Raw genomic sequence first — 56,889 nt, 5'->3', positions numbered from 1 at the left:
CCGCGGCGGTATCGGCGTTGATGTTGTGCACGATGCCGTCGGCGTCGGGGGCGATGGTGGACACGACCGGGATGCGGCCCGCGCCGATGAGGTCGAGCACGGCGGCGGGGTTCACCTCGGTGACGTCGCCGACCAGGCCGATATCGGTGGCCTCGCCGTCGACGTCGACGGTGCGGCGGGTGGCGGTGAACAGGTGCGCGTCCTCACCGGAGATGCCGACCGCATACGGGCCGTGCGCGTTGATCAGCCCGACCAGCTCGCGCCCGACCTGCCCGAACAGCACCATCCGCACCACATCCATGATCTCCGGCGTGGTGACCCGGAAACCGCCGCGGAATTCACCGGTGAGCCCGAGCCGCTTCAGCATGGCGTTGATCTGCGGGCCGCCGCCGTGCACCACCACCGGGTGCACGCCGACGGTGCGCAGGAACGCCATATCGGCGGCGAAATCGCGCTTGAGCCGATCGTCGATCATGGCGTTGCCGCCGTACTTCACCACCACGATCTTGTCGTGGAACTTCTGCAACCACGGCAGCGCGTCGGCGAGGACGTGGGCCTTGTCCAGCGCCGACAGACTGTGCAGGATGTCGCCGGTCATGAGCTGTAGGCCGAGTTCTCTTCGACGTAGCCGTGCGAGAGGTCGGTGGTGCGGATGCTCGCGGTGCCCTCGCCGAGCCGCAGATCGATGAGCACGTCGATATCGGCGCCGGACAGGTCGACCTCGCGCGCGCCCGGTGCGCCCATGCCGTCGACGCACACCGGCTGCCCGTTGAACGACACCGAGATCACGTTCGGGTCCAGGGTGATCGGTGCGATGCCGACTGCGGCGAGCACGCGACCCCAGTTCGGGTCGGAGCCGAACAGCGCGGTCTTGACCAGGCTGTCGCGGGCCACGGCGCGCGCCGCGGTCAGCGCCTCGTCCTCGTTGACGGCGCCGGTGACGGTGACGACGACCCGCTTGGTGACGCCCTCGGCGTCGGCCATCAGCTGGGCGGCCAGGTCATCACAGACGGCGAGCACGGCGGCGTCGAGTTCGTCCTGAGTCGGCGTGACCCCGCTGGCGCCGTTGGCCAGCAGCAGCACGGTGTCGTTGGTGGAGCAGGAGCCGTCCACGTCGAGCCGGTCGAAGGTGAGCCGGGTGGCCTTGCGCAGCGCCTGGTCCAGCTGTTCGGCGCTGGCGTGAGCGTCGGTGGTGAGCACCACCAGCATCGTGGCCAGCGACGGCGCGAGCATGCCCGCGCCCTTGGCCATGCCGCCGACGTTCCACTTGTTCTTGTGATGGAACGACACCTCTTTCGGCACGGTGTCGGTGGTCATGATGGCGTAGGCGGCGTCGGTGCCGCCGGACATGCCGCCGCCCATTTCGTGCACGATCTCGGTGACGGCCGGAATCAGCTTGTCCATCGGCAGCCGGTCACCGATCAGGCCGGTCGAGCAGACCGCGATCTCGCCCGCGCCGGTCTCGGTGCCCCAATTGCTGAGCGCGGTGGCCAATTCCTCGGCGGTGCGGTGCGCGTCCTGGAAGCCGCCGGGGCCGGTGCAGGCGTTGGCGCCACCGGAATTGAGGATGACCGCGCGCAGCGCACCGGACTTCAGCACCTGCTGCGACCACAGCACCGGCGCGGCCTTCACCTTGTTGCGGGTGAACACGCCGGCCGCGGCGTATTCGGGTCCTTCGTTGAACACCAGCGCCAGATCGGGATTGCCGTTGGCCTTGATCCCGGCGGCGATGCCCGCGGCGCGGAAACCGAGCGGCGCCGTCACACCCTGGGTGCGGATCAGCTTGCCGTCGGCGGTGTCGGTTGTCGTCACGGTGCCACTCCTACGGTGGAAAGTCCTGCGGTCTCCTCGATTCCGAGGGCCAGATTCATCGATTGCACCGCGGCGCCCGCGGTGCCTTTGGTCAGGTTGTCGACCGCGCCGATCACCACGAGCAGGCCTGCGGCCTCATCGATGGCGACCTGGAGGGCGACAGCGTTGGAGCCGAGCACCGCACCGGTCTGCGGCAGTACGCCTTCGGGCAGCAGATGCACGAAAGGTTCGTCGGCGTACGCCTTCTCGTACACGGCGCGGGCCTCGGCGGCGTCCACCTTCACCGGCGCGGTGCAGGTGGCGAGGATGCCGCGCGGCATCGGCGCGAGCACCGGGGTGAAGGAGACGCTGACGTCGGTGCCGCCCGCGGCGCTGAGATTCTGCGCGATCTCCGGGGTGTGCCGGTGGGCGCCGGCGATGTTGTAGGCGCGAACCGAACCCATGACCTCCGAGCCGAGCAGCCCGACGTCGAGTTTGCGGCCTGCGCCCGAGGTGCCGCTCACCGCGACCACGGTGACCTTCGGTTCGATGATCCCGGCCGCGATCGCGGGGGCCAGCGCCAAGCTGGCCACGGTCGGATAGCAACCGGGGACGGCGATTCTGGTGGCGCCGCGCAGCTTGTCCCGGCCGCCGGGCAGTTCCGGCAGACCGTAGGGCCAGCTGCCAGCGTGCGGGCTGCCGTAGTACTTCTCCCACGCGGCGGCGTCGGTGAGCCGGAAGTCGGCACCGCAGTCGATGATGACCGTCGAGTCCGGTAGCTGTTCGGCGAGCGCGGCGGACTGCCCGTGCGGCAGACCGAGGAAGACCACGTCATGGCCGGCCAGTTCGTCGACCGTGGTGGGCGCGAGCACCCGGTCGGCGAGTGGCAGCAGATGCGGCTGGAGCGCACCGAGCCGGGTGCCGGCGTTGGATCCCGCGGTCAGCGCCCCGATGACGAGGCGCCCGGTTCGGTACTCCGGATGACCGAGCAGCAGGCGCAAGACCTCGCCGCCCGCGTACCCGCTGGCACCAGCAACCGCGACCCGCACGACGGGTCCGTCCGAGGAATCAACCATGTGATGATTATGCACGACCATGCAAGCTCATTCACCGGCGGTGCGGGAATTTCCCGCCTCCACACTACCGCCTGATGCGCTAGGATTAGAACATGCGTTCGAATCGAGTGTTCGACGATCGGTTGAAAGCCCTGGACAAGGCCACCGATGGTCTGCTCGCGCTCGACCTCACGCAGGCCTCCGACGCGGATTTGACCGAACTCCAGCAGCGGGTGGAATCGCGGACGCGGAATCTAGCGGGGTTCGTCGCCCGGGTGGTGGCGCATCGTCGTCGGCTGGGTGACCGCACGGAGTAGGGCGCGGAATAGGGCAGTGCACCAGGCCCGCGTCCCGGCCCGACCCCGGAAAGCCGGTCCGGCCGGTTCACTCGCGCCCCGATCACGCCGCAAGGCACGGGTTGGGCCCTACGGTCGCATAGCCGTGTAGTGGCTGGCGCCGTGGCCCGATGTCCCCGTCAGGCGCGGTCACCAGTTGGGGCCGGTCACTCCGTCACGCCCGCTCACCCGTCGCGACCCGGTCACCCGTCACGCCCGCTCACCCCGTCACGCCCGGCCCTCTCGTCGGCCCGTTCTTCTCGTCGCGCCCGATCTCGTCGTTGCGCCCGTTCATCTCGTCGCGCCCCGCCACGTCATCGGGTGACCGGTGGTCGCCGCGAGCACCCACCCACCGCGCGAGCAACGGGAACAGCAGCACAGTCGTCGCACCGGCCGCCACCATCGTGGACGCGAGCCCCTGCTCCATCAGACCGGTGCTGGTCGCCACCTGGGTGACGGCGACGATGATCGGCAGCCCCGTCGCGGCGTACAACGCCAGCTGCAACCGTTCGTGCGGCTCGCCGAGGTTGGCGCCGTGCTGGATGAACCGCTCACTGAACCACACCGGCACCCCGCGGGCCACCGCGATCGACATCACGAACAACGCCCACGTGAGCGGCTCGTCGGCGACCGCGGCCACGTCGATTCCCATTCCCGAGACGACGAAGAAGATCGGAATGAGCACGCCGTAGCCGATGGTCTCGAGCGAGGAACCGATCTCCGGGCGTTCACCGCCGACCAGTTTGCGCAGGATGATGCCTGCGGCGAACGCGCCGAGCACCACGTCGAGCCCGAACTCCTCCGCCAGCGTCATCAGCACCAGCAGCAGCAGGAACACCACCCGCACCGGCAGTTGAGCGGTCCCGGCCGACAGCTCGGTCAGCAGTCGCCCGACGGCGGGCACGCGGTCGAGGATGTGCTGGTGCATCAGGCCGATCAGCGCGGCCGCGATCGCGAACAACACCAGCACCACGATCGCGGCGCCGATATTGCGGCTGGTCAGCAGGATCGACATGGCCACAACGGGGCCGAGTTCGCCGACGGCGCCGTGCGCGAGGACCGCCCGGCCCAGCCCGGTGTCGAGGATGCCGCGCGCCTTGATGATCGGCAGCAGGGTGCCGAGCGCGGTCGAGGTCATCGCGATGGCTACCGCGGCGACGGCGGTGAACGTCGCGTCGTGGGCGACCAGCGCCACGAACACCATCGCCATGAGCAGGCACCCGACCCAGGTGAACCATGCCGTGCGTCCGGACTTGCCGCCGAGCAGGCGCGGATCGAGTTCGTAACCGGCCAGCAGGAACAGCATGCCGAGCCCGAGTTCGCTCAGCAGATCGACGCCGCCGCCGGTGCCGGCCAGGCCGAGCGCGTGCGGACCGAGCACCACTCCGAACAGCAGCAGGATCACCACATCCGGCACGAACCCGCGCAGCAGGCGCGCGATGAGCGGCGCCACGGCGGCAGCCATGGCGATCCAGAACAGCGACACGATCGGTGACAGGCTCGCGCTCTCGGCTGCCTCGGCCAGGTGCACCATCCGGTCATCGTGGCACGGCCGGACAGCCACCCACGGGTACGACACCGTGCGATATCGGCAGGTCGGACCGGTCGTCGTCTCGGTAACGGCATTTTTTCTTCGCACTGTCGATCCGGGGGTGGGCCGTTCGTGTAGGTGGTGAGACCGTGCATCGGCCGGTCCGGAAAGGAGCCGGAAATGAGCAAGATCATCGCTGTCGTGAGCGTGACGCTGGACGGAGTCATGCAGTCACCAGGACGCGCAGAGGAGGATCCACGCGACGGATTCACCCATGGCGGCTGGGCGTACCGATTCACCGACGAGGTGCAGGCCCGCGTCATGGCCGAGCACATGTCCGCGCATCGGGGCGCCTTGCTGCTGGGACGGCGTACCTACCTGGACTTCGCCGGGTATTGGCCGCACCAGTCCGGCAATCCGTTCACCGATGTGCTGAACAAGACCGACAAATATGTGGCGTCGACGACGTTGACCGAGCCGTTGCCGTGGCAGAACTCGATCCTGCTCGACGGCGACGCGATCCGTGCGGTGCCCCGGCTACAGCAGCAGCGGCCCGATCGGGATCTGGTGGTGCTCGGCAGCGGGAATCTGCTGCAATCGCTGATGGCGCACGGCCTGGTCGACGAGTATCTGCTGCAGATCCATCCACTGGTGCTCGGGAGCGGGCGGCGGCTGTTCGACGGACGGACCACGCTCGGCGATCTGCGCCTGGTCGACTGTGTTCCCACTACGACCGGAGTGCTGATCGCGACCTACCGCACCGCCGAGAGGAGCTGACGATGCCGCACTACCTGCTGGGGATCTATCAACCCGACACCGAGGAGGTGCCCGAGAATCTCGACGAGATCATGCGCGATCTCGAGGCCCTCAACGACGAGATCCGGGCCGCGGGGGCGTGGGTGTTCGCGGCCGGGCTGCACGCGCCGAGTGCTTCGACGGTGGTGCGTGCGAAAGGATCCGAGACGCTGATCACCGACGGGCCCTACATCGAGGCGAAGGAGCACATCGGCGGGTTCACCATCATCGAGGTGGCCGATCTGGACGAGGCACTGCGCTGGGCGAGCAGACTGGCCGCCGTGGTCACCTTGCCGATCGAGGTGCGACCGCTGGCCGAAGGGTAGCGGTGCGCTCCGGCGAGCGTGATCGCGACGACCGTGCGGCGCCACCGGTGACCGATGCGCAGATCCGGGAGGTGTTCCGCGACAACTACGGCCGTGCGGTGGCCTCGCTGATCCGCGTCTTCGGCGATATCGGCCTCGCCGAAGACGCGGTCCAGGACGCGTTCACCGCGGCAGTGGCACGCTGGCCCGAGGACGGGCTGCCGCCGAGCCCGCCCGGCTGGATCATCACCACCGCCCGCAACCGGGCGATCGATCGGCTGCGCCGCGAGGCTTCGCGCGCGGACCGGCATGCCGAGGCCGCACTTGTGCATGTCCGGGACGAGGAACCGGCACCGCCGCAGCCGGTGCCCGATGACCGGCTGCGGCTGATCTTCACCTGCTGTCATCCGGCGCTCGCGATGAACGCGCGGGTGGCCTTGACCTTGCGGCTGCTGGGCGGGTTGAGCACCGCCCAGATCGCGCGTGCGTTCCTGGTGCCGGAGCCGACCATGGCGCAGCGAATCGTGCGGGCCAAGAACAAGATTCGCGATGCCCACATCCCGTATCGGGTGCCCGGCGCCGACGAGTTACCGGAGCGGATGAACTCGGTGCTCGCGGTGATCTATCTGATCTTCACCGAGGGCCACACCGCCACCGGCAGTGCGGAATTGGTGCGCGCCGAGTTGTGCGCGGAAGCGATACGGCTGGGCCGTGTGCTGCGCGAATTACTGCCGGACGACCCGGAAGTGCTCGGCCTGCTTGCGCTCATGCTGCTCACAGAGGCCCGCCGCCCTGCCCGCACCGACGCCGACGGCACACCGATCGCTCTGGCCGAGCAGGATCGCCGCCGGTGGGATCGGGCGCTCATCGCCGAGGGGCACGCACTGGTCCGGGAATGCCTGCGCCGCAATACTCCCGGTCCGTATCAGATCCAGGCCGCCATCCATGCCGTGCACACCGACGCCGCCACCGCCGACGCCACCGATTGGGCGCAGATCGTGCAGCTCTACGACCAGCTGATGACGATTGCGCCGAGCCCGGTCGTCGCGCTCAATCGGGCGGTGGCCGTCGCCGAAACCGAGGGCCCGGCCACCGCGCTGGCGCTCATCGAGGATCTGCCGCTCGCGGACTACCACCTGTTCCACGCCGTCCGCGCGGATCTACTGCGCCGTCTCGGCCGAACCGCCGAGGCGCACACCGCCTACGACGACGCCATCCGCCACACGACCAACGAGGCCGAACGTCGCTACCTGATCCGCCGCCGCGAGGAGCTATCTCCGCGGCCGGATCCCGGGCGGTGACACCTACTCGGGCGCCGCGCCGACGTGTTTGCGGAGAAACGCCTCGAGCGGGGTGAGCACGGCCTGCGGGTCGTCGACGAACGGCCAGTGCCCGAGACCTTCCAGGATGTGGATCTCGGCGTCGGGGAAGAAGGCCCGCTGCTGGGCGGCGAAGCGCACCGGAATGTAGGGGTCGCCGTCGCCCCAGATCACGCAGACCGGCAGACCCTCGGCCGCGAGGCCCGAGTCCTTCTCCGGGAAGGCGCCGCTGGGATCGCGCGAATTGCGGTAGAGCCGCAACACGGCCCGCTTGTGCGCCCAATCCGAGTAGCGGGCCACCCGCTCGACGTAGCTGCGCGGGATCGGGCGGGGATTGTCGCGGCTGAGCGCGATCCGCATGGCGCGGGGGCTGCTCATCAGCTGGAACAGCTCACCGAGGACCGGGGTCTGCCAGATCTTGGCGTACCGGTGCCAGCGGTAGCCGTCGAGGACGCCGCAGTTGATCACCGACAGGCTCGCCAGTTTCTCGGGATGGTCCAGCATCCACCGCATACCCCAGGGCCCGCCGAAATCGTGCAGCACCAGATGCACCCGGTCGACGCCGAGCCGGTCGAGCAGCAGGCCGAGGAACCGGGCGTGCCCGACCACGCTGTGATCGAACGACGCCGGACGCTCCGACTGCCCGAATCCCGGCATATCCATGGCGATCACCCGTGCGAACCGGGCGATCGCGGGAGCCAGTTCGGCCCAGTCATCCATGGGTCCGGGGTTGCCGTGCACGAACACGACCGCTTCCCCGCTCCCGCCGGGATCGCTGTCGTAGACGGCGCAGCGCACACCGTCGACCGTGTGATGGGTGACCTCGAGTACCGATGTGGTGTCAGTCAATTGCGCAGCATCCTTGATCGTTGCCCCCGCCAGCTGCGATGCCACTGGCTACGCGGCGAAGCCTACGCCGACGCGTGCCGGCGGGCCGGGCTTCGACCGAACAGGGTGTGGCACTCAGTCCTTGTGCACGACGCGCTCCCCTTCGCCCGGCTTCCAGATGGTGATCTCGAGGCGATCGTCGACGACCTCGACCGACGACGCGGTCGTCAGATCGGCGACGAAGAAGTGATCGAACTCCTGATCGCGGAGGTCGAAACCGCTGTCGTCGAACAGCTTCTGCGCGAATCGGGCGTGCACCGCGCGGTCGGTGATATCGGTGACGCGGCCGAAGAGTTTGGCATCGCCGTCGGAGACATTGGTGTCGACGGTGGCGGTGTGCAGGCAGAACCGCGGATCGCGGGCCAGGTCCTTGAACTTCGTGGTGTCCGGCATGCCAACGATCACCAACTGATCCTCGAAGATCATCGGCTCGACCGGACTGATCCGCGGGAAGCCGTCGGAGCGGAGCGTGCCGAGCATGCAGAGGTTGCCGGTGGCCTTGTGCCGGCGCAGGAAGATCGCGGAGATCCGTGGCGCTTCTTCGGTGAACTGGCTCCAAGTGGTCATATCCCGACGGTACGAGCTATTGCTGACATCTTCTGTCAAGGTTTTCCACTAGGCTTCGGAGTGTGCGGGCGAGTCGATTGGTGCAGTTGCTGTTGCTGCTGCAAACGCGGGGCCGGTCCACGGCGGCGCAGCTGGCCGGTGAACTGGAGGTCTCGGTGCGCACGGTGTACCGCGATATCGAGGCGCTGTCGGCCGCGGGTGTGCCGGTATACACCGAGCCAGGACGGGCGGGCGGGGTCGAGCTGGTCGACGGCTACCGAACCCGGCTCACCGGCCTGACCAGCGACGAAGCCGACGCGGTACTGCTGGCGGGGCTGCCGGGCGCCGCAGCCGATCTCGGATTGGGCACGGTGCTGGCGACCGCGCAGCTCAAGGTGCTCGCCGCGCTGCCGCCGGAACTGCGCGGGCGCGCCACCCGCATCGCCGATCGCGTGCACATCGACGCCCCCGGCTGGTTCCACCGGCCCGAGGACACGCCCACCCTCGCCACCGTCGCCGACGCGCTCTGGCACGACCGCAGGCTGGCGGTGCGCTATGCCCGCAAGGACCGCACCGTCGACCGCACGCTGGATCCGCTCGGGCTCGTGTTGAAGGCGGGCACCTGGTATCTGGTGGCCCGCGACGGTGATGCGGTGCGGTCCTATCGCGTCGGACGCATTGCCTCGGCCACACCGAACGGCGAAACCTTCGACCGCCCGGCCGATTTCGATCTAGCCGCGCATTGGGCCGATTCTGCGGGCGAATTCGCCCGGTCGATATTGCGGGTCCGAGCCCGCTGCCGGATCAAGCGCACCCACCTGAGCCTGCTGCGCTTGATGAACGATCCTGCCGTCGTCGCCGAGGCGATGGCGTCGGCCGGTCCACCCGACGCGGACGGCTGGCTGGAGCTGACGGTGCCGTCCGAATCCTGGGACGTGCTGGTCACCGGGCTGCTCCCGCTCGGGGAGTTCGCCGAGGTGCTCGATCCACCCGAGTTACGCGCCCGCTTCGCCGCGACGGCTTCAGCGATGCACGCGCTGTACGGGCAGCCGACGAACTCACGCCGGCGGTTGCCAGGTGAGCGCGGGCGCGAATGAACCGAGCATCGCGCGTCCGGGGGTCAGCCGCAGGACCGTGTCGCGGAGGAACACCGCCGGTGCCGAGGACAATTGCGCGAGGACACCGATGCGGTGCGAGCGGCGGGCGATGTCCTGGGTGCGTGGGCGACGGACCCGGTCGTATTCCGCCAGGGCCGCAGGCACGGAATCGATCCGGTCGAGAAGAGCCGCGAGGGTGACGGCGTCTTCGAGGCCTTGGTTGGCGCCCTGACCCATATTCGGAGTCATCGCGTGCGCCGCGTCGCCGAGCAGCGCGATGCGGCCGAGGACATAGCTCGACAGCGGGGGCAGTTCGTAGATGTCGTGGCGCAGCACCGCAGCCGGGTCGACGGCATCCAGCAGGGCGGGGATCGGATCGTGCCAGGTGGCGAAACGCCTTCTCACTTCGGCGTATTCGCCGTCCGGACCGCGCAATCCCGGCGCCGAATCGGCGACGCCGAACATGTACACCCGGTCGTCGGGCAGGGCGATGACGCCGAATCGTTCACCGCGCCCCCAGGCCTGGCCGCCGTCATGCAGCGCGGGCACCGGATGCGCGGTGATCATCCGCCAGGCGGTGTATCCGGCGTAGCGCGGTGCGGGCGCGCCGCAGAACACCGATTGCCGAACCGCGCTGTGAATCCCGTCGGCCCCGACGACGAGATCGCCCGTGGCAACGCCACCGCTGTGGGCCACCTCGACGCCGTCATCGACATGTTCGACCCCGGTTACGGCGCAGCCGAGCCGCACCGAACCCGGCGGCAGCGCGCCGCGCAGGATCTCGAACAGGTCGGTGCGCGGGATCATCACGACCTCACCGAAGCGGCGGGCCAATGCGTCGGTGTCGGTGCGGGTCAGCCAGCGCCCGCCCGGGTCGCGGATCCCGGCGTCGGTGTCGGCCATGGCCCGCTCGCGGACCTGGGCACCGACGCCGAGCACATCGAGAGCGCGCAGGCCGTTGGCCCACACCGTCAGACCCGATCCGGCCTCACCGATCTCGGCGGAGCGTTCGAGGATCTGCACCTGCCAGCCGCGCCGGGCCAGCGCGATGGCGGTCGCCAGACCACCGATTCCGGCGCCGACGATGATCGCGCGCTGTCCGTCGTGTGTTGTCCCCGCCATCGAACCCTCCACTACATCCGTAGTAACGTCACTACAAATGTAGTATGGATCGGGTGGAAGAGAAACCTCTGGTGGCCGGGAACACACCGAGCGGGGCGAAGGCATCCGCGGGCCGCTCGGCATCGAGCAAGCGCGAGCTGGTCCTCGACGCCGCGATCGAGGTGCTCGGCACCCGCGGCCCGCGCGCGCTCACCCACCGCGCCGTGGACGAGGCGGCGGCGGTGCCGACCGGAACCACCTCGAACTACTTCCGCACCCGCGAAGCGCTACTCATCGGCGTCACCGAACGGCTCGAACAGCGCGACTACGCCGACTGGGCCGCCCTGAGCGATGCGCCCACGCCCGACACGGTCGACGCCCTGGCCGCGGACCTGACGCGCTTCGTGGTGCACGCGGTCACCACCGACCGCACCCGCACCCTGGCCCGCTACGCGCTGTTCCTGGAGGCGCAGACCGCACCGGCACTGCTGGAGTCCCTGCGCCGCGGGCACCTGCGGCTCACCGAGTGGGCGGGCACCATGCTGGGCGGCCTCGGTGCGGACGCCGCGGTCACGACTCCGGTGGTGGACTACCTCGAAGGCGTGATCATGCATCGCCTCGGCGCACCGCGGGCCGACGAGGATCCGGGGCCGCAGATGCGCCGCATGATCGCCGCGTTGATCGGCCCATCCGGTGCCGCCGGCTGATCACCCGAACGTGAACCGTTGCCCCGCAACAGTTCACGCCGCGGTCGCTACCCGGAGTTGCGCAATGCGGTGGCCAGGCCGTTCATGGTGAGCAGGATTCCGCGCTTCACCAGTTCCGAATCGTCGCCTGCCCGCAAACGTCGCAGCAGCTCCACCTGCATCTGGTTGAGCGGTTCCAGATAGGGGAAGCGGTTGTGGATGGATTCGGCCAATGACGGGTTGTCCGAGAGCAGGTGATCGTTGCCGGTGATGGCGGCGTGCATGCGGATGGTGCGGGCGTGCTCGTCGCTGATCATGCCGAAGATCTGCTCGCGCAGCGCCTGATCCTCGACCAGTTCGGCGTAGCGAGCCGCGATGGCGAGATCGCTCTTGGCCATCACCTGCGCCAGGTTCGACAGCACGGTACGGAAGAACGGCCAGCGCCGGTACAGATCGGCGAGGGTCGCCATCCGCTGCGGTTCGTCGCCGACCCAGTCCTCGAGCGCGGTGCCGGTGCCGTACCAGCCGGGCAGCATCACCCGCGCCTGACTCCACGACATCACCCACGGGATGGCGCGCAGATCGGCGACCGAGTTTGTGGGCTTGCGCGAGGCCGGTCTGCTGCCGATGTTCAGGTCACCGACCTCGGCGACCGGGGTCGATTGGCGGAAGTATTCGACGAATCCCGGTGTGTCGTGGACCAACCGGGCATACGCGGCGCGCGCCCGTGCGGCCAGCTCGTCCATCAGCTGGTAGGACGGTTCGGCGTCGGCGCCGAGGCCCTCCACGTCCAGCAGCGTCGACTCCAGGGTGCCTGCGATCAGCGACTCCAGATTCCGGTGCGCCGAACCGGATTCGGCGTATTTGGCCGCGATCACCTCGCCCTGTTCGGTGAGCCGCAACGACCCGTGCACCGCGCCGGCGGGCTGAGCCAGGATGGCGTCGTAGCTGCGGCCGCCGCCGCGGCCGACCGTACCGCCGCGGCCGTGGAACAGCCGCAACCGGATGCCGGTCTTGCGCGCCACCTCCACCAGATCCAGTTCGGCCCGGTACAGCGCCCAGTTCGCGGCCAGATAGCCGCCGTCCTTGTTGGAATCGGAGTAGCCGAGCATCACTTCCTGGCGCATCCCCTTGGCCGCCACCAGGTCTCGGTACACCGGCACCTCCAGCGCCGCCGCCAAGGTCGCCGCGCCCGCCCTGAGATCCTCGATCGTCTCGAACAACGGCACGATCCCGGCCGCGCAACTCGGCGATCCGCCGGGCGCGCCCGGATCGAGCAGCCCACCCTCCTTCAACAGCAGCGCCGCCTCGAGCATGTCGCTCACCGAGGTGCACATGCTGATGATGTAGTTCGGGATGGCGGGTTCACCGAAGGTCGCGACCACGTCGGCCGCGGCGCGCACGATATCGAGTTCCTTGGTCGCGAGCTCGCTCAGCCGCGCGTGCGGGCCGAGCAGCGGACGGCGGGTGCTCAGTTCCGCCGCCAGGATCCGCACCCGTTCGGGCTCCGGCAGACTCGCGTAGTCCGGGTGCACGCCCGCCCAGGCCAGCAGTTCGGCCACGACTTGTTCGTGCACCTCGGAGTTCTGCCGCATGTCCAGGCCCTGGAGGTGGAAGCCGAAGGTTTCCACCGCGTGGCGCAGCGCGGCCAGGCGGTCGTCGGCGAGCAGGCCGTCGCCGGAGGCGCGCAGGGAGGCGTCGATGGCGTCGAGATCGTCGAGCAGCGATTGCGGGTCGGGATAGGCGGGCGCGGTCTGGGTTCCGGTCGCGGTCGCGTCGGGCGCGCCGCCGGGCAGCGCACCGGGGACGAGGCCTACGCCGATACCAGCTCCCACTCCGAGCGCGGCGACACCGGTCGAGCGCAAAGGAACGCCGAGCGACTCCTCCGCCGTGGTGGTCAAGCGCTCCCGGATACGGTGCAGCGCACGGCGATACGGTTCGTCGGCGTGGATCGAGGGGTCGGCGTAGCCGGCGGCAGCCAGCTCCGATACCGTCTCGCCGACCTGCACCAGCCGGCCGGACTGCGACAGCGTCTTCTCCAGCTCCACCAGTTCCCGCAGGTACCGGCCGAACGCCACGCCCGCCGCCTGCCCGGCCGCGGTGCGCACCACGTCGGCGGTGACGTACGGGTTGCCGTCGCGGTCACCGCCGATCCAGGAGCCGGGGCGCAGGATCGGCTTCGGCAGCAGGTCGGCCTCGGGCCAGCGCGAGCGCAGCGCCGCGCGCACCTCGGCGTTGATCGCCGGAATCACATCGAAGAGGGTGAGCTCGTAGTAGCGCAGCCCCACCGCGATCTCGTCCTGAATCCGCAAGCGCGCCAACCGGATCAGGGCTGTGCGCCACAGCGTGAGGACCTGACGGCGGATCTCGAGTTCGAGGCCCGCGCGGTCACGTTCCGGGTAGTGCTGACGCCTGCGCATCAGTTCGGTGATCCGGCTCTGCACATCGAACACCGTGCGGCGCCTGGTCTCGGTGGGATGCGCGGTGATCACCGGCGAAACCAGCGCGTCGGTGAGCAGATCGGCGACCTTCGATGCGGGCAGCGCCGCCGCGTCGAGTTTGCGGTAGGTAGCCGCCAGCGACGAATCCTGCGGCGGCTCCCCCGCCGCCTCGTGCGCGGCGCGGCGCCGGTCGCGTTGCAGATCCTCGGCGAGATTGGCCAGCAGGACGAAATAGCTGAAGGCCCGGATCAGCGGCAGCGCCACATCGATGTCGACCCCGTCGAGCATGTCGGCGACGGCGCTGCGCCCGACCTCCTCCCGGCGCACACGGAACGCCTCGACGCGGACCCGTTCGATGAGGTCGAACACCTCGGGGCCTTCGTGATCCCGGATGGTGTCGCCGAGAACACCGCCGAGGAATCGGATGTCCTCGCGCAGCGGCCGGGTCGCGTCCTGCTCGGTCTCGATCCGCGGTTCGGTCATGGTCCGACAGTACTGCCGGAGATTGCCGAACATCTGCTCGGTCGGGCGGTGCGTCGGGCGGGGCGAGACGCTGCGGCGCGGGCTCGCGCGCCCGTTACCGGCGGGTTCTCAGAGTTGCCGGATGACCCGCGCCGGGTTGCCCGCCGCGAAGACCCGGGACGGCAGATCGCGAGTGACCACGCTGCCCGCGCCGACCACCGTGTCGTCGCCGACAGTGACGCCAGGGCAGACGATCACCCCGCCGCCGAACCAGACGTTGTTCCCGATGACGATGGGCGCGGCCGACTCCCATCGCTGCCTGCGCCGCTCGTGGTCCTCCATCGGATGCAGGGCCGTCAGCAACTGACAGCGCGGCCCGATGGAGACGTCGTCGCCGATGGTGATGGGCGCGCAGTCCAGCAGGATCGCGTCGTAGTTGAGGAAACTGTTGGCGCCGATCTCGATGAGGTAGCCGTAATCGCATTGGAATCGCGGCATGATCCAGGAACCCTCGCCGAGCTTTCCGAGCAGCTGCCGGAGCACCGCGTCGCGGCGGTCGGTCTCCGCGGGTCCGGTGCGGTTGAACTCGTCGCAGAGGGTCTGCGCCCGCCGCCGTTCGGCCACCAGTTCGGGATCGTTGTCCCGGTAGAGCTCACCGGCCAGCATGCGTTGCTTGTGCTCACCCATTCGCCCCACGGTAGCGGGTATGCGGCCGAACCCGCCCCGGTCTCCTGTCGCGTCCACTACGGCGTCGGCGGCACTGCACCGAGCATGAGCGGGCGGCGCACTTCCGCTGACCCGCCCGCGGACTTCCGATATCCTGCGGCGGGCCGGTCACCTGCACGGTGACCGGCAAGCTTCGGGAGGGCGAGATGGTGGACGGGGCGGCGTTCGGCCGGTACCGGTTGGGCCGGGTCATCGGCGAGGGCGGGATGGGGCGGGTGTACGAAGCCTTCGACACCGTGACCGACCGGACGGTGGCGCTGAAGGTGCTGCCGGAAGCGCTGGCCGCCAACGGCGAATTCCGCGAACGATTCCGCCGCGAGGCGCACGCCGCGGCCAGATTGCGCGAGCCGCATATCGTGCCGATCCACGACTACGGCGAGATCGACGGGCGGCTGTTCCTCGACATGCGCCTGATCGATGGCGTCGATCTCGGCACCGTCGTGGCCGAGCACGGGCCGCTGCCACCCGCGCGGGCGGTGCACGTCATCGAGCAGGTCGCCGCCGCATTGGATGCCGCGCACGCCGCCGGACTGGTGCACCGCGACGTCAAACCGTCCAATATCGTGCTCGGCGACCGCGATTTCGCCTACCTGATCGATTTCGGCATCGCCCGCGACGATTCGGCGACCGCGATGACGAGCATCGGCACCACCCTCGGCACCTTCGCGTATATGGCGCCGGAACGTTTCACGCCCGGGCAGCCGACCGACGCACGCGCCGACATCTACTCGCTGGCCTGCGTGCTCTACGAATGCCTCACCGGCGCCCGGCCTTTCCCCGGGTCCGTCGTGGCCGAGCAGATCGCCGCGCATCTCACCGCCGAACCGCCGCGGCCGAGCCGCGCCCGTGCGGGGATCCCCGAGGCGCTGGACGAGGTGGTTGTGCGTGGGATGGCCAAGCTGCCGGAGCAACGGTTTCCCAGTGCCGGTGCGTTCGCGGCCGCCGCGCGCCGCGCGCTCGATTCGGCGCCGGACGGTGGGGTGGAGACCGATCCGCGTCGAGCGCCGACGTCGATCGGGTCGGGAGCAGGCAGCCAAGCACGGGATGGGTCGGCACCCGGCCGGGCGGCGGTCGGCGCAGCCGCGCCGGGCGCAGCATCGGCAATGGGATCAGCACCGGGCGAACCCGCGCCAGGCGGGTGGACCCCCGGCGCGCTGATGGTCGGTGAGTCGGCACCGGGCGCGGCGCCCACTGTCGTCGCTTCGCAGGCAACGCCCGCACCCGTACCGGCCGACAAGGCGGGTATCGGCGGTCTCGCCCTCGCCTGCCTCGTGGTGGTGTGTGGGCTGACGATCGCCCGGCTGATCGCGGCCGCGGCGAGCTACGGCGAGCAGCATTCGGTCAGCTTTCCCGACTTCTGGCTTCCGGTACTGGCATTGGTGACCGTTCTGGCGCTCGCGGTCCGCGCGCTGGTCGTGCGGCGGCCCTCCGCGGTCATCGCGTGTGCGGGTGTGCTGTTCGTCGCGTCGTTTCCGATGGCGCTCGGCGATTGGCGCGCCGATGTCACAGCGAACGCGGTGGCCGCGCTCGGTGTCAGTCGTGCCCTGGTGCTGCTGGTGGTTTTCGCCGCGCTGGCCGTGCTGATGGGCATCGGTGTCGCGGCCGCCGCTCCTGGCCGCGCGGCCACGGCAGCACCGGACGGCATCCACGTCGGCGGCAGCTCCGCGCCGTACGCCACCTGGGCGCAGCGGGTGGGTGCGGCGCTGCTGGACGGACTACCCGCCGGCCTGCTCGCGGGTCTGGGGGTCGGGCTCGCGCGGGCTTCGAGCGGCGCTCACTCCTCCGGCGGCGGCCTGGTGGTGATGATGCTCTGTTACGCCGGGCTGATCGCCTACCTCATCTGGAATGCCGGTTTCCGGCAGGGACTTTCCGGTCAGACCTGGGGCAAACGGGTTGTCGGGATCTCGGTCGTGGATGCGCAGACCGGACGTCCGCTCGGCGCCGGCAGGTCGGTCGGCCGCCAGCTCGCGCACATCGTCGACGCGCTGCCGTGCTATCTCGGCTTCCTGTTTCCGCTCTGGGATGCCAAGGCGCAGACCATCGCCGACAAGATGATCGGCTCGGTCGTAGTGCTCGGCACGCCCACCGCCCCTGGAGCCCACCACCCCTCCCCCGACTCGCGCTCGGCCGCCACCGAAGTGGCACCGCACGCGCTGGCATCAACCGATCCCGGCTACGCGAGTGCCGGAGGCAACAGCCGGCCTGTCGGCCACCCCGATGGCCCGCCCACCATCCCTTCGGCCGACCATCCCGCCGCCGACCCGCGCTCAGCCGCCACCGAAGTGGCACCGCACGCGCTTGCGTCGGCCGACCCCGGTTATGCGAGCGCCGTCGGCAGCCGCCCGCTTGCCGGCCGTCCCGGTGGCCCGTCCAGCGCGCCCACTACGTCCGACCCACGGTTGGCCGTCACCGAGGTCGCCGCCGCGCAATCGAACGCAGCGATCTCCGGGATCACGCAGCCGGGCCAAGGCCGCGTCGAGTTCATCTGGGGCGCGGCGGTACTCGCACTGGTGGTGGTCGTGGGTGTGGCTGTGGCCGTCACCCAGGCTGAGTCGCGAACAGATAAGACTCGTATGCCCAAGATCGTCGACACCATCGAGGTGTCTGCCGGGGCACAAGAGATCGCGGTCGATCCGGTCAACCGCAGGGCCTATGTGACCGGCGGGATGGGTGAGCCGGTCTCGGTGATCGATACCGGCACCCACGAGGTCGTCGGCACGATCGCCGCCGGTCCCGACCCCGGTGGCCTGGCGGTCGACCCGGGCCGGGGCATGCTCTACGTGACCGATGGCGAGCAGCGGACCGTTGCGCTGATCGACACCGGTACGCGCACAGCCGTCGCGACCATTCCGGTCGGCTACGACCCGCAGTCGGTGATCATCGACCCCGACTCTTCCACGATTTATGTCATCGGTAGCTCCGATGTGTCGATCGTCGATACCGCCACCCGCACGGTGACCGCCACGATTCCGGTCGACAGCGGAACGCGCAAAGCAGCCCTCGATCCGGGCACCGACACCCTCTACGTCGTCGCGGACCAGGACCTGATGATGATCGACACCAAGACCAGCACTGTCACCGGCAGCCTGGCCATCCCTACCTACGACCGCTACCCGAATCCGCTCGATGTGGCGGTCGATCCGGCCACGCACCTCGTCTACGTGACGGCGTACGGCGGAAACGACTCCGATGATCGGACGCTATCGATCATCGACCCGGGTACTCGCGCGGTGCTCGCCGCCCCCACCGCCGACGGCAATGCTCTCGATATCGCCATCGACCCGAGCGGACACACCGTCTACATCGCCAACTACACCGACGTTCAGGTGATCGACACGCAAGAACGAACTCAGATCAGCTCGGTCGACCTCATGGCCGGCCACAGCGCCGAAGACATCGCCGTTGACACCACAACGCATTCCGTCTATGTGACCGACGGTTCGTCGGTACTCGTGCTCAGCCGCTGACGCCCCGCGCCTATCCGAGCGCTTCGGCCAGCCGATCGGTGACGTCGATCAACCACGCCTCGTCCCCGTGCCTCCGGCCCCACAGCGTCGACTTGACCGCCCGCACCTGCGCCCACCGCCGGGCCCGTTCGCGGTCGAGTTCGGCGGCGTCACAAAAGATCTCGAGCCCACGCAGCAGCTGCGGCACCGCGTCGGGCGCGAACAGCAGGTGGGCGAAACGGAGGCTGCGGATGACGGTGAACGTGTCGTAGGCGGGGTCGCCGACGTAGCCCTTCGGGTCGATCGCCAAGAACGGTTCACGTTCGCCGAGCAGCACATTCCCGTCGTGCAGGTCACCGTGGACGAGCGTGCCGGGCTGATCCGGGCCGAGGTCGCGCAGGGTGTCGAGGGCGGCGTCGACTATCCGCGGCGGCAGCGGGTTGCCGAATTCGGCGGCGATCTCGGTCATTTCGCCGGCCCATTCCGCGGTGAGGTCGGCCAGCAGCGGCAGTCCGGCGGGCGCGTCGACCGCGAGCCGCCGCGACACCTGCCCGAGTGCCGACACCGCGGTGTCGAAATCCTCGATCTCGGCGAGGGTTCCGCGGGCGCGCTCCAGCAGCATCGCGAACCGCTCGTCGTCGCGTTCGAACAGCCGCACCGCCCCGCGCCCCGACCAGGCGGCGAACGCATGGGGCTCGAACACATTGCCCGGATGCGGAAACGACACCTTCAGCACCGCGGGCGGCAGATCCGTGCGCCGCACCGGCACCACGAGCCCCACCCGCCCGTGCATCACCGGCCCGTCCGGCATACACGACCAGCGGTCCAGCAGTTCGTCGACCAGCGCCGGTAGCGAGGCGATCCACCGCTGCCCCGGTTCTCCTTCCCTGCCGACGGTCTCACGCACGAAGTCCTCCGGGATCGCGATCACGTCCCGACTCTAGAGATGCCGCGGCACTACCCGCACCCGATGAACCGCCGCCGATGACAAGACCGACTGGGGCAGGCGCTGGGCATCGCCGAGTGTCCCCCGCGGTCTAGGACCGGGTGCGCTGAGCGCCGGTCGCGAACTTCGCTCGATAGCGGCTCGGGGAGATGCCGACGTCCTGGGTGAAGACCGAGCGGAAGGTGACCGGTGAGCCGAAGCCGGCCTGCGAGGCGATCCGGTCGACCGTGAAATCGGTGGTCTCGAGCAGTTCCCTGGCCACCGCGAGGCGCTCGGCCGCGACCCAGCGCATGGGGGTGGTGCCGATATCGCGGTCGAAGCGCCGCGCGAGCGTGCGCGGTGACATGTTCGCGGCGCGGCTGAGGTCGGCGAGGGTGATCGAGCGCCGCAGCTGCCCGCGCAGCCAGGTGCGCAGCTCGTCGAGCCAGGCGGCGGCCTCGTCGAGCGGTTCGGCGTGCACGTACTGGGCCTGGTCGCCGTCGCGGTGCGCGGCGATGACGAGGTTGCGGGCGATGGTGTTGGCCGCGCGCTCGCCGTGATCCCGGCGGATCAGGTGCAGGCACAGATCCAGTCCGGCGGCCGACCCCGCGCTGGTGAATATGCCGTCGTCTTCGAGGTAGATGGCGCGTGCGTCGACCTCGACGGCCGGGTACATCCGTTGTAGCAGCGCTGCGTGCCGCCAGTGCGTGGTGGCCCGGCGGCCATCGAGCAACCCGGCCGCGGCGAGGGCGAAGGTCCCGGTGCACAGTGCGGCGATGCGGGCACCGCGCTCGGCGGCGGCGCGCAGGTGCCGCACCAGCGGCGCACCGACGGAGCGGCCCGGTGGCACGGCGGGAACCAGTACGGTGTCCGCGGTCGACAGCGCGCTCAGCGGACGTTGCGGGTGCAGGCGCGCGCCGGTGTGGGTGCGGACGCCGCGCATATCGCCGCAGAGCGTCACCTCATACAGCGGCGGTGCGCCCGGATCCCAGTCGTATCCAAGGGCTTCCAGCGGCATGCCGATCTCGAACAACGTCATTCCGTCGACGAGCGGGACCGCGATGGAGGGCCTGCGCGGGGTGTCGGCCTGATCGTTCATAGTGGCAAAATCCCATCACTTTGTGTCGATTCTGCCACTCGCGGCGCCGGGCGGGCAGTGCGATCGTCGAGTCATGTCCACTCTCACGCCATCCACGCAGTCCTCCAGGCCGCTGCGCCGCGCACGAGACCGGAGCCGCCGAGCCGGCCGGGCGCTGCGCAGTACCGTCCGCCAGATCGCCGGCGGCGTGGACGCGTTCTCACGGGTGCGTCACGGCCTGCCCGTGCCGCCCGGCCACCCCGCCCGCGCCGACCGAGCCGCCACCGAGCGAGCTACACCTGGTTGAGCGCGCCCGATCCGGTTATCCCGGCGGTATGAGACGCGGAGCAACCCTTGCGGCCCTCGCGGCCCTGCTACTGACAGCGGGATGCGGCACAGACGCACCGGGAGAATCGAGTTCGCATGCGGCCGGCAGCGAAGCGCGCACCGGCGACATCACCCTGCGCAACGTCCACATCGTGCCCGCGGTGGTGCCCGGCCAGTGCGTCATCCAGGCCGACGCACCGGCGATGCTGGCGTTCGCGGCGGTCAACAACAGCCCGGCCGACGCCGATCGCCTGGTCTCCATCGACACCCCGGCCGCCGAATCGGTCCGTATCCAGGCCACCCCCGAGCAGCTGACCCTGCGTCCGGAAACCATGCTGACCGCGGGTCAGCCGGTCGAGCAGGTGCGTCCGCCGTCGGCGCCCGACGAACCGATCCGGGTGATGCTGATGGATCCGGCCGATGCCGTGCGGCCCGGTAAGCATGTCGAGATGACGTTCACCTTCGACCGGTCGGGTGCGGTCACTTTCGCCGTCCCGATCGACTCCTGCCCGACGCAGCTCTCGGAGTAGACGTAGCGATCAGCTCTCGGCGCCGCCCAGGATGCCGAGGACCTGATCGGATAGGTAGAACGGTTCCAGCCGCTCGCGGATCAGCCCCGCGAGCACCCCGTTCTTCTTGGCCGCCTCGATCACCGCGGGGCCGTAGCGCAGGATCTCGGTGCTGATGTCGTCGGGGGTGAGGCCGAGTTCGGGGAGCATGGCGGCCAGGGTGTAGTCGCCGTACTTGGTGAAGAAGACCTGCACGCATTCGTCGACGAGCAGGCCGAAGTACTCCTTCTCCCTGGTGGTCACCGCGATCTCGTAGCAGATGAGCACGAGCTCGCGCAGATCCTTCTGGGTGAGGTAGTCGCGGAGGCCACTCACCGGCTCATCGGCGTGCAGGTCCCAGAACTCCATCGCCGCACCGTGCACCGGGGCATCGCGCAGCATTTCGCGGATCGCGTTGTTGGTGCGGCGCAGCGCGAACAGCGCGCCCTTGCCCGCCATATCGCCGATGAAGGTGTTGTCGGCGGCGACCTTCTTGGCCCGGTTGGCCGCCGACTGCCCCAGCGACATCAGCGAGGAGACGCCGGGGATCTTCTCGGCGCGTTCCCGGTTGGCCTGCATGAAGTCGTTGATCAGTTTGTCGACGAACTTCGAGGCAACCGTGGCCACCAGCGGGCTCTCGGTGAGCCGGTCCAGGATGCGTTCCTGGGCCTGGTGCATGGCGAAGATCTTCTCCAGCAGCGCCTCCACCGGCTCCCGCTCGACGACCTGGCCGAGGGTGTAGTCGTGGCTGCCGGAGATGTTGTCGTAGATGGCGTCGGCGAAGACGCCGACCATATCGGCGATCACCGGACTGCCGCCGATGAGATCGATGACGGTGGCGACGGTGGCCTCGGCCTGTTCGATCGACACCACGTCCCGGAAGACGATGGTGTCGGCCACCTCGAGCACCGCCGCCACATCGCGGGCGACGACTTCGCTGAATCGGTCGCCGCTCACCTCGGCGAGCAGGAATTCCACCTGAGCGTCGAGCAGCCGTTCGGCGATATCGCGCGGCTCGGTCATCTGGTCCACCCATTCGTTGTCCGGCGCCGGCCAGACCACGGATCGGTTTACTCGTCGTCGTTGTCGCGCAACGATTTCCGGATCTGCTCCAGGCGCTCACGCGCGGCCTCTTCGCGCGCCTGCCACTGTTCGTCGGCGCTGCGGCCCGCGGGGGTCTGCCGATCGAGCTCACTCATCCCCTGCGCAGTGCCGTAGCGCTGCTCGACTTTATCCCGAACTGACTCGAAAGTAGGTACGCCGCCGGAGGAATATCCGGCGGTCGCCACACCGCCCAGCGAACCCGGTACCGGCGGTACCGCCGAAACGTCTCCGACCTGGTCGGATACCGGAGCCACCGGAGCCGACTCATAGTCAGCGCCTATCACAGTGGGAGGAGACACATCGGGATGAGGGTGGGTATGACCGGTTTCGGCGGGCATGTTCACCGCGGCCTCATGCACCGGAGCGAGCGCCGCCCGGCCCGCCGTGGCGATACGGATGACGGCCAGCAGATCGGCATCGGACAGCTCGGCCAATCGCGCGGAGATCTCGGTGAACTCGCTCATACCCACAGGCTACGCAGGTCGGCGCCGATCGCCGGGCCTTCGAGGCCGGTGCAGCCGGTCAGGTCGGGCACACCGTGCGGGCCCAGCGCCCGATGGTGTCGATCCAGTGCCCGGCGGCCAGCGCGATGATGTCGTTGTGGCCCGCGCCGGGGTAGATCACCAGCTCCTTCGGTTCGGGGGCCGCCTCGTACAGCATCCGCGCGTGCCGCAGCGGCAGCAGTTCGTCGCGGTCGCCGTGCATGGTCAGCAGCGGCGCGCGCAGTTCCGGGATGCGGCGCAGGCTCGGGTAGGCGTCCGGGATGAACGGCGGCGGCAGGAACGGGTACACCGCCCTGGCCGCGTCTCGCAGTCCGGTGAAGGTGGACATGAGGATCAGTCCGGCGGGCGGGTGGGCGAGCGCCAGCTCGAGCATGACCGCCCCGCCCAGCGATTCCCCGAGGTAGAGCACTCGCTCGGGGTCCACGCCCGGCTGGTCGAGCAGGATGGTGCGCGCGGCCCGCGCGTCGAGTGCGGTACCGCGTTCGCTCGGGCGCCCGGTGCTGTGGCCGTAGCCGCGATAGTCGAAGGCCAGCACGTCGAAGCCGGCGTCGGCCAGCAGCGCGTACATGGGTACCCGGTCCCCGATATTGCCGCCGTTGCCGTGGGCGAACAGCACATGCCCGATCGAGCGCGGCGCGCGCACCCACCAGCCGTGCAGGGTCTGGCCGTCGGCGGTGGGGATGGACAGTTCGGCGTAATCCAGCTCGAGCAGGGCCGGGGTCTGTTCGATGCGCCGCGGTTGCGGCTGGAAGGCCAGCGCGTTGAGGACGGGGGTTGCCGGGTGTCGCATGTTCTCGTTCCTACCGCATCCGCAGCCGGTCCTCAGTACGCCGGGCACATCGAGACCGATCTGACCTGCCCGCACCGAAGAGCGCAACGGCCCGGCTGCCGATCGACGGCAGGCCGGGCCGTGGACACGATGGCGTTATCCGCGCAGGACCGCGCCGACCGCCTCCGACGCCGCCGATACCGCCGCATCGCGCGCGGCGCTGGCCTCGTCCTCGGTCAGGGTGCGGTCCGGGGCGCGGAACCGCAGTGCGTAGGTGAGCGATTTGCGGCCCTCACCGGCCTGCGCGCCCTCGTAGACGTCGAACAGCGTGATGTCTTCGAGCAGTTCGCCGCCGCCGCTGCGCAGCGCGGACTCCACCCTGGCAGCCGGTACGGCCTTCTCCACGCTCACCGAAACGTCTTGCAGCACTGCGGGGAACGGCGAAACCACCGGCACCGGACGAGCCTCACGCAACGGCAGTGCGTCCAGGTTCAGCTCGAACGCGCAGGTGCGCGGCGGCAACCCGGAACGCTCCAGCACCGCCGGGTGCAGTTCACCGGCATGCCCGACGACCACGCCCTCGACCACCAGTTCGGCGCAGCGGCCCGGATGCCACGGCAGATAGGCCCCGGCCCGGCGTTCGATGACCACGCCCGCCGCATCGGCGACCGCGTCGGCCAGCGCGAAGGCATCGGCGGCCTCGGCCGGGCGGCCCTCACCCCACGGTCCGCGCGGCTCCCGGCGTCCGCTCAGCACGGCGGCGACGTGCACCGGCTGGTCGGGCAGCGAGGCCAGCAGTTCGGCGACCTCGTCGTCGGTCGGGCGCCGGTCCACCGGCAGCGGGTCGACCGGGCGGGTATCCGGCCCGGGCAGCACGACCTGCGCGATGCCGTAGATGGCCAGATCCTTCGCACCGCGCGAGATATTGCGTCCGGCGACCTCGAGCAGGCCGGGCAGCAGCGTGGTGGCCAGTTCGGGCCGCTCGACGTCGAGCGGGTTGAGCACCGTGGTCGTGGTGCGGCGCGGATCGTCGGCGTCCAGGCCCCAGGTGTCGAACACCCCGGCGGGCAGGAACACCGGCGGCGGCACCTCGACCGCCCCGGCGAAGGCCAGTGCGCGGCTCACCGCGCGACGCCGCCGCTGGGTCGGGGTCAGGCCACGACCGGCCGGCGCGGCGGGCAGCACCGACGGGATCTGCTCGAGACCCTCCAGCCGCAGCACCTCCTCCACCAGGTCGGCGGGCTGGGCCAGGTCGGGCCGCCAGCTCGGCGGGGTGACCACGAGCTGGCCGTGGCCGGTCTCGGGCACGTCGACCTCGACGGTGCAGCCGATCTGCGCCAGCCGCCGCGCGGAGGTGCCGGTCGGGTAGGTCACGCCTGCCACCCGGTCGGCCAGATCGATGTCCATGTGGATCGGCTCGGTCGCCGGCAGCGGCACCCGGATGTCGGTGAGCGCGGATTCGATGGTGCCGCCGGCGATCTCGGCGAGCAGTGTGGCGGCGCGGTCGAGCGCGGCGACGTTGATCTCCGGATCGACCACCCGCTCGTAGCGCTTGCTCGCCTCGGAGACCAGCTTGTGCCTGCGCGCAGTGCGGTAGACGAGCAGCGGATTCCAGGTCGCGGCCTCGAGCACGATATCGGTGGACTCGGCCGACACCTCGGTGCTGGCACCGCCCATCACACCGGCCAGCGAGATGACGCCGGAATCGTCGGCGATCACCACATCCTCGGCATCGAGGGTGCGCTCGGTGTCGTCGAGGGTGCGCAGCGTCTCCCCCGCGTGCGCGGGCCGCACCACCAGGCCACCGGTCAGCTTGGCGGCGTCGAAAGCATGCAGCGGCTGGCCCAGTTCCAGCATCACGTAGTTGGTGACGTCGACCGCGGGCGAGATCGGCCGCACCCCCGACAGCAGCAGCCGCCGCTGCAACCACCACGGGCTCACCGCGTTCGGGTCGATCCCGGTGACCCGGCGCACCGCGAAACGGGTGCACTTGGACTCCGGTTCCAGCCGCACCGGCCAGGCGTCGGCCTCGTCGTCGGGCAGCGTGCGCACCGCCGGATCGGCGTATTCCAGGTCGAAACCGCAGGCCAGCTCGCGGGCCAGGCCGCGCACCGAGAAGCAGTAGCCGCGGTCGGGGGTGATGTTGAGCTCGATGACGGTGTCGTCGAGACCGAGCAGCTCGTTGGCGTCGGCGCCGGGCTCGGCGGTACCGGGCTCGAACACCAGGATGCCCGAATGGTCCTTGCCGATACCGAGTTCGGCGACCGAGCAGATCATGCCGTTGGAGACGTGACCGTAGGTCTTGCGCGAGGAGATGGCGAAACCGCCGGGCAGCACACCACCGGGCAGCACCACGACCACCAGATCGCCGACGGCGAAATTGCGGGCGCCGCAGACGATTTCCTGCGGTTCCGGATTGCCGACGTCGACTTTGCAGAACCGGATCGGCTTCTTGAACTCGGTCAGTTCGGTGATCTCCAGGACGCGGCCGACCACCAGCGGCTTGTCGATCTCACCGCCGACCCGCTGCAGGGTGTCGACCTCCTCGACCTCGAGGCCGACGCGGACGAATCCGGCGTCGAGTTCCTCGGGCGTCACCGACCACTCGGGGGCGGTGCGCGCGATGATGTCGGTCAGCCAGGACTGCGCTACTCGCACTTGACGTTTCGCTCTCTCGATCGAAGGTGGTCAGGACCGGATACCGAAGGGCAGCGTGAACCGCACGTCGCCCTCGACGATGTCGCGCATATCCGGAATGCCGTTGCGGAACTGGAGGGTTCGCTCCAGGCCCATGCCGAACGCGAAACCGCTGTACTCCTCGGGATCGATCCCGCTGGCGATGAGCACCTTGGGGTTGACCATGCCGCAGCCGCCCCATTCGACCCAGCCCGCGCCGCCCTTCTTGTCCGGGAACCACACGTCGACCTCGGCGGAGGGCTCGGTGAAGGGGAAGTAGTTGGGGCGCATACGGGTCCGCGTCTCGGGGCCGAACAGGGCGCGGGCGAACGCGTCGAGCGTGCCGCGCAGATGCGCCATGGTCAGGCCCTTGTCCACGGCCAGTCCTTCGACCTGCGAGAAGACCGGGGTGTGGGTGGCGTCGAGCTCATCGGTGCGGAAGGTGCGGCCCGGGCACACGACATAGATCGGCAGCTCGCGTTCCAGCATCGAGCGCACCTGCACCGGCGAGGTGTGGGTGCGCAGCACCTGCCGCGACCCCTCGGGCGCGATGTGGAAGGTGTCCTGCATGGTGCGCGCGGGATGGTCGGGCAGGAAGTTGAGCGCGTCGAAGTTGAAGTGCTCGGTCTCCACCTCCGGCCCCTCGGCGACCTCCCAGCCCATCGCGACGAACACGTCGGCGATCTGCTCGGAGATGACGGTGATCGGATGCCGCGCGCCGACCGGCTGCCTGCGCGCGGGCAGGGTGACGTCGATGCTCTCGGCGACCAGCACCGCGGCGTCGCGTTCGGCCAGCAGCGCCGCGCGCCGCGCCTCGTAGGCCTCCGAGACCCGGGTGCGGGCCACATTGACGCGCTTGCCCGCATCGGCCTTCTCGGTCTTCGGCAGTGTGCCGAGGGCACGCTGGGCCAGCGCAATGGGCGACTTGCCGCCGATGTGCTCGGTCTTGGCGACCGCGAGCGCATCCAGATCGGCGGCCGCCGCGAACGCCTTCTCGGCCGCCGCCGCGGCCGCGGCCAATGCCTCCTCGGTCAGCGAGGCGTTCTGCTCGACTGCGCTGTTGTCGTCGCCCACGATCGTTCGTCTCTCCCCTGGGGATCGGTTCTCCGGGTGCGGACCATTCCTTACCCACATTGCTGCTGGTCGAATCGTATGCGATGCGGATCGGGGGATTCATCCGGATTACCCGGTGCCGGGCGCGGGTGCTGTGGTAGCGGCGACGCAGCGCTGGTCGACGCGCCGACTCGGCAGCCCGGGCGGTGTGGCGGCCTGTGCGACAGGCACACCGCTGCCCGGTGGCCGTCGTGGGCCACCGGGCATGTCGGGTCGGAGGTCAGGCGACGCCGACGGGCATTTCGCCGTTCGCGGCCGGCGAGGAAGCTCCGGCCGACCGCGCGTCCCGGATTGCGGCCTTCCGGCCGGTCGCTTCGGCAACTCCCGCCGGTTCGATCCGGCTGGGCAACAGCAGCGCGACGAACGCACCGACCGCGACGATGGCGGCGCCCACCCAAACCGCCGCGATCAGGCCGTCGACGTAGCTCTGCGGGTCGAGGTAGGACCCGTGGGAGGCGAACACCGACGCCAGCACCGCGACGCCCATCGCGACGCCGACCTCGCGGACGGTGTTGTTGGTGCCCGAGGCGATCGCGCGGTCCTCCGGGTCGGCGGCGGCCATCACCACGGTGGCGCTGGGGGCGAAGGTCAGGCCCATGCCGAGGCCGCCGAGCAGGAACGGCCCGACGAAGGCGCTGTAGCTCGCGTCGACGCTGATGACGGTGGCCATCCAGGCCAGCGCCACCGCCAGCGAGGCCTGTCCGGCGGCCAGCAGCTGCCGTGCGCCGACCCGGTCGACGATCAGCCCGGCGATAGGCGCAACGACCATCGGGGCCATCGTCCACGGCAGGGTGCGGATGCCCGCAGCCAGCGGGTCGAGCCCCTGCACCACCTGGAAATACTGCGCCAGCAGGAAGATCGACCCGAAGACGCCGACCGAGAAGGTGAAGCCCGTCGTATTGCTTACTCGGAAGGCCCGCGATCGGAACAGCCGCAACGGCAGCATCGGATCCGGTGTGCGCAATTCCCAGGCGATCAGGCAGCCGAGCAGGACCGCGCCGCCGAGCAGCGCGGCGAGCACGCCCAAGGAGGTCCAGCCGTCCTCGTCGCCGTGGATCACGCCCCACACCACCGCGAGCACGCCGGCCGAGGCCAGCACCAGCCCGAGCGGGTCGAGACGGCGCGCACCGCCGCGCGATTCGTCCAGGATCCGGGCCGCGAACGGCAGGGCCAGCAGGCCGATCGGCACATTGATCCAGAAGATCCACTGCCAGCTCAGTCCGTCGACGACGGCGCCGCCGACCACCGGACCCAGCGCCACGCCGAGGCCGGTGATCCCGCCCCAGATGCCGATCGCGGCGCTGCGCATCTTCTCCGGCACCGCCGCCGACAGCAGCGTCAGCGACAGCGGCATCACCGCGGCCGCCCCGAAGCCCTGCACGGCGCGGGCGGCGATCAGCTGCCAGGGCTCGGCGGCCACGGCGCAGGCCGCGGACGCGAGGGTGAACAGCGCGATGCCGGCCAGGAAGATACGCCTGCGCCCGAGCCGGTCACCGACTGCGGAGGCAGTGAGCAGCAGCGATGCGAAGGCCAGCGTGTAGGCGTTGACGAACCATTGCAGGTCGGCGAGCGAGGCGCCGAGTTCGGCCCGGATCACCGGTAGTGCGTTGGTGACGACGAGGTTGTCCAGCGTGACCATGAAGGTCGGGATGCCGACCGCGGCGAGCACCGCGGCCAACGGACGACTGCCCTGCTTGCCGATGCCGGGCGACGGTGGCGCTGCGGGCGCCGTGGTGAGTATTTCGGTCATGTCCAGCCCTTGTTGTAATCGACTGATAACTAATATCCAGAAGAGTATGCATCGACTGATAACATGTCAATCGGTAGGGGCGCCCGAGACGAACAGGAGCACTGTGACGGCCAAGACGCGGATGAGCGCAACCGAGCGCGGCGAGCAAGTGCTCACGGCGGCGGTCCAGGCGTTCGCCGAAACCGGTTATGCGGCAACGAAAACCGATGACATCGCCCGGCGGGCCGGGGTCTCGCAGCCATATGTGATCCGGTTGTTCGGCACCAAGCAGCAGCTGTTCCTTGCGGCGCTGAACCGGGTGTGCGACCGGATCGAGACGGTGTTCCGCGACGCGGCGGCGACCGATCCGAATCCCACCGCGGCGACACTGGGCCGCGGCTACAGCACGTTTCTCGCCGAACGCGAACTGCTCCAGCTGCTCCTGCACGGCTTCGCCGCCAGTGCCGACCCGGTGATCGGCGAGCAGACCAGGACGCGCTTCGGGCAGATCTATGATCTGGCGCGGGAGCTGACCGGTGCGTCGACCACCGAGGTCCGCCGGTTCATGGCCACCGGCATGCTCCTGACAGTGATGACGTCGATGCAGGTGGCGGGGCCGAATGCGGTGCCTGCGCCGTGGGCGGCCGAGATTCTGGAGGATCTGGGGACGTTCGGTGACTGAGGGCGCGCCGGACGCCTTTGCCCGCCGCGGACAGTCACAGAACTGCGGGTCGGCACGTCATTGCTGCCGGTAACGCACCCGGGAGTTCGCGTAGAGGCAGATCGAGGCGGCGGTGGCCAGATTCAGGCTTTCCGCGCGCCCGCGGATGGGAATGCGCACGCGGTGGTCGGCGCGGGCGGCGACCACCGGATCGAGGCCGTGGGCTTCGTTGCCGAACAGCCACGCGACCGGTCCGGTGAACAGCTCGTCGGCCTCGTCGAGTTCGACCTCACCGTTCGCGGCGGTCGCCAGGATGGTGATCCCGGCGGCGGCGATGTCATCGAGGGTGGCGCCCACATCCCGGCTGCGCGCGATCGGCACATGGAACAGGCTGCCCGCCGCGGCACGCACGCATTTGCCGTTGTGTGGGTCCACGGAATCACCGGCGAGGAGCACCCCGTCACCGCCGACGGCGTCGACCACGCGAATGAGGGTGCCCGCGTTCCCCGGGTCGGCCATTTCGACCGGAACGGCCAGCATGCGCGGCTCGGCGGCCAGGATCGCGGCCGGTTCGACATCGAGCGTCTCGCACACCGCCACCAGCCCCGGCGGCGTCACCGTCTCCCCCAGCGCCTGCGCGGCGCGATCGCTCACCAGCGTGGTCCGCACCCCCTGGGCGGCGGCGCCCGCGATGAGTTCGTGCTCGCGGGTGGCAGCGGCAGCCGAGTAGAACAGCTCCCGTACCCGCCCGGTCTCCAGGGCCGCGGTCACCGAATTGGCGCCTTCGGCCAGGAACAGGCCGGTCTTGCGGCGCTGCGCCGCGCGATGGAGCTTGACCGCGGACACGATCCGCGGGTTGCGCACGTCGATCCCGTCAGCGGTCATGGCCGCCCGCCGGGATCCGAGAGCACAGAACGACCCGTGGGTTGCGCTCGGTGAGCGCGTCCACGGGTCGTTCCGGAAGAGGTCCGCGAGTCACGGCACCCGGCTCAGGCGGCCGGGGCGTTGACGTCCTGCGGCAGCGCGGCCTTGGCGATGGCGACCAGGCCGGCGAAGGCTTCGGCGTCGGAGACGGCCAGCTCGGCGAGGTTCTTACGGTCGACCTCGACACCGGCGGCCTTCAGGCCCTGGATGAAGCGGTTGTAGGTGATGTCGTTGAGCCGCGCGGCGGCGTTGATGCGGGCGATCCACAGCTTGCGGAAGTCACCCTTGCGCGCCCGGCGGTCCCGGTAGGCGTAGGTGAGCGAGTGCAGCTGCTGTTCCTTGGCCTTGCGGTACAGCCGCGAGCGCTGGCCGCGGTAGCCCTTGGAGGCTTCGAGGATGGAACGGCGCTTCTTCTGAGCGTTGACGGCCCTTTTGACGCGTGCCACTGGTCAGTCCTGTTCGATCGGGGGGCGCGTGCGGGCGCCCGGGTGTTGTCGGATTGGTCGGCGTCCGTGATCGGAACGCGCGAGCGTGCCTGTGCGGCGGTATCAGATACCGAGCAGCTTCTTCACGCGAGCGACGTCGGCGGGCGCGACGACCTCCTTGCCGTCCAGACGACGAGTACGGCGCGTGGGCTTGTGCTCGAGCAAGTGACGACGGTTCGCCTGCTGACGCAGCAGCTTGCCCTTGCCGGACACCTTGAATCGCTTCGAGGCGCCGCTGTGGCTCTTCATCTTCGGCATGGATTCCTCAATCTGTCTCGTGCCCGTGGTCGCGCGTGGACCACCGGCGTTCTGATCGGTCTTACTGCGGGCCGGCCTGCTCGGCCTGCTCCGCTTGTCCCGCGGCGCTCGGCTGCGGGCGGGCGGCCGAGTCCTGCTGCGCCTTGGCGCGCGTCTTCGCGCCCTTGTGCGGCGCGAGGACCATGGTCATGTTCCGGCCGTCCTGCTTGGCCGAGGTCTCGACGAAACCCAACTCCGCGACGTCGGAGGCCAGCCGCTGCAACAACCGGAAACCGAGCTCGGGCCTGGACTGTTCACGACCCCGGAACATGATCGTGACCTTGACCTTGGACCCGGCTTCGAGGAAGCGAACCACGTTGCGCTTCTTGGTCTCGTAGTCGTGGTCGTCGATCTTGGGACGGAGCTTCTGCTCCTTGATGACGGTCTGGACCTGGTTCTTACGGGACTCGCGCGCCTTCTGCGCGGTCTCGTACTTGAACTTGCCGTAGTCCATGATCTTGCAGACCGGCGGTCTGGCATCCGGGGCCACCTCGACCAGGTCGAGGTCGGCTTCGAGAGCGACGCGTAGTGCATCTTCAACACGCACGATCCCAACCTGTTCACCGCCGGGTCCGATGAGGCGGACTTCGGGAACGCGGATGCGATCGTTGATGCGGGTCTCAGTGCTGATGGGGCCTCCTAGGTCAAGCGGTGTCGTCGGACGACCGCAGGCAATAACTGCAACCCCTTGTTCAACACAAAGGCCCCGTCGCGGTATTTCCCGCTACGAGGCCCGAGGTCGACCGATCATCGCAGGTGATCACACCTGCGATCCCGCATCGAGAGCAATGCGGGAACCCGCCGTATGGCGGGCGACCGGACCGTTGTCCGTACGAATACTCGTCGGCAGCGGTGGGAGTCGGGCTCCACTTATCTGCCCCGGCATCGTCGTGTGCGCGCCGTTCCCGGCTACACGCACGAACCACCCAGGGCGGTCGTCGCAGAACAGCGTAGCAGCTGCGCCGTGCGGAACCCAATCGGGTCGTGCGGCCACCTCCACGGCGGAAAACCTGCTTGCTCGCACACCGGACGCGTGCGACTGTCCAGCAATGTCCGATTCTCGTCGCGAGCTGTTGACCTGGCAATTCGAACTGACCTGGGCCCTGGCGGAATATCACCTCGACGCCCTGTGCGAAGACGACGTCCTCGCCGAGTTCGCCCCTTCGAACTGGACCGTACGCCCCGATGCCGACGGCGTCTGGCATCCGGACTGGGCCGAGACCGAACCCGATCCGGTCCCGGTGCCGACCATCGGATGGCTGACCTGGCATATCGACTGGTGGTGGAGCACCGCCCTCGACCAGGTGAGCGGCCGCGCGCTGCGCTCGCGCGAGAGTGTGCGCTGGCCGGGCACGGGCGCGGCGGCCGTCGAACGTCTGCGGCAGCTGCGCACCGACTGGCTGACGGCGTTGACCGCACTCACCGACGCCGATCTCGACGCACCCGTCGCCTATCCCTGGCCCGCGGACGCCGGGCTGACCGTGGCCCATCTCGCGGCATGGGTGAACGCCGAGCTCATGAAGAACATCGCCGAGATCGGCCAGCTGCGGATGATCCGGGCGGCGGCGTGAACAGGCCAGGCCGGGGGTTCTAGCCTGATAGCCATGACTGAACAGCCCGACAGCTCTGTGCGTGAACTGGCCGATATCCCCGCGGTGGAGGTGATCAGCCGGGCCGCGGTGATGCTGATGAGCTCGGCGGCGGAGAAGCTGGGGCTGGCCGATGAGGATCCGGAGACCAGCAGCCGCCGCGATCTGGACGAGGCGCGGCGGGTGATCACCGCGCTGGCCGGTCTGGTGACGGCGTCGGTGGAGTATCTGGGCCCGCACGCGGGACCGATCCGCGAGGGCTTGCAGTCGTTGCAGAAGGCGTTCCGCGAGTCGTCGGCGCATCCGGATGAGCCGGGCAAGGGGCCGGGCGAGAAGTACACCGGGCCGGTGTACTGACGCGAGGTCATCGCACCGGACGCCACGAAGGCCGGGTCCCGCATGTTCAGCGGGACCCGGCCTTCGTTCGTCGATCACATCCCGGGCGTCACCGAGATGGCCGAGCCGGTGCTCAGCATGTTGGCGATAGCGGTGAAGATGTCGCCGAGGCCAGCGCTTCCAGAGTTCATGATGGGTGGTTCCTTTCGGTGGATCCGCGCTCAGGCAGGCGTGCCCGGGGTGTAGTTGAGAGACGAGCCGCTGCTCAGAAATCCGAGGATCTGAGTGATCAGGGCCCCGATGTCGACGCCTTCCATGGCGGGCATTCCTTTCGTTCGCACCGGCCGTATCGAGCCGGCACCGCACACCCGATGCGCCGCAGGCCGTGGCCGGTTGTCCATCACCGCGCTCGAGCCTGTCCGGCGCGGTTGCGCAGATCCTACACACGCGTGTTTCACTTTTAGGGTGGATTTCCGGCAAATTCGTCCGGCCGCCCGCGATGGATGCAGCCTCCGCTGCGGGACAACTGCGGCACTGGCGACCATCAAGGCGAATCAGTGTCGCACACCACATTTCATGAGCCGAACGGCAATCGCGTGTCCTGCCCCTGGTCCGGCATGCGATGCTCTCGGGATGGCACGGATACTTCTGGTTCCCGGTTTCTGGTTGGGCGCATGGGCGTGGGACGAGGTCGCGGCCGATCTGCGCCGCCACGGTGACGACGTGCTGGCGCTGACCCTGCCCGGCCTCGACCCCGACGACGCGGACCGGCTGGAGGCCACCCTCGAACGGCAGGCCGAGGCCATCGTCGCGGCCGCCGGCGGCGAGACCGCGGTGCTCGTCGCGCATTCCGGTGGTGGCGCGGCCGCCTATCTGGCCTGCGATCAGGCGCCGGAGCGGTTCTCCCGGGCGATCTACGTCGACAGCGCGCCGCTGCCCAACGGTTTCGTGCTCAACTCCGAACTCGACCTCGCCGCCCGCGAGTACCCGCTGCCCGAGTGGCGCGAGCTGGAAGCCGATGGCGACAACCTCGCCGGACTCGACGAGGCGGCCCTGGCGACCTTCCGGGCCCGCGCGGTCTCCGAACCCACCGCGGTCGCCGCGGCGCCGCTCCGCCTCAGCGACCAGCCCGCGGGCCGGCAGATCCCGACCACGGTGATCTGCAATACCTTCACCGCCGAGGTGGTGCGGAAGCTGCGCGACGAAGGCGAGATGCCGATGTTCGCGGAGCTGGCCCGCATCGACGCCGAATACGTCGACCTGCCCACCGGCCACTGGCCCATGTGGTCCAAGCCGCACGAGCTCGCCGAACTGATCCACACCATCGCCCAGCGCTGACCGGCCGGCACACGAGGCCGGGTGGCGGCCGGGAACCTGCCGCCACCCGAGCCGTCAGCCGACCGCGGCCGCCTTCTTGGCGACCCGCTTGGTCGCGCGTTTCGGCTTGACCGCCGCGGGCGCGGCAGGCTTGTCGAGCACGTCGCGCAGGAACTGCCCGGTGTAGCTGTCGGGCACCGCGGCGATGTCCTCCGGTGTGCCCTGGGCGACGACCGTGCCGCCGCCGGAGCCGCCCTCGGGACCCATGTCGATCACCCAGTCCGAGGTCTTGATGACGTCGAGGTTGTGCTCGATGACGATCACCGTGTTGCCCTTGTCGACCAGTCCGTTGATGACGACCAGCAGTTTGCGGATGTCCTCGAAATGCAGGCCGGTGGTCGGCTCGTCGAGGATGTAGACCGTGCGCCCGGTGGAACGTTTCTGCAACTCGGCGGCCAGCTTGACGCGCTGGGCCTCACCACCGGAGAGCGTGGGCGCCGGCTGGCCGAGCCGCACATATCCCAGACCCACGTCGACGAGGGTCTTGAGGTAGCGGTGGATGGAGGTGACCGGCTCGAAGAATTCGGCGGCCTCCTCGATCGGCATGTCCAGTACCTCGGCGATGGTCTTGCCCTTGTAGTGCACCTCGAGGGTTTCCCGGTTGTAGCGGGCGCCGTGGCAGACCTCGCACGGGACGTAGACGTCGGGCAGGAAGTTCATCTCGATCTTGAGGGTGCCGTCGCCGGAGCAGGCCTCGCAGCGACCGCCCTTGACGTTGAACGAGAACCGGCCCGGCTGGTACCCGCGCACCTTGGCCTCGGTGGTGGCGGCGAACAGGGTGCGGATCTTGTCGAACACGCCGGTGTAGGTGGCCGGGTTGGAGCGCGGGGTGCGCCCGATCGGTGACTGGTCCACCTGCACCAGCTTGTCCAGGTGGTCGAGCCCGTTGACCCGGGTGTGCCGGCCCGGCACCTGCCGCGCGCCGTTGAGCCGGTTGGCCAGCACGGTGGCGAGGATGTCGTTGACCAGGGTGGACTTACCCGAGCCGGACACGCCGGTGACGGCGGTGAGTACGCCGAGCGGGAACGCGACGTCGATGCCCTTCAGGTTGTGCTCGTTCGCCCCCACCACGGTGACCTGGCGTTTCTTGTTGACCGGGCGACGCACGAGCGGCACCTCGATCTGCTCACGACCGGACAGGTAGGCCCCGGTCAGCGAGTTCGGGTCGGTGAGCAGCTCCTGATAGGGCCCGCTGTGCACCACCTGCCCGCCGTGCTCACCGGCCAGCGGGCCGATGTCGACCACCCAGTCCGAGGCGCGGATGGTGTCCTCGTCGTGTTCGACCACGATCAGGGTGTTGCCGAGCTTCTTGAGCCTGGTCAGCGTTTCGATGAGCCTGCGGTTGTCGCGCTGGTGCAGGCCGATGGACGGCTCGTCGAGCACATACAGCACGCCGACCAGGCCGGAGCCGATCTGGGTTGCCAGCCGGATGCGCTGCGCCTCACCGCCGGAGAGGGTGGCCGCGGCGCGCGAGAGCGTCAGGTATTCCAGGCCGACGTCGAGCAGGAAGCCCAGCCGTGCCTGCACCTCCTTGAGCACCTGCCCGGCGATGGCCGCCTCCCGCTCGCCCAGGGTGAGTGCGTTCAGGAATGCCGAGCAGTCGCCGATGGACAGATCGCACACCTCGGCGATGGACTTGCGCTCGCCATCGGCGGCGAGGGTGACCGCGAGGATCTCCGGACGCAGCCGGGCACCGTTGCAGACCGGGCACGGCACATCGCGCATGTACCCGTCGTAGTGCTCCTTCATCTGCTCGGACTCGGTGTTCTCCATGCGCCGTTGCAGGAACGGCATCACGCCTTCGAAATCGGCGTAATAGGAGCGCTTGCGGCCGTACCGGTTCGTGTAGGACACGTGCACCTGGTCTGAGCTGCCCTCGAGCACCGCCTTGCGAGCCTTCACCGGCAGCTCACGCCAGGGCGTGTCCATGGAGAAACCGATCGCTTCGGCCAGACCCGACAGCAGCCGGGTGAAGTATTCGGCGGTCTGCCCACGCGACCACGGCGCGATCGCGCCCTCGGCCAGGCTCAGATCGGGATCGGGCACGACCAGTTCCGGATCGACCTCCTTGCGGATGCCGAGTCCGGTGCAGTCCGGGCAGGCGCCGTAGGGCGAGTTGAACGAGAACGAGCGCGGCTCGAGATCCTCGATATCGAGCGGATGGCCGTTGGGGCAGGCCAGCCGTTCGGAGAAACGGCGCTCGCGGTCGTGGGCGTGTTCGTCGCGGTCGACGAAATCGAGCACCACGATGCCGTCGGCCAGCCGCAGCGCCGTCTCGATGGAGTCGGTGAGCCGCTGCTTGGAACCGGGCTTGACGGCCAGGCGGTCCACGACCACCTCGACGTCGTGCTTCTCCTGCTTCTTCAGCTTCGGCGGATCGGTGAGCGGATACACCACGCCGTCGACCCGCACGCGCGCGTAGCCCTGGGTGTTGAGCTGGTCGAACAGGTCGACGAACTCACCCTTGCGGGTGCGCACCACCGGCGCGAGCACCTGGAATTTGATGCCCGGCTCCATGGCGAGTACCTGGTCGACGATCTGCTGCGGGGTCTGCTTCTCGATGAGCTCACCGCAGACCGGGCAGTGCGGAGTGCCCGCGCGGGCGTAGAGCAGACGCAGGTAGTCGTAGACCTCGGTGATGGTGCCGACGGTGGAGCGCGGGTTGCGGTTGGTCGATTTCTGGTCGATCGACACCGCGGGCGAGAGCCCCTCGATGAAATCGACGTCGGGCTTGTCCATCTGCCCGAGGAACTGGCGTGCGTACGCCGACAGCGACTCCACATAGCGCCGCTGGCCTTCGGCGAAGATGGTGTCGAAGGCCAGGCTCGACTTGCCCGAGCCGGACAACCCGGTGAAGACGATCAGGCTGTCGCGGGGCAGGTCGAGATCGACCCCTTTGAGGTTGTGCTCCCGAGCTCCGCGCACGGTGAGGCGTTCCGCCACCAGGTGGGTCCCTTCTCTCTTCGATATCCCGCGTACCGGGTTCTGGCATGCCGATATGTCCCCGGCGGCCATGCTAGGCCGGACCACCGACAAGTTTTCCCGGGCGAGGGTCGAGGCCCGCCAGATGACTTTCGGCCATCCCCCACAGCCGTTCGGCGAGCTACCTTGACCAGGGTAGACAAACGAACAGGAGTCGGCTGTGCTCGAGGTGTTCCTGGTCGACGATCACGAGATCGTCCGCCGCGGCCTGATCGACCTGCTGGAGAGCGATCCGGAGCTCACCGTCGTCGGCCAGGCGGGCGACGTCGCCTCGGCGATGATCGGCATCCGGGCGCTGCGTCCCCGAGTGGCGGTGCTGGACGTGCGATTACCCGACGGCAACGGCATCGAGCTGTGCCGCGACCTGCTCGCCGAATTCGACGATCTACGCTGCCTGATCCTGACCTCCTACACCGACGATCAGGCCATGCTCGACGCGATCCTCGCCGGCGCCAGCGGATATGTGGTGAAGAACATCAAGGGGATGGAGCTCGCCGACGCCGTCAAGGAGGTCGGCGCGGGCCGTTCGCTGCTCGATACCCGCGCGGCGGCGGCCCTGCGGACGCGGCTGCGGCGCAGCACCGAGGACGACGGCCCGCTGGCCGGGCTCACCGAGCAGGAACGCAAGCTGCTGACCCTGCTCGGTGAGGGGCTGACGAATCGGCAGATCGCCGCGCGCATGTTCCTGGCGGAGAAGACGGTGAAGAACTACGTCTCCCGGTTGCTCGCCAAGCTCGGCGTGGAGCGGCGCACCCAGGCCGCGGTGCTGGCCACCAAGCTCGGCGAGCGGTAGGCGCTAGCGGGCCGGGCGCACCAGGGCCAGGTCGCCGTCGTAGCGGCGGTAGAGCAGATGACCGCGGCCGGTGCGGGCATCGGTATAGAACAGGAACGGCAGGCCCCGCCAGCACAGTTGGGTGGCGGCGTCGCCTTCGTCCAGGCGCGGCGCGGGCGCGGCGTCGACGGTGAGCGCCATCGGCGCAGGTGAGGATCCGGTGGGCTCGGTGGTGTGCTGGCGGATCATGTGCACCCCGTCCGGGTCGATCCAGTGCACCACCGCCTCCTCGCCGGTCTCGGCGTCGGTGAACAGGTGCACGTCGTAGTCCATCGCGTCGAGCACCTCGATCGCCTGGGCCGGGGTGCCGGTCAGCAGCGGATAGTCCTTGCGCCGGGTGATCGGGCGCTGTTCGGTGACCCGGGCCAGCGGCGGCCGCGCCGGGTCCGGCCAGAGCCGCGGCATCGGGTCGGCGCCGAGCCGGGCGATCTGGCGGTCCAGCCGTTCGGCGGCGAAGGTGACCGCGAAACCGCGCGGACCTGGCACCTGCACCCGCGTACGGGTGTCGCGGCAATGGATATTGGCCTGCACGACCGTCGGCTGATCGGCGTCGGCCGGCGCGGTGACACGCACGTGCGCGGCCGCGTCGAGATGGTGACGGCGCAGTACCCGCCCGATGGCCCGCACCGCACGGGTCACGTCGGCCGGTGGTACCGCACCACGGGTGGTGACCGCGAGGTCGGGCTCGGTCGCGGTGTCCCACAGCTCCAGCGAATTCATAGGAAACCCCTGCTTTCTATTCTCGCCGTGCGGATATGCCACCATCACGCGGAGATCACGAACAGGGCCGAAAGTCCCCGATCGCGCCATAGCATGGGTTCGACGCCGCATCGGACCGCCGCTGGGGGACGGGCCGCGGCGCGCGCAGACGACAAGGAAGCCGAGATGGCCGAGCAGACCGGAGCCCACCGCCGCAGGTCCCCGGCCGCCCGCGACCCCCGATCGCGCCACACCGCCACGCCGGACGCACCGGCCCACCAGGCGCCGAAGGAACGCGTCGGCCCGCCCGCCGTGCGCGGGGCGCTCTACCAGCAGCGGCTGCGCGAGCTGCTGGCCGAGGTCAGCGACCGGGTCGAGGTGTCGGCCGATTCACGCGGCCGGATGGATGGGCTGATCGAGGCCATGCTCACGGTCACCTCCGGCCTCGATCTCGACGACACGCTGAGCGCGATCGTCCGGACCGCGACCACCCTCATCGACGCCCGCTACGGCGCGCTCGGCGTGCGCGAACACAGCGGCAAGGTCTTCCAGTTCGTGGCCGAGGGCATCGACGACGAGACCAGGGCCAGGATCGGCCGTCTCCCCGCGGGCCACGGGGTGCTGGGGGCGGTCTTCGCCCAGCAGGCGCCGCTGCGGCTCGACGATCTGACCGACCATCCGGCCTCGGTCGGGTTCCCGGCACATCATCCCCCGATGCGTAGCTTCCTCGGCGTGCCCGTCCGGATCCGCGACGAGGTGTTCGGCAGCCTCTACCTGTGTGAGAAGTCCGGCGGACAGCCGTTCACGGCCGAGGACGAGGTGCTGGTGCAGGCGCTGGCCGCGGCGGCCGGCATCGCGATCGACAACGCGCGCCTCTACGAGTCGGCGCGCACCCGGCAGGAATGGATCGAGGCCACCCGTGACGTCGCCACCGAATTCCTCGCCGTCGGCACACCGGGCAAGGCACTGGAACGCGTGGTCGACCATGCGCGGGCGCTGACCGGCTCGCAACTGTGTTTCCTGGCCGCGGCCGGTCCCGGCGACGTCAGCGAACTACTGATCACGCACTGGTCCGGTCCGGACGCGCGCCGGGCCGGGCATCCGATCCCGTTGACCGGCACCGCCGTCGGTGAGGCGTTCGGCCGCCGCACCCCGCTGCGCTTCGACGACGCCGGGCAGGTGACGCTCGGCATCACCCTGCCCTCCCCCGGTCCCGCGCTGATCCTGCCGCTGTGCACCCCGGACGCCACCCACGGCACGCTGGTCACCGTGCGCCGCGCCGGCTCCGCGCCGTATTCCGACGAGCTGGTCGAGCTCACCGCCGCCTTCACCGACCAGGCGGCGCTGGCCATGCAGCTGGCCGACGCGCAACGACGGATGCGTGAGGTCGACATCCTCGCCGACCGCGATCGCATCGCCCGCGACCTGCACGATCACGTGATCCAGCGGCTGTTCGCGATCGGGCTGACCTTGCAGGGTGCGGTGCCGCGGGCCACGGTGCCCGAGGTCCGCGACCGGCTCTCCCGGGTGATCAACGATCTGCAGGAGGTCGTGCAGGAGATCCGCACATCGATCTTCGACCTGCACGGCGGCGCCGACAGCGCGCGGTTGCAGCAGCGCATCGAACACGCCATCCGCCAGCAGACCGCCGACACCACGATCCGGGCCACCGTGCAGTTCTCCGGGCCACTGTCGGTGCTCGAACCCGAGCTGGCCGACCACGCCGAGGCGGTGGTGCGGGAGGCGGTGAGCAACGCGGTGCGCCATTCCGGCGGCGACACCGTCACCGTCGATATCGGGGTGTCCGACGACCTGACCATCGTGGTCACCGACAACGGCTGGGGCGTGCCGAACCACGTCATCCGCAGCGGCCTGCGCAATCTCGAGCAGCGCGCCGAGGAGGCCGCGGGCCGGTTCACCGTCACCGCCGCGGTGGCCAGGCACTCCCGCGCCGAGAGCGCGGACGCGCTGCCGGGGACCCGGCTGTGCTGGACCGCCCCGCTGCCCTAAGTCGTGCGCGTCTCACTCCGGCGGTGCCAGCACCACCATCGAGTTGTTGCCGCCCATCCCCAGCGACAGCTTCGCCGTGATCCCGCCGGCACCGGCCACCGGCCCGTCCAGTAACCGCGGGTGCGGTGACGCGACGATCGGCGCGGCAGGCACGAGCGAGCGCTCGAAACCCATGGCCGCGGCGGCGATTTCCACCGCGGCCGCCGCACCCTGGCAATGGCCGGTCAGCGGCTTGAGGGCGTAGATGGCGGGCCGGTCGTCGAAGACCTCCGTCAGCAGGGCCCGTTCGGCGTTGTCGCACTGGCGGGTGCCGGTGCCGTGAGCATTGAAGAACTCCACCTGATCCGCAGGCACGCCCGCCGCGCGCAGCGCCCGGCGCGCGCAGTCGATGATCCGGCGGTGCCCGGGATCCACCGACACCACGTGATAGCCGTCATTGGTCATCGCGCCACCGAGCACCCTGGCATACGGGCGCGGCGCCGAGCGGCTGAGCACGAACCCCACCGACGCCTCCCCCATGCTGAAGCCGCGGCTGCCCTCCTGGAACGGGCGGCAGGCCTGCAGCGGTTCGGCGTCGGTGACGGCGGCACCGAGCCGCACGAAATGCTCCACCATCTCCGGTGTCGCCGACAGGTCGCTCACCACGCACACCACGTCGTCGGCCTGGCCGGTGTCGAGCCACAACTTCGCCGTGATCAACGCGGCATTGCCGGAACTGCACGCCGCGGACACGTTCATCGCCGGACCGTGGAAACCGAACTCCTGCATCACCACCGAGATCGGCGTGGACGGCAGCAGCGGCAGATAGTCCCGAGAACGCCGGTGGCCGCCGTCGACGGTGTAGAAGTCACGCCAGTTGGCCACATCGCCGAGCACGATCGCGTGCAGCAGGCCGACTGTGCGGCCCGGCCGCCAGCCACGGGCGCCCGCGTCCTCGATGGCCTCGCGCGCCGCCGCGTGTACGGCGCGCCCGTACCGGCTGCTGCTCACCCGCGGATCGCCGCCGGATGGAACCAGCGACACCCAGGCCGGTTCATCGCGTCCCGCGCCGTAACCGGGCTGCACACCGGCCGCCGACTTGCCGCTGAGCAGTCCGCGCCACAGCGCCTCGCGTCCCCATCCGTACCCGGTGACAGCACCGACACCGGCGATGGACATATGATGATCAGGTTCGGACATGGCATCGCTCCTCGGCCCGATCTTCTCCGGCCACTCGCGCCGGCCCGCCGTCGTGAAGAACCGGTTCTGTCATGATCACCGGATCGGGGCCCGAGCACAGAACGCGACACACACGACATCTCGGCAATCGCGCCGATCAGGTCAGCGGCGCACATGTCGGAGCCAGAATAAATCCCGTGCTCCAATGACCAGTTACCGGTGGACGATCGGGGGTTCGAGGTGGGAGAGGACAGGCTCAGCGCCGCCGAGCAGCTGGCGCAGCGGTACCGGTCTCTTGTCGAACACACTCCGGACGGTATCTGCGTGCACGAACGCGGCATCATCGTCTACGTCAACCCGGCGACGGTGCGCATGCTGGCCGCCTCCGGCCCGCACGATCTGGTCGGCCGCCCGCTGGTGCAGTTCGTGCACCCGGATTCGGTGCCGGGCATGCTCGACCGCATCTCCCGGCTCACCAGGGCGGGTGCGGCCTCCCCGCCCGCCGAGATGACGCTGCTGCGGCTGGATGGCACGCACGTGCCGGTGGAGACCGTCTCGGTGCTCACGGTATGGCAGGATCAGGCCGCCTATCAGGTCGTCATCCACGACCTGAGCGCTCAGCGCGCGGCCGAGGCCGCCCAGCGCCGCGCCGAACAGCACTTCACCACGGTGGTGTCCCAGCTCGAGGAGGGCGTGGCGGTCATCGACCGGGACGGCCGGATCGAATCGGTCAATCCGGCCGCGCGACGCATCTTCGGCATCGAGGACGCCGGTGACCTGTCCGGTGTGAGCATCGCCGAGTTGCCGCTGACGCTGCTGGACACCAACGCCCAGCCGATGGCCACCGCCCGGCATCCGGTCGCGCGCACCCTGGCCACCGGCGAGACCATCACCGGTTTCGTCTTCGGCGTCGACCGCTCCGACGGGCAGCGACGCTGGCTGTCCGGGTCGAGCAGGCTGCTCAATCCCGGCGATCCGGATTCCTCGGCGGTGTCCTCGTTCGCCGACATCACCGAATACCGGGCCAGCAGACGGCACCTGGAATATCAGGCCACCCACGATTCGCTGACCGGGCTGGCCAACCGGTCGCTGATCCTGTCGCAGCTGGCCGGGGCGCTGGCCGCCAGCGCGGATCTGCCGGTGTCGGTGGTGATGTTCATCGACCTGGACGGTTTCAAGGCGATCAACGACACCCTCGGCCACGCCATCGGCGACACGGTGCTGCAGATCGTGGCGCAGCGTTTGCAGCGGGCGCTGCGCGCCGACGATATCGTCGGCAGGCTCGGCGGCGACGAATTCCTGGTGCTGCTGTCCGGGCGCACCCGGCAAGCCGATCTGGACGCGCTGATTCTGCGGTTGCAGCGGACCATGGCCGAGCCGATCGTGGCGCGCGGTCATCGCATCGAGGTCAACGCCTCGATCGGGGTCACCGCGCTACGTCCGGGCGACCGGCGCACCCCCGAGGCGGTCCTGCACGACGCGGACGTGGCGATGTATCGCGCCAAGCCGGCCGGGCATCGCGAGGGCCTGATCGGGCCCGCCCGCAGGACCGACAACACCCACGCGTCCTGAGCGCGGCGGCGACCACGCCGAACGCACAGTAGACTGGACGATTCCGTTTTCCGATCGTCCGCGCCCGCCGCCACGCTGTCGTCTGCCTGCCCACTGGTGCCCGTGCACCGGGTGACAAGGAGTTCGTTTTGCCCGACCGCCTCACCCAGGATCATCGCTCCCCGATCCCGGACGCCGAGACCACCACCGCATCGAGCCCCGACACCGACATCGATCGGGAACAGGCGCATCTGAACGTCCTCTACGACCGCCTCGACGGCATGCGCAAGTACGCCACCGAACGGCTGCGCACCGTCCTGCTGGAGACCGGCGGGACCCCGCAGGCGCGCAGCGAACGCGAGTCGTTCACTCAGCTCTATACCGAGGACCTGGCCAAATACGATGCCGCCGAGCACGGCCTGTGCTTCGGCCGCATCGACCTCGACGGCGACGGCGCCGAGGAGGGTGAGCCCGACGCCGAACGCCGCTACATCGGCCGCCTCGGCATCCTCGACGAGCACAACGATTACGAGACCCTGCTGCTGGATTGGCGCGCCCCGCTGGCCCGGCCGTTCTACCTGGCCACCACCGCCGCGCCGGACGGCGTGCTGCGCCGCCGCCACATCCGTTCGCGCAACCGCCGGGTCACCGCGATCAACGACGAATACCTGGATCTGGAGGCGGCCCGGCGCGCCGGGGTCACCGCGGACGACGGCGGCGTCGGCAGTGAGAGCGCCCTGCTGTCGGCGTTGAACGCCGCCCGCACGGGCCATATGAACGACATCGTCGAGACGATCCAGAGCGAGCAGGACGCGATCATCCGCGCCGAGCACAAGAGTGTGCTGGTGGTGCAGGGTGGGCCGGGTACCGGCAAGACCGCGGTGGCGCTGCATCGCGCCGCCTACCTGCTCTACACCTACCGCCAGCAGCTGGCCAAGGCCGGTGTGCTGATCATCGGCCCGAACGCGACCTTCCTCGACTACATCGGCCAGGTGCTGCCCTCACTGGGTGAGACCGGTGTGCTGCTGTCCACCATCGGCGACCTGTATCCGGGGGTGAAGGCCACCCGCGAGGACTCCTTGCGGGCCGGTGAGATCAAGGGCTCGCTGAGCATTCTGGAGGTGCTCAAGCAGGCGGTGCGGGACCGGCAGGAGGTGCCGCCGGAGCCGATCGAACTGAGCTTCGACGGCTATCCGTTGACGCTGAACCGCAAGATCGTCACCAAGGCCAGGGGCCGGGCTCGTTCCTCGCGGCGCCCGCACAACCTGGCCCGCCCGATCTTCGCGTCCTCGGTGATCGACGCGCTCACCGAGCAGCTCGCCGCCACCATGGGCGCCGACCCCGTCGACGGCGCCCGCAGCCTGCTCAGCAGCACCGACCTGGCCGAGATCGCCGACGAGATGCGCTCGGATCCGCAGATCCAGCGCGCGATCGGCGCGCTGTGGCCGATCCTGACACCGCAGCAGGTGCTGGCCGATCTGCTCGCCGATCCGGCCCGCCTGGACCGGGCGGCGAGTTCGCTGGATCCGGCCGACCGCGCCGAACTGCTGCGCCCGGACACCGGGGAGTTCAGCGCCGCCGACGCCCCGCTGCTCGACGAGCTGGCCGAACTGCTCGGCATCGATGACGCCGAGGAACGCGAACGTGCCCGCCGCCGCTGGCGCGCCCAACTGGCCGAGGCCCAGGACGCCCTCGACATCCTCACCGGATCGGCGCCGCAGGATCTCGAGGACGAACTCGATCCCGAGATCCTCATGGCCTACGACCTGATCGACGCGAGCCAGCTGGCCGAACGCCAGCAGGTGCGCACCCGCCAGACCACCGCCGAACGCGCGGCGGGCGACCGTACCTGGACCTACGGCCACGTCATCGTCGACGAGGCGCAGGAGTTGTCGGAGATGGCGTGGCGGATGGTGATGCGCCGCATCCCGAACCGCTGGATGACCGTGGTCGGCGACGTCGCCCAGACCGGCGATCCGGCCGGGGCGTCCACCTGGCAGACGGTGCTGGAGCCGTATGTGGCCAGGCGCTGGAAGCTCACCGAGCTCACCGTCAACTACCGCACGCCCGCCGAGATCATGGACGTGGCGGCGCAGGTGCTGGCGGCCATCGATCCCGAGGCGCGGGCGCCACGTTCGGTCCGCGCGACCGGGCATCCGCCGCGCGCGCATCGGTGCGAGGAGTCGGCGCTGCGTACGGAAGTGGCGCGGCTGCTCGCGGCCGAGAAGGGGCCGGGCACCATGGCGGTGATCGTGCCGCATGCGCTGGCCGGCGACTTGGCCGAGCTGGCGGCGGAATCGGTGCGCGTGCTGACAGTGCACGAGGTGAAGGGCCTGGAATTCGACGCGGTGTATCTGGTGGAACCGGACCGGATCATCGGTGAATCGCCGCGCGGGCTCAACGATCTGTATGTCGCGCTGACCCGGGCGACTCAGCGGCTGACCGTGCTGCACAGCGCGGATCTGCCCGAGGTGCTGAGCTCACTCGAGACAGGGACCTAGAGCACACGCACGCGTGGTCGCCGCCGGTGCGGCGGCGACCACGCAGCGGGTAGGTCAGCGCACGGTGTGCACGATGAGGACGTCCGAGCGCGATTTGCGTGCGACGTCCGAGGGCACCGAGCCGAGCAGGCGCCCGGTCAGGGTGTTGAGGCCGCGGTTACCGACGACGAGCAGATCGGCCTGGGTCTCCTTGACCAGGTCGAGCAGCGATTCGACCGGCTCGCCGACGATGGCGCGCTCGACGATCTCCTTGGCGCCCGCGGCGGTGGCCCGATCGCGGGCGGTGCGCAGGATCTCGTTGGTCGGCGCGGAACCGCGCACCTGGTAGGCCTCGTCCTTGAGCACATCGGCGGCCGCGGCGACCTCACGGTCATCGGTCGGATAGTAGGCGCAGGCCACGATCAGGGTCGAGCCGGCGGCCCCGGCCAGTGCGGCGGCCTTGTCGACGGCGACATACGACGAGTCCGAGCCATCGGTACCGACGACAATGGTCCGGTAGGCGGTCATCTCTCCTCCAACTGTGCGGGTCGGACGCCTGCGTCAGGTTTTTCGTCCCGGCGTGTCGGGGCTTCGGCGCGGCGACTGGGTCGACCATAGCGGCAATACGCCCGGAATTATCAGAATTCGCAACACATCACATTCGGAGTGTTCGTACCGGCCGCAAGCGGCCCGGCCTGGGCGAATACCGCAGAGCCTGCCCTACCTGGGCGGACCCAATCCGGTGCGCATACTTCTGTGATCTGCCACAACATCGCTGAACGGCGTTGCCGCCCTGGGACATTCGTCACATCACCGGCTCCGGAAAACAGCTCCGGCCCGTTCGTGACAACGAACGGGCCGGAGGTCTGGCGGGTACCGGGGCTCAGGGCCACTGCCGGTAGTCGGCCCAGAAAATACCCAGAATCGCGCCGATGATGTCCATGCGTTCCCTTTCACTGCGGATGCGGACCGCAATATTAGCGCGTGCGCCCGGTCACATGCTGAAAAGCGGCCCGGTGATGGTCAATCCCAGTTCGTCGGTGTGGGCGAAGAAGGCGAACAGCATCAGGGAGGCGCCCGCGAGCGCGAGATCCTTGTTGAACTGGATCATCTCGGTCTGCTTGGCCTCCGGATCGGTCTCGGACCAGAATCCGTGCATGAGCACGGCCGTGGGCAGCAGCATGATGAACAGCAGCAGCGCACCGAGATCGGCCCAGATGCCGAGCAGCACACTCAGTCCTCCGAGCACCATCAGCACCCCCGAGGCGAGCACACCGGCCTTGGGTGAGGGCACACCCCGGCTCTGCGCGTAACCGGTCATCGCCTCGGTCTGGGTGAAGTGGCCGAAGGCCGAACCGAAAAAGAGCGCGACGAACAACACCCGCCCGATCAACACCGCGACATCCATGTCCAGCTCCTCATTCTGCCGGTGGGTAGATGGTGCGTAATTCAACCACTCGCCCTGCCGGTGTTCGGGCGGAAATGATCTATCGGAACTGTTCCGGTATCTATTCGCCACGCGGGAGCATTTTCGCGGTGACCTCGTTGCGGGCGCGCAGGGTGTGTTTGGCGTATTCCGCCGGCGCCATTCCGACTTCCGCGGTGAATTCCCGGGTGAAATGCGCCTGGTCGTAATAGCCGAGCTCGGCCGAGAGGGCCGCGAGATCCTCGACCCGGCCGCGGGCGAGCAGGTCGGCAGCGTCCTGGAGCCGGTAGCGGCGCAGTACCCACTTCGGGCCCGCGCCGACATAGCGCCGGAACAGCCGTTGCAGGGTGCGGATCGAGACCGCGTAGCGCTCGGTGACCTGATCGACCCGGGTCAATTCCTGATCGGTGGCCATCGCCTCGACGATGCGCCGCACCAGCTCGTAGTTCGGATCGGGCTCCGACAACCCGCGCGCGAAGAACGATTCGACGATGTCGCGGCGGGCTTCATCGCGCGATTCGGCCAGCACCGCGGTGGTGAGCCGGTCGGCGTCGGGCAGCACCTCGGCCAGAGCGACGGTGCGGTCACGGAACTCACCGACATCGAGTCCGGTGAACGCGCCGAATCCGCCCGCGCGGAACCGGATCCCGAACGTTTCACCCGCGCCGGTCAATTCACGGACGAACTTCGTCGTGCAGACGCCGTTGACGAAGCCACCGGTCTTGGTCTCGGACCGCTCGAAGGTGACGTTCACGCACGGAAACGGCAGCACCTCGGCGATATACGGCGGCCTGCCACGCAGATCCCAGCGCACCGACCAGTACCAGTCGATCACCTCGGCCACCGCCGGGCCTGCCGGCAGCCTGCGCAGGGTCCGGTATCGGGCCTGCTCGTCGGGATGCAGGATCCCTTTGCGACCGGTGAGGGCGCCGCGATCACCGCGCTCGGACATGGTGTCGCTTTCTTACAAGATCGCTGCCGCCGCGCGGGCGAGGATGAAAGACATGACAAGCACTGTGCATCCGATTCCCGATGGCTACCACTCCATCACCTGTTTCCTGGCCGTCGCCGACGCCAACAAGGCGATCGATTTCTATTCCGAGGTCTTCGGCGCCGAGGTGATCACCCGCAACGATCTGCCCGACGGGCAGGCCGCGCACGCGGAGCTGAAGATCGGCGATTCCACACTCCAGCTGGGCATGCCGATACCGGACAACGGGGTGCTCGCGCCCAACGGCGAATGGGTACACACCTCCATCGTGCATTACTGCACCGACACCGACGCGGCCGTCGCCCGTGCGGTCGAGCGCGGCGCCCGCTGCGTCGAAGAGCCGCAAACCTTCGTCACCGGTGACCGCTTCGGCGTGATCATCGACCCGTTCGGCCACCGCTGGGCGGTGATGACCAAGGTCGAGGACGTCTCGCGGGAAGAGGCCGAGCGCCGCGTCAATGAATGGCTGGCCACCCAGGGGTGAGCCGGCGCGACTCAGCCCGCGTCGGGTATCCAGCTGCCGTGGAAACCGGCGGGTACCCGGCGCGGGAGCCGGACAGCCGCCACCGGTGACAGGTCGGTGGCGTCGAGCACTCGCAGTTCGTCGGCGACGAGGGACAGCAGCCAGCCCTCGTCCTCGGCCCGGCGCCCGTCGGCCGGGACGAACACCGCCTCACCGGGATGCTCGGCATCCACCGCGGTCGATCGGCCGGTGTGAACGTCGTATTTCACGATCGCCTCGGAGCTCACCGTGTAGAGATAGCGGTGGCCGCGACCGGTGAGGGTGTCGTCGTGAGTGGGGAATTCGACCGTCCGGTCGTCGATCCTCGTCTCGGTGACCGCGCCGGTGGCCGGATCGAGAGTCCATCGATGCATTCGCGCTCCGGCCGCTGCCCGGCCGGCCGCACGGGTGGACGTGCCACCGATTCCGGACCAGATGGCGGCGAAGTCCTCGGGACAGTAGCGCGCACCGTCGACGACGATCCGGCCGTCGTGTTCGTAGGCATTGCCGACGTGGAATATGTAGCAGGGCTCGATATCGAACCACCGGACCGGACCACCGGCGCGCGGCATCATGCCGAGCCGCGCACCGTAGCCGGCGTCCCAGCGGTAGGGCATCCCGCCGGCACCGGCTGCGAGCGCGCCATCGAAGACCACCGGAAGGTCGAGCCAGATGACGTAGTTCTCGGTGATCGCGAAGTCGTGCATCATCGTCGCACCCGGGACCGGTACCTCACGGCTCTCGACCAGCTCCCCCGCCGCCGACAACCGGTGATAGGTCAGATACGGCGGCCGGAACCCGTAACCGAAGAACAGCAGGTCGCCGGAGACAGGGTCCTGTTTGGGATGGGCGGTCATCCCGGTGGTGAGCCTGCCCCCGAAGTCACAGGGTCCGATGGTGTCCAAGTCCGGCGTCACCTCATACGGGAAGCCGGCTTCGACCAGCGCGAAGATCCGGTCGCCGTGCGGAATGACGTGTGTATTGGCAGTCACCGCAGCCCGGTCGACGCTGAAATCCTCGCGGAGGAAGGGCGCCCCGTCGGTGAAGGCCGTGGTGCGCACCCAGCGGTTGCGATACCACTCGGCGCGACCGTCGCGCAGCCGGATGCCGTGCAGCATGCCGGGGCCGGTGAACCAATGGCCGCTGACCTGACCGGGTGCCGGATTCGGGCCATTGCGGACGTAGCGGCCGATCAGTTCCACGGGGAGCGCACCGGTCACCTCCAGCGCGACGGCGTCGATCTCATCCGGCACGGGTGCCATATGTCCGGTCAGCCAGGCAGGTCGGGTGCTGGTCATTGTGGGTTCCTCACAGCCGCCTCATATTCCACTTTAGACATGTCGAAAATAGACCCTCCTATTCAGACCTGTCAATGGTGGGCCGTAGGATCGCGGCATGAGTCTGCGCTATGCCGTGCTGGGACTGGTCGCTGAATTGGACGGCGCCAGCGGATATGACCTGGTGCGGTTGTTCGATATGTCGCTCGGCAACGTCTGGTCGGCCACCCAGAGTCAGATCTACAGCGAACTGGGCAAACTGACCGATGACGGCTTGATCGAAGTCGCCGCAGTGGGCCCGCGCGGCCGCAAGGAATACGCCGTCACCGAGCCGGGGCGAGTGGAACTGCATCGCTGGCTCGCCGAGACCACCCCCAAGCCCATCGGCCGAGACGAGGCCATGATGCGGATCTTCCTGCTCGGACGCCTCGGCCCGGAGGCTGCGATGCGTTATCTGGACGAGCAGGCCGCAGCTCTCGAGGCGGAGCGGGCGGACACGATCGAGCTGGAGCAGTCGATCCCCTGGGGCGAGGACGATTTCTCCTTCTACGGCCATCTGGTGCTGGACTACGGCAAACAGTTCACCGCTTTCCGGCGTGACTGGTATCGCCGGGCCCGCGAGCAGGTCGAGGCGCGCGAGCGGGCGCGTTCAGTCGAGTAGTCGAGCCCGGCTGCCGGGCCCGGCTCCGCTCGGACCGAACACACCGCCGATTCGCCGACCGCGGCGCTCAGCTCAATCCGGCCGCGTCCATCCCGCGCAGTTCCTTCTTCAGGTCGGCGATCTCGTCGCGCAGCCGGCCGGCGAGCTCGAACTGCAATTCCCGCGCCGCGTTCATCATCTGGTCGGTGAGTTCCTTCACCAGGTCGGCCAGTTCGGCGCGCGGCATGGACTTCACATCGCGACCCTCGATGACGCCCGCGCTGACCGCCCGCCCCGGCTCGCCCTGGGCGCGGCGGCCGCGGCTGGCATTGCGGCCCGATCCGCCGACCGCGACCTCGTCGTCGGCCTCCTGATACACCTGGTCGAGGATGTCGGCGATCTTCTTGCGCAGCGGCTGCGGATCGATGCCCATTTCCTCGTTGTAGGCGATCTGCTTGGCCCGGCGGCGTTCGGTCTCGTCGATGGCGTGCCGCATCGAATCGGTGATCTTGTCCGCGTACATGTGCACCTCGCCGGACACATTGCGGGCGGCGCGGCCGATGGTCTGGATCAGGCTGGTACTGCTGCGCAGGAAACCTTCCTTGTCCGCGTCCAGGATCGCCACCAGCGACACCTCGGGCAGGTCGAGGCCCTCGCGCAGCAGGTTGATGCCGACCAGCACGTCGTATTCGCCCAGGCGCAGCTGCCGCAGCAGCTCCACCCGGCGCAGGGTGTCGATCTCCGAATGCAGGTACCGCACCCGCACCCCGAGCCCGAGCAGGTAATCGGTGAGGTCCTCGGCCATCTTCTTGGTGAGCGTGGTGACCAGCACGCGTTCGTCGCGGTCGGTGCGCTGACGGATCTCGTGCACCAGATCGTCGATCTGGCCCTTGGTCGGTTTGACGATCACCTGCGGATCCACCAGCCCGGTCGGGCGGATGACCTGCTCGACCACCTCACCACCGGACTGCCCGAGCTCGTAGTTGCCGGGGGTGGCCGACAGATAGACCGTCTGCCCGATCCGCTCGGCGAACTCCTCCCAGGTGAGCGGCCGGTTGTCGATGGCCGACGGCAGCCGGAACCCGTATTCGACGAGGTTGCGCTTGCGCGACATATCGCCTTCGTACATGCCGCCGATCTGCGGCACCGTGACATGCGACTCGTCGATGACCAGCAGGAAATCCTCGGGGAAATAGTCGAGCAGCGTCGCGGGCGCCGATCCCGCCGGGCGGCCGTCGATATGGCGCGAATAGTTCTCGATACCGGAGCAGAACCCGACCTGACGGATCATCTCCAGGTCGTATTGGGTGCGCATGCGCAATCGCTGGGCCTCGAGCAATTTGCCCTGTCGTTCGAATTCGGCGAGCCGCTGCTCGAGTTCGGCCTCGATATCGTGGACCGCGCGTTCCATCCGGTCCGGTCCCGCCACGTAATGGGTGGCGGGGAAGATTCGCAGCGTATCGACCTGCCGCACCACGTCACCGGTGAGCGGATGCAGGTAATACAGCGCGTCGATCTCGTCGCCGAAGAATTCGATGCGGACCGCCAGCTCCTCGTAGGAGGGAATGATCTCGACGGTATCGCCGCGCACCCGGAACGAGCCGCGGGTGAACGCCATGTCGTTGCGGGTGTACTGCACATCGACCAGCAGCCGCAGCAGCGCATCGCGATCGACCTCGGTGCCCACCTGCAGCTGCACCGAACGGTCGAGATAGGACTGCGGCGTACCGAGGCCGTAGATGCACGACACCGACGCGACCACCACCACATCGCGGCGCGACAGCAGGCTGGAGGTCGCCGAATGGCGCAGGCGCTCGACGTCGTCGTTGATCGAGCTGTCCTTCTCGATATAGGTATCGGTCTGCGCGATATAGGCCTCGGGCTGGTAGTAGTCGTAGTACGAGACGAAATACTCGACCGCGTTGTGCGGCAGCATCTCGCGCAATTCGTTGGCCAGCTGCGCGGCGAGGGTCTTGTTCGGCGCCATCACCAGCGTCGGCCGTTGCAGCCGCTCGATCAGCCACGCCGTGGTGGCCGACTTACCGGTGCCGGTGGCGCCGAGCAGCACCACATCGCGCTCGCCCGCCTTGATGCGGCGTTCGAGCTCATCGATGGCGGCGGGCTGATCGCCCGCGGGCTGATGGGGGCTGACGACCTCGAACCGGCCACCGGCGCGTTCGATCTCGCCCACCGGTCGGAACTCCGAATGGGCCAGCGGGGTGCCGCCCTGTTCGTCGGCCGGGATCTCGGTTGCGAATGCCATGGTCACCAGGGTAGGCGCAGCCACCGACAGATTTCCGCCCCCGGCCGCGCCCCCGCCGCAAGCCTGGACAACAGCGGCCTCGACGGTAGATTCTCGGGACATGACTCAGGCACCATCCGTGCACGTGCACCGGCCGAAGGTGGAGTACTTCAACGTCGCCGAGCTCACCAATACCGATCCCAAGGGGTTCGTGCGGCCGGTCGAGAACTACCGCGTCGAGCCGTGGGGCCTGTACATGGCGCGCACCGCCGATCATCCGTCGTTCCACTACATGGAGTCCTGGCTGCTGCCGGAGCTGTCGATCCGCGCCACAGTGTTCCACTACACCGCCGCGCATCTGCGCAACCAGGACTACTACATCGACATCGGCGAATTCAGCGAGGTCGAACCCAAGAAGTGGCGGTCGGTGGACCACTACCTGGATCTGCTGGTGCGCACCGGACGCGACACCCGCCTGCTCGACGTCGACGAGCTGCTCGGGGCGCTGCAGGCCGGCCTGGTGGACGCCGCCACCGCGGAAAAGGCCATCGCGACCGCCACCGCCGCCATCGACGGTATCGCCGCGCACGGCCACGACCTGCTGGCCTGGACCGCCTCGCGCGGGATGCCCCTCAGCTGGCTGTGACGCCGGTCAGCCCTGACCCGCCTGCCACTGCATAACCCGCGGGTACACCTGATCGAACCACGGCTCCTTCACCGCGAGGTAGGCCACCATCGCCTCGTCACCGGACAGGCCGGCCGCCTTCGCCTCGCCCTCGCGCTTGACCCGCGCGTACTCCTCCCGGGCGGCGGCATCGGCGCGCAGCCAATCCCGGAACGCCAGCGCGAACTGTTGCCCCGGCGAGCCGTCGACGCGCAGGTGCACATGGGCCGGGCGGCCGGGGTCGGCACTGCCGTGAAAGCGTTTGGCCCACAGCTCGGTGTCGGTGCCTTCCGGATCGGCCTCGGTCGGTTTCGGGTTGTCGTGCAGGATATGGGCCTGCACCGGGAATCCGGCCGCGCCGAGTGCGTCCCGCAGGCCGTCGGCGGCACCGAGATCGGCCACGGTGATCTGGATATCGATGACGTCCTTGGCCGCCAATCCCGGCACCGAGGTGGACCCGATGTGATCGATGCGGACGGCCGCCGACCCCGCGGCCACCGCCAGCCGGGCGATCAACCGCTGGGCCTGCGCCGCCCACTCCGGGTCCGGCGCCACCAGCCGCAGTTCGGTCTCGGCCGCCCGGGCAGCGCGCAGATTGCGTTCGAAGGGCACCAGCCGCTCGTCCCACAGCCGGTGCACCGCTGATTCGATGGCCTCGGCCGGTCCGTTGTTGTCGAGCAGGACATCGGCGACGGCACGGCGCTGCTCATCAGTGGCCTGGGCCGCGATGCGGGCGCGCGCATCGGCTTCGGGCACGCCGCGCGAATGCACGAGACGCTGAATGCGGGTTTCGGCGGCCACGTCCACCACGACCACCAGATTCATCAGCGGGGCCAGCCCGTTTTCCACCAGCAGCGGAATATCTTGCACGACAATGGCATCCGGTGCGGCCGCGGCCAGCAGTTCGCCGGTGCGCCTGCCGACCAGCGGATGAGTGATCGCGTTGAGCCTGGCACGTGCCTCGTCGTCGCCGAAAGCCTTGGCCGCCAGTGCCGGCCGGTCCAAACTGCCGTCGGCGGCGAGGATATCGGCTCCGAAAGCGTCGACCAGCGCCGCGAGTCCCTCGGTGCCCGGCGCGACGACCTCGCGCGCGATCGCATCCGAGTCGATGATCACCGCACCGCGTTCGGCGAGGATCCGCGCCACGGTCGACTTGCCGGCGCCCATGCCTCCGGTGAGGCCGATTCGTAACATCCGACCAGTTTCGCATCCGCCCGGCCGAGCCCCATCCGGCACCCATCCATGAGCAGCGCGCCTACGAACGTATGGATGCGGGTCGACGACGCCCCGCGTGAATCGGGCCGGAAATCTGCGGCACCGCACGGAATCGGCCTCGCTGTCGCGATCGAAATTCGCCGACCGTGCTGGATACCCACTCCCGCATCCCTTTTCACCACCCTGCGCGGCAATTGCCCGTTCCGTGACGCGGCCGAGACCATCTCGCAACATTTCCTGCCGATGTCGGTTTCCAAGCGATAACTTTCCGACACGCCGGGCAATTACTTCGGCAAAATACGTTGCCGACGACTTCGGGTCCGCTAATCTTCGCCGTGGCGATCCAGGCCAGAACCATCAAGCAAAGGAAGACCATTGGGCACCAAGAACAACCAGACGGGTCGCCACCGCCTGGGAATGGCGGGAGGCGTGCACTGCATCGAAATCCCCGCCGTCGCGGCCGCGCTCGCCGAGCATCGCCGCACATGGTTCACCTCGTTGATCAGTCCGGCTCGGCATAGTTTCGCCGCCATGCGCCGGCGTTCCGCGACGCCCTCGGTGCGCTGGGTTCCCGCCACCGCGGGCTGACGCCCACTTCCACGACAGTGGCCCGGTCCCCGCGACCGGGCCACTGTCGTGCGCGTCGGCAGTTACCGGCGCGGCAGCCGCGGCGACAAGCCCAGCGAATGCACCAGGTCGAGCATTTCGGCGCGGAACAGCTTCGCCGGGTCCTGCGATTGCGGACGCAGGTGGCCATACACCTCCAGCGCCATCAGACCGTGCATCCGCCCCCACATGCGAAGCGCGAGAGCCAATGCCGCCGGCGGCAGATCGGGGAAATCGGTGCGCGCATGCTCGACCAGATCGGCGTCGAAATCCGTCCACGCGAATTCCGGGTCAGCGCCGCCGGGACGGTGCGGCCAGGCCGCGGCGGCCAGACCCACAAGGCCGGTGCATGCCCGTAGCTGGGCAGCGGCGGCGGGGCCACCCGGCGGCGCCTGGTAGCCGGGGACCGGGTCGCCGTAGATCAGCCGGAACTCGGCCGGGCGCGCCACCGCCCAGTCCCGTACCGCTTCGCCCCACGCGATGATGCGGGCGCCCGGATCGTCGGGGGCGATCGCATCGCGGGCCGCTTCGACCTGGTCCAGCAGCGCCATGTAGACCTCGGCGATCAGGGTCGAGATGAGGTCGTCCCGGGTGGCGTAGTAGCCGTAGATGGCGCCCGCTGTCATGCCCATCTCGCGGGCGATGGCCC

Annotated in this window: 52 protein-coding genes (2 of these 52 cut by a window edge); 21 read left to right on the top strand and 31 right to left on the bottom strand. The window is 69.2% G+C overall.

All coding sequences use genetic code 11. The annotated features are described in order from the left end of the window. The 3 genes in view from argB to argC are tightly spaced (each overlapping or abutting the next) and all read right to left on the bottom strand, a layout consistent with a single transcriptional unit that may run on beyond the window. Positions 1-598: the 5' portion of an acetylglutamate kinase gene (gene argB, locus FEK34_RS06395; RefSeq protein ID WP_138446880.1), read on the bottom strand. 329 nt of this gene lie to the left of the window's left edge; the window shows 598 of its 927 coding nt (coding positions 1-598); its start codon is at positions 596-598; its stop codon lies off the left edge, out of view. Further along, complete coding sequence (gene argJ / locus FEK34_RS06390) at positions 595-1,812, bottom strand: bifunctional glutamate N-acetyltransferase/amino-acid acetyltransferase ArgJ (RefSeq protein ID WP_138446879.1); 1,218 nt, start codon at positions 1,810-1,812, stop codon at positions 595-597. The genes argB and argJ overlap by 4 nt, the downstream gene beginning before the upstream one ends. Then, the gene (argC, locus tag FEK34_RS06385; protein WP_138446878.1) at positions 1,809-2,867 is read right to left on the bottom strand and encodes an N-acetyl-gamma-glutamyl-phosphate reductase; all 1,059 of its coding nucleotides are present in this window, start codon (positions 2,865-2,867) and stop codon (positions 1,809-1,811) included. Before argC ends, argJ begins: the two co-directional genes overlap by 4 nt. Before the next feature lie 92 nt (positions 2,868-2,959). On the opposite strand from argC, the gene FEK34_RS06380 reads away from it, so the two are divergent. Continuing rightward, complete coding sequence (locus FEK34_RS06380; RefSeq protein ID WP_138446877.1) at positions 2,960-3,163, top strand: hypothetical protein; 204 nt, start codon at positions 2,960-2,962, stop codon at positions 3,161-3,163. Between the two features lie 238 nt (positions 3,164-3,401). Here FEK34_RS06380 and FEK34_RS06375 read toward each other — a convergent pair whose 3' ends face one another. Further along, positions 3,402-4,715 (bottom strand): cation:proton antiporter, encoded by a 1,314-nt coding sequence (locus FEK34_RS06375; RefSeq protein WP_138446876.1) that lies wholly within the window; start codon positions 4,713-4,715, stop codon positions 3,402-3,404. Positions 4,716-4,892: 177 nt separating this feature from the next. Here FEK34_RS06375 and FEK34_RS06370 point away from each other — a divergent pair, with 177 nt between their 5' ends. The 3 genes from FEK34_RS06370 to FEK34_RS06360 are packed head-to-tail and all read left to right on the top strand — an operon-like array spanning position 4,893 to position 7,113. After that, a complete protein-coding gene (locus FEK34_RS06370) occupies positions 4,893-5,489 on the top strand; it encodes a dihydrofolate reductase family protein (RefSeq protein WP_138446875.1) in 597 nt (198 codons plus the stop codon). A gap of 2 nt (positions 5,490-5,491) precedes the next feature. Then, on the top strand, positions 5,492-5,833 hold the full coding sequence (locus FEK34_RS06365; RefSeq protein ID WP_138446874.1) for a YciI family protein: 342 nt from the start codon (positions 5,492-5,494) through the stop codon (positions 5,831-5,833). Between the two features lie 47 nt (positions 5,834-5,880). Beyond that, positions 5,881-7,113, top strand: a complete 1,233-nt coding sequence (locus FEK34_RS06360) for an RNA polymerase sigma factor (RefSeq protein ID WP_138446873.1) — start codon at positions 5,881-5,883, stop codon at positions 7,111-7,113. A 3-nt stretch (positions 7,114-7,116) separates the two neighbouring features. Here FEK34_RS06360 and FEK34_RS06355 read toward each other — a convergent pair whose 3' ends face one another. Next, positions 7,117-7,980 (bottom strand): alpha/beta fold hydrolase, encoded by an 864-nt coding sequence (locus FEK34_RS06355; RefSeq protein WP_138446872.1) that lies wholly within the window; start codon positions 7,978-7,980, stop codon positions 7,117-7,119. Positions 7,981-8,094: 114 nt separating this feature from the next. Continuing rightward, on the bottom strand, positions 8,095-8,586 hold the full coding sequence (locus FEK34_RS06350) for a pyridoxamine 5'-phosphate oxidase family protein (protein WP_138446871.1): 492 nt from the start codon (positions 8,584-8,586) through the stop codon (positions 8,095-8,097). A 62-nt stretch (positions 8,587-8,648) separates the two neighbouring features. Between FEK34_RS06350 and FEK34_RS06345 the strand changes: the two genes are divergently transcribed. Beyond that, positions 8,649-9,662, top strand: coding sequence for a helix-turn-helix transcriptional regulator (locus FEK34_RS06345; RefSeq protein ID WP_138446870.1), 1,014 nt, complete (start codon positions 8,649-8,651; stop codon positions 9,660-9,662). On the opposite strand, the gene FEK34_RS06340 is transcribed toward FEK34_RS06345, so the two are convergent. Then, positions 9,624-10,784 carry an FAD-dependent oxidoreductase gene (locus tag FEK34_RS06340; RefSeq protein ID WP_138446869.1) on the bottom strand — a complete coding sequence of 387 codons (1,161 nt, stop codon included), beginning with the start codon at positions 10,782-10,784 and terminating at the stop codon, positions 9,624-9,626. The genes FEK34_RS06345 and FEK34_RS06340 overlap by 39 nt on opposite strands. 53 nt (positions 10,785-10,837) lie before the next feature. On the opposite strand from FEK34_RS06340, the gene FEK34_RS06335 reads away from it, so the two are divergent. Further along, a complete protein-coding gene (locus FEK34_RS06335) occupies positions 10,838-11,470 on the top strand; it encodes a TetR/AcrR family transcriptional regulator (RefSeq protein ID WP_249358814.1) in 633 nt (210 codons plus the stop codon). A gap of 47 nt (positions 11,471-11,517) precedes the next feature. Here FEK34_RS06335 and ppc read toward each other — a convergent pair whose 3' ends face one another. Further along, the gene (gene ppc, locus FEK34_RS06330; RefSeq protein ID WP_138446867.1) at positions 11,518-14,373 is read right to left on the bottom strand and encodes a phosphoenolpyruvate carboxylase; all 2,856 of its coding nucleotides are present in this window, start codon (positions 14,371-14,373) and stop codon (positions 11,518-11,520) included. Positions 14,374-14,481: 108 nt separating this feature from the next. Next, positions 14,482-15,039 (bottom strand): sugar O-acetyltransferase, encoded by a 558-nt coding sequence (locus FEK34_RS06325; RefSeq protein ID WP_138446866.1) that lies wholly within the window; start codon positions 15,037-15,039, stop codon positions 14,482-14,484. Positions 15,040-15,197: 158 nt separating this feature from the next. Between FEK34_RS06325 and FEK34_RS30655 the strand changes: the two genes are divergently transcribed. Next, on the top strand, positions 15,198-18,545 hold the full coding sequence (locus FEK34_RS30655; RefSeq protein ID WP_138446865.1) for a protein kinase domain-containing protein: 3,348 nt from the start codon (positions 15,198-15,200) through the stop codon (positions 18,543-18,545). Positions 18,546-18,555: 10 nt separating this feature from the next. Here FEK34_RS30655 and FEK34_RS06315 read toward each other — a convergent pair whose 3' ends face one another. Continuing rightward, complete coding sequence (locus FEK34_RS06315; protein WP_138446864.1) at positions 18,556-19,455, bottom strand: aminoglycoside phosphotransferase family protein; 900 nt, start codon at positions 19,453-19,455, stop codon at positions 18,556-18,558. Between the two features lie 106 nt (positions 19,456-19,561). Continuing rightward, a complete protein-coding gene (locus tag FEK34_RS06310; protein WP_138446863.1) occupies positions 19,562-20,548 on the bottom strand; it encodes a GlxA family transcriptional regulator in 987 nt (328 codons plus the stop codon). Between the two features lie 314 nt (positions 20,549-20,862). Here FEK34_RS06310 and FEK34_RS06305 point away from each other — a divergent pair, with 314 nt between their 5' ends. After that, the gene (locus FEK34_RS06305) at positions 20,863-21,384 is read left to right on the top strand and encodes a copper chaperone PCu(A)C (RefSeq protein WP_138446862.1); all 522 of its coding nucleotides are present in this window, start codon (positions 20,863-20,865) and stop codon (positions 21,382-21,384) included. A 9-nt stretch (positions 21,385-21,393) separates the two neighbouring features. Here the strand turns inward: FEK34_RS06305 and FEK34_RS06300 are convergent, their stop codons facing one another. The 6 genes from FEK34_RS06300 to FEK34_RS06275 all read right to left on the bottom strand — a co-directional run bounded on the left by FEK34_RS06300 (position 21,394) and on the right by FEK34_RS06275 (position 29,317). Next, complete coding sequence (locus FEK34_RS06300; RefSeq protein WP_138446861.1) at positions 21,394-22,425, bottom strand: hypothetical protein; 1,032 nt, start codon at positions 22,423-22,425, stop codon at positions 21,394-21,396. 47 nt (positions 22,426-22,472) lie between these two features. Further along, the gene (locus FEK34_RS06295; RefSeq protein ID WP_138446860.1) at positions 22,473-22,970 is read right to left on the bottom strand and encodes a PspA/IM30 family protein; all 498 of its coding nucleotides are present in this window, start codon (positions 22,968-22,970) and stop codon (positions 22,473-22,475) included. Between the two features lie 58 nt (positions 22,971-23,028). After that, positions 23,029-23,799 carry an alpha/beta hydrolase gene (locus FEK34_RS06290; RefSeq protein ID WP_138446859.1) on the bottom strand — a complete coding sequence of 257 codons (771 nt, stop codon included), beginning with the start codon at positions 23,797-23,799 and terminating at the stop codon, positions 23,029-23,031. Positions 23,800-23,934: 135 nt separating this feature from the next. After that, positions 23,935-26,436 carry a phenylalanine--tRNA ligase subunit beta gene (pheT, locus tag FEK34_RS06285; protein WP_138446858.1) on the bottom strand — a complete coding sequence of 834 codons (2,502 nt, stop codon included), beginning with the start codon at positions 26,434-26,436 and terminating at the stop codon, positions 23,935-23,937. 30 nt (positions 26,437-26,466) lie between these two features. Then, the gene (pheS, locus tag FEK34_RS06280; RefSeq protein WP_138446857.1) at positions 26,467-27,528 is read right to left on the bottom strand and encodes a phenylalanine--tRNA ligase subunit alpha; all 1,062 of its coding nucleotides are present in this window, start codon (positions 27,526-27,528) and stop codon (positions 26,467-26,469) included. A 259-nt stretch (positions 27,529-27,787) separates the two neighbouring features. Further along, the gene (locus FEK34_RS06275) at positions 27,788-29,317 is read right to left on the bottom strand and encodes an MFS transporter (protein ID WP_138446856.1); all 1,530 of its coding nucleotides are present in this window, start codon (positions 29,315-29,317) and stop codon (positions 27,788-27,790) included. 103 nt (positions 29,318-29,420) lie between these two features. Here FEK34_RS06275 and FEK34_RS06270 point away from each other — a divergent pair, with 103 nt between their 5' ends. Then, entirely contained in the window at positions 29,421-29,978 is a 558-nt protein-coding gene (locus FEK34_RS06270) for a TetR/AcrR family transcriptional regulator (protein ID WP_249358813.1), read from the top strand. 57 nt (positions 29,979-30,035) lie between these two features. Here the strand turns inward: FEK34_RS06270 and FEK34_RS06265 are convergent, their stop codons facing one another. The 4 genes from FEK34_RS06265 to infC all read right to left on the bottom strand — a co-directional run bounded on the left by FEK34_RS06265 (position 30,036) and on the right by infC (position 32,339). Next, entirely contained in the window at positions 30,036-30,842 is an 807-nt protein-coding gene (locus FEK34_RS06265; RefSeq protein WP_138446855.1) for a TrmH family RNA methyltransferase, read from the bottom strand. A gap of 104 nt (positions 30,843-30,946) precedes the next feature. Further along, on the bottom strand, positions 30,947-31,327 hold the full coding sequence (gene rplT / locus FEK34_RS06260; RefSeq protein WP_011208447.1) for a 50S ribosomal protein L20: 381 nt from the start codon (positions 31,325-31,327) through the stop codon (positions 30,947-30,949). 102 nt (positions 31,328-31,429) lie between these two features. Continuing rightward, entirely contained in the window at positions 31,430-31,624 is a 195-nt protein-coding gene (gene rpmI / locus FEK34_RS06255) for a 50S ribosomal protein L35 (RefSeq protein WP_014350368.1), read from the bottom strand. Between the two features lie 61 nt (positions 31,625-31,685). Further along, on the bottom strand, positions 31,686-32,339 hold the full coding sequence (gene infC, locus FEK34_RS06250) for a translation initiation factor IF-3 (RefSeq protein WP_081505581.1): 654 nt from the start codon (positions 32,337-32,339) through the stop codon (positions 31,686-31,688). 373 nt (positions 32,340-32,712) lie between these two features. Between infC and FEK34_RS06245 the strand changes: the two genes are divergently transcribed. From FEK34_RS06245 to FEK34_RS06235, 3 genes are all read left to right on the top strand, one after another. Continuing rightward, positions 32,713-33,234, top strand: coding sequence for a DinB family protein (locus FEK34_RS06245; protein ID WP_138446854.1), 522 nt, complete (start codon positions 32,713-32,715; stop codon positions 33,232-33,234). Positions 33,235-33,267: 33 nt separating this feature from the next. After that, entirely contained in the window at positions 33,268-33,609 is a 342-nt protein-coding gene (locus tag FEK34_RS06240) for a DUF1844 domain-containing protein (RefSeq protein ID WP_048833249.1), read from the top strand. Positions 33,610-34,221: 612 nt separating this feature from the next. Then, positions 34,222-34,926, top strand: coding sequence for an alpha/beta fold hydrolase (locus tag FEK34_RS06235; protein WP_138446853.1), 705 nt, complete (start codon positions 34,222-34,224; stop codon positions 34,924-34,926). A gap of 54 nt (positions 34,927-34,980) precedes the next feature. Here FEK34_RS06235 and uvrA read toward each other — a convergent pair whose 3' ends face one another. After that, entirely contained in the window at positions 34,981-37,908 is a 2,928-nt protein-coding gene (uvrA, locus tag FEK34_RS06230; protein ID WP_138446852.1) for an excinuclease ABC subunit UvrA, read from the bottom strand. Positions 37,909-38,107: 199 nt separating this feature from the next. Between uvrA and FEK34_RS06225 the strand changes: the two genes are divergently transcribed. Beyond that, positions 38,108-38,740, top strand: coding sequence for a response regulator transcription factor (locus FEK34_RS06225; RefSeq protein ID WP_138446851.1), 633 nt, complete (start codon positions 38,108-38,110; stop codon positions 38,738-38,740). Positions 38,741-38,743: 3 nt separating this feature from the next. On the opposite strand, the gene FEK34_RS06220 is transcribed toward FEK34_RS06225, so the two are convergent. After that, positions 38,744-39,499 (bottom strand): sigma 54 modulation/S30EA ribosomal C-terminal domain-containing protein, encoded by a 756-nt coding sequence (locus tag FEK34_RS06220; protein WP_138446850.1) that lies wholly within the window; start codon positions 39,497-39,499, stop codon positions 38,744-38,746. Positions 39,500-39,664: 165 nt separating this feature from the next. Here FEK34_RS06220 and FEK34_RS06215 point away from each other — a divergent pair, with 165 nt between their 5' ends. Beyond that, entirely contained in the window at positions 39,665-41,488 is a 1,824-nt protein-coding gene (locus FEK34_RS06215) for a sensor histidine kinase (RefSeq protein ID WP_249358812.1), read from the top strand. A 12-nt stretch (positions 41,489-41,500) separates the two neighbouring features. Here the strand turns inward: FEK34_RS06215 and FEK34_RS06210 are convergent, their stop codons facing one another. After that, on the bottom strand, positions 41,501-42,646 hold the full coding sequence (locus FEK34_RS06210; RefSeq protein WP_138446984.1) for a beta-ketoacyl synthase N-terminal-like domain-containing protein: 1,146 nt from the start codon (positions 42,644-42,646) through the stop codon (positions 41,501-41,503). A 219-nt stretch (positions 42,647-42,865) separates the two neighbouring features. Between FEK34_RS06210 and FEK34_RS06205 the strand changes: the two genes are divergently transcribed. Further along, positions 42,866-44,218, top strand: a complete 1,353-nt coding sequence (locus tag FEK34_RS06205; protein WP_138446849.1) for a sensor domain-containing diguanylate cyclase — start codon at positions 42,866-42,868, stop codon at positions 44,216-44,218. Positions 44,219-44,382: 164 nt separating this feature from the next. Continuing rightward, on the top strand, positions 44,383-46,698 hold the full coding sequence (locus FEK34_RS06200) for a HelD family protein (RefSeq protein ID WP_138446983.1): 2,316 nt from the start codon (positions 44,383-44,385) through the stop codon (positions 46,696-46,698). A 54-nt stretch (positions 46,699-46,752) separates the two neighbouring features. Here the strand turns inward: FEK34_RS06200 and FEK34_RS06195 are convergent, their stop codons facing one another. The 3 genes from FEK34_RS06195 to FEK34_RS06185 all read right to left on the bottom strand — a co-directional run bounded on the left by FEK34_RS06195 (position 46,753) and on the right by FEK34_RS06185 (position 49,055). Next, entirely contained in the window at positions 46,753-47,205 is a 453-nt protein-coding gene (locus FEK34_RS06195; protein WP_014350356.1) for a universal stress protein, read from the bottom strand. Between the two features lie 466 nt (positions 47,206-47,671). Then, positions 47,672-48,085, bottom strand: coding sequence for a DoxX family protein (locus FEK34_RS06190; protein WP_138446848.1), 414 nt, complete (start codon positions 48,083-48,085; stop codon positions 47,672-47,674). A 100-nt stretch (positions 48,086-48,185) separates the two neighbouring features. Next, complete coding sequence (locus FEK34_RS06185; RefSeq protein WP_138446847.1) at positions 48,186-49,055, bottom strand: helix-turn-helix domain-containing protein; 870 nt, start codon at positions 49,053-49,055, stop codon at positions 48,186-48,188. A gap of 52 nt (positions 49,056-49,107) precedes the next feature. Here FEK34_RS06185 and FEK34_RS06180 point away from each other — a divergent pair, with 52 nt between their 5' ends. After that, positions 49,108-49,578 (top strand): VOC family protein, encoded by a 471-nt coding sequence (locus FEK34_RS06180; RefSeq protein WP_138446846.1) that lies wholly within the window; start codon positions 49,108-49,110, stop codon positions 49,576-49,578. A gap of 11 nt (positions 49,579-49,589) precedes the next feature. Here the strand turns inward: FEK34_RS06180 and FEK34_RS06175 are convergent, their stop codons facing one another. After that, the gene (locus FEK34_RS06175) at positions 49,590-50,894 is read right to left on the bottom strand and encodes a carotenoid oxygenase family protein (protein WP_138446845.1); all 1,305 of its coding nucleotides are present in this window, start codon (positions 50,892-50,894) and stop codon (positions 49,590-49,592) included. A gap of 97 nt (positions 50,895-50,991) precedes the next feature. Between FEK34_RS06175 and FEK34_RS06170 the strand changes: the two genes are divergently transcribed. Further along, positions 50,992-51,534, top strand: coding sequence for a PadR family transcriptional regulator (locus tag FEK34_RS06170; RefSeq protein ID WP_138446844.1), 543 nt, complete (start codon positions 50,992-50,994; stop codon positions 51,532-51,534). 67 nt (positions 51,535-51,601) lie between these two features. Here FEK34_RS06170 and uvrB read toward each other — a convergent pair whose 3' ends face one another. Then, entirely contained in the window at positions 51,602-53,776 is a 2,175-nt protein-coding gene (uvrB, locus tag FEK34_RS06165) for an excinuclease ABC subunit UvrB (RefSeq protein WP_138446843.1), read from the bottom strand. 100 nt (positions 53,777-53,876) lie between these two features. Here uvrB and FEK34_RS06160 point away from each other — a divergent pair, with 100 nt between their 5' ends. Further along, positions 53,877-54,401, top strand: a complete 525-nt coding sequence (locus tag FEK34_RS06160) for a DUF402 domain-containing protein (protein ID WP_138446842.1) — start codon at positions 53,877-53,879, stop codon at positions 54,399-54,401. Positions 54,402-54,407: 6 nt separating this feature from the next. On the opposite strand, the gene coaE is transcribed toward FEK34_RS06160, so the two are convergent. Next, the gene (gene coaE / locus FEK34_RS06155) at positions 54,408-55,613 is read right to left on the bottom strand and encodes a dephospho-CoA kinase (protein ID WP_138446841.1); all 1,206 of its coding nucleotides are present in this window, start codon (positions 55,611-55,613) and stop codon (positions 54,408-54,410) included. Positions 55,614-55,688: 75 nt separating this feature from the next. On the opposite strand from coaE, the gene FEK34_RS06150 reads away from it, so the two are divergent. Then, positions 55,689-55,898 (top strand): hypothetical protein, encoded by a 210-nt coding sequence (locus FEK34_RS06150; protein WP_138446840.1) that lies wholly within the window; start codon positions 55,689-55,691, stop codon positions 55,896-55,898. Between the two features lie 111 nt (positions 55,899-56,009). Next, positions 56,010-56,222 carry a hypothetical protein gene (locus tag FEK34_RS06145; protein ID WP_138446839.1) on the top strand — a complete coding sequence of 71 codons (213 nt, stop codon included), beginning with the start codon at positions 56,010-56,012 and terminating at the stop codon, positions 56,220-56,222. Between the two features lie 62 nt (positions 56,223-56,284). Here FEK34_RS06145 and FEK34_RS06140 read toward each other — a convergent pair whose 3' ends face one another. After that, a protein-coding gene (locus FEK34_RS06140) for a TetR/AcrR family transcriptional regulator (protein ID WP_138446838.1) crosses the window boundary here: on the bottom strand, positions 56,285-56,889 show its 3' portion. The gene runs 115 nt beyond the window's last position; the window shows 605 of its 720 coding nt (coding positions 116-720); the start codon falls outside the window, past its right edge; its stop codon occupies positions 56,285-56,287.

The organism is Nocardia cyriacigeorgica (assembly GCF_005863245.1).
Lineage (GTDB): Bacteria > Actinomycetota > Actinomycetes > Mycobacteriales > Mycobacteriaceae > Nocardia > Nocardia cyriacigeorgica_C.
Note: the sequence above shows the minus strand (reverse complement) of the source record. Positions and strands in the feature narration are given on the sequence as shown.

Bases quoted from the DNA above. Each gene is read 5' to 3' on its own strand.
- argC (WP_138446878.1), bottom strand. From the start codon at position 2,867: ATGGTTGATTCCTCGGACGGACCCGTCGTGCGGGTCGCGGTTGCTGGT.
- FEK34_RS06380 (WP_138446877.1), top strand. From the start codon at position 2,960: ATGCGTTCGAATCGAGTGTTCGACGATCGGTTGAAAGCCCTGGACAAG.
- FEK34_RS06375 (WP_138446876.1), bottom strand. From the start codon at position 4,715: ATGGTGCACCTGGCCGAGGCAGCCGAGAGCGCGAGCCTGTCACCGATC.
- FEK34_RS06370 (WP_138446875.1), top strand. From the start codon at position 4,893: ATGAGCAAGATCATCGCTGTCGTGAGCGTGACGCTGGACGGAGTCATG.
- FEK34_RS06365 (WP_138446874.1), top strand. From the start codon at position 5,492: ATGCCGCACTACCTGCTGGGGATCTATCAACCCGACACCGAGGAGGTG.
- FEK34_RS06350 (WP_138446871.1), bottom strand. From the start codon at position 8,586: ATGACCACTTGGAGCCAGTTCACCGAAGAAGCGCCACGGATCTCCGCG.
- FEK34_RS06340 (WP_138446869.1), bottom strand. From the start codon at position 10,784: ATGGCGGGGACAACACACGACGGACAGCGCGCGATCATCGTCGGCGCC.
- ppc (WP_138446867.1), bottom strand. From the start codon at position 14,373: ATGACCGAACCGCGGATCGAGACCGAGCAGGACGCGACCCGGCCGCTG.
- FEK34_RS06325 (WP_138446866.1), bottom strand. From the start codon at position 15,039: ATGGGTGAGCACAAGCAACGCATGCTGGCCGGTGAGCTCTACCGGGAC.
- FEK34_RS06310 (WP_138446863.1), bottom strand. From the start codon at position 20,548: ATGAACGATCAGGCCGACACCCCGCGCAGGCCCTCCATCGCGGTCCCG.
- FEK34_RS06305 (WP_138446862.1), top strand. From the start codon at position 20,863: ATGAGACGCGGAGCAACCCTTGCGGCCCTCGCGGCCCTGCTACTGACA.
- FEK34_RS06300 (WP_138446861.1), bottom strand. From the start codon at position 22,425: ATGACCGAGCCGCGCGATATCGCCGAACGGCTGCTCGACGCTCAGGTG.
- FEK34_RS06295 (WP_138446860.1), bottom strand. From the start codon at position 22,970: ATGAGCGAGTTCACCGAGATCTCCGCGCGATTGGCCGAGCTGTCCGAT.
- FEK34_RS06290 (WP_138446859.1), bottom strand. From the start codon at position 23,799: ATGCGACACCCGGCAACCCCCGTCCTCAACGCGCTGGCCTTCCAGCCG.
- FEK34_RS06275 (WP_138446856.1), bottom strand. From the start codon at position 29,317: ATGACCGAAATACTCACCACGGCGCCCGCAGCGCCACCGTCGCCCGGC.
- FEK34_RS06265 (WP_138446855.1), bottom strand. From the start codon at position 30,842: ATGACCGCTGACGGGATCGACGTGCGCAACCCGCGGATCGTGTCCGCG.
- rpmI (WP_014350368.1), bottom strand. From the start codon at position 31,624: ATGCCGAAGATGAAGAGCCACAGCGGCGCCTCGAAGCGATTCAAGGTG.
- FEK34_RS06245 (WP_138446854.1), top strand. From the start codon at position 32,713: ATGTCCGATTCTCGTCGCGAGCTGTTGACCTGGCAATTCGAACTGACC.
- FEK34_RS06240 (WP_048833249.1), top strand. From the start codon at position 33,268: ATGACTGAACAGCCCGACAGCTCTGTGCGTGAACTGGCCGATATCCCC.
- FEK34_RS06235 (WP_138446853.1), top strand. From the start codon at position 34,222: ATGGCACGGATACTTCTGGTTCCCGGTTTCTGGTTGGGCGCATGGGCG.
- FEK34_RS06220 (WP_138446850.1), bottom strand. From the start codon at position 39,499: ATGAATTCGCTGGAGCTGTGGGACACCGCGACCGAGCCCGACCTCGCG.
- FEK34_RS06215 (WP_249358812.1), top strand. From the start codon at position 39,665: ATGGCCGAGCAGACCGGAGCCCACCGCCGCAGGTCCCCGGCCGCCCGC.
- FEK34_RS06210 (WP_138446984.1), bottom strand. From the start codon at position 42,646: ATGTCCATCGCCGGTGTCGGTGCTGTCACCGGGTACGGATGGGGACGC.
- FEK34_RS06195 (WP_014350356.1), bottom strand. From the start codon at position 47,205: ATGACCGCCTACCGGACCATTGTCGTCGGTACCGATGGCTCGGACTCG.
- FEK34_RS06190 (WP_138446848.1), bottom strand. From the start codon at position 48,085: ATGGATGTCGCGGTGTTGATCGGGCGGGTGTTGTTCGTCGCGCTCTTT.
- FEK34_RS06185 (WP_138446847.1), bottom strand. From the start codon at position 49,055: ATGTCCGAGCGCGGTGATCGCGGCGCCCTCACCGGTCGCAAAGGGATC.
- FEK34_RS06180 (WP_138446846.1), top strand. From the start codon at position 49,108: ATGACAAGCACTGTGCATCCGATTCCCGATGGCTACCACTCCATCACC.
- FEK34_RS06175 (WP_138446845.1), bottom strand. From the start codon at position 50,894: ATGACCAGCACCCGACCTGCCTGGCTGACCGGACATATGGCACCCGTG.
- FEK34_RS06170 (WP_138446844.1), top strand. From the start codon at position 50,992: ATGAGTCTGCGCTATGCCGTGCTGGGACTGGTCGCTGAATTGGACGGC.
- uvrB (WP_138446843.1), bottom strand. From the start codon at position 53,776: ATGGCATTCGCAACCGAGATCCCGGCCGACGAACAGGGCGGCACCCCG.
- FEK34_RS06160 (WP_138446842.1), top strand. From the start codon at position 53,877: ATGACTCAGGCACCATCCGTGCACGTGCACCGGCCGAAGGTGGAGTAC.
- coaE (WP_138446841.1), bottom strand. From the start codon at position 55,613: ATGTTACGAATCGGCCTCACCGGAGGCATGGGCGCCGGCAAGTCGACC.
- FEK34_RS06150 (WP_138446840.1), top strand. From the start codon at position 55,689: ATGCGGGTCGACGACGCCCCGCGTGAATCGGGCCGGAAATCTGCGGCA.